This window comes from Herbaspirillum sp. alder98 (assembly GCF_020179755.1).
Lineage (GTDB): Bacteria > Pseudomonadota > Gammaproteobacteria > Burkholderiales > Burkholderiaceae_D > Herbaspirillum.
In genome coordinates, this window is sequence record NZ_JAIUCY010000002.1 from 517808 (window position 1) to 575478 (window position 57671).

Sequence of the window (57671 nt, forward strand, 5' to 3'; positions counted from 1 at the left end):
TCATCGCCCTGAAACCCAAGGACGAAGGCCGCACCGCCGACGCCAGTGAGGTGATCGCCCGGCTGCGCCCCAAGGTGGCGCGGGTGCAGGGGGTGAACCTGTTCATGCAGGCCAGCCAGGACATCAACGTCGGCGGCCGGCTGGCGCGTACCCAGTACCAGTACACCCTGACCGACACCGACCTGGACGAGCTCAATACCTGGGCTCCGCGCATGCTGGAACGCTTGCGCAAGTTGCCGCAGCTGACCGATGTGGCCTCGGACCAGCAGAATGCGGCGGCCACGGCGACCATCACCATCGACCGCGCGCGCGCTTCCAGCTTCGGGATCTCGCCGTCGCTGATCGACGCCACCATCTATGACGCCATCGGCCAGCGCCAGGTGGCGCAGTATTTCACCCAGATCAACAGCTATCGCGTGGTGCTCGAAGTCACGCCCGAGCTGCAGAAGGATCCGGCGCTGTTCAACAAGCTCTACCTGACTTCGCCGGTGACCGGCCAGCAAGTGCCGCTGTCGACCTTCGTCAGCGTCGACACCACCAAGACCGGTTACCTGTCGATCAGCCACCAGAGCCAGTTCCCGGCGGTGACGATATCGTTCAACCTGGCCCCGGGGGTGTCGCTGGGCGAGGCGGTCGACATCATTCAGAAGACCAAGGAAGAGATGGGCGTGCCGCAGACGCTGGTCGGCAATTTCCAGGGCACCGCCAAGGCTTTCGGCGATTCGCTGGCGTCGCAGCCGTACCTGATCGCGGCCGCCCTGATCGCCGTCTATATCGTGCTGGGCCTGCTCTACGAGAGCTACATCCATCCACTGACGATTCTCTCGACGCTGCCCTCGGCCGGGGTCGGCGCGTTGCTGATCCTGATGGCCGGCGGCTATGACCTGTCGGTGATTGCGTTGATCGGCATCATCCTGCTGATCGGCATCGTCAAGAAGAACGGCATCATGATGATCGACTTCGCCCTGACCGCCGAGCGCGAACGCGGCATGGCGCCGCAAGAAGCGATCTACCAGGCGTGCCTGCTGCGGTTCCGGCCGATCATGATGACCACCATGTGCGCCCTGCTGTCGGGCCTGCCGCTGATGCTGGGCCACGGCGCCGGCTCCGAGCTGCGGCGCCCGCTCGGCTTTGCGATGGTCGGCGGGCTGGTGCTGTCGCAAGCGCTGACCCTGTTCACCACCCCGGTGGTGTATCTGTATCTGGATCGGGCGCACTATTGGTACATGAACAAGAAGGAAGCACGCGCTGCACGTCGCGCCGCGCATCAGCATTGAAACTGCCAGGCGCGTTAAAATTCGGGCGAGGAGACCGCATGAAAATACTGATAGTCGAGGACGAGCAGAAGATGTCCGATTACCTGTGCAAGGGCTTGACCGAGCAGGGATGCGCGGTCGACCTGGCCGCCAACGGCATCGATGGCCAGCACCTGGCGATCCAGCACGACTACGATGTGATCGTGCTGGACGTGATGCTGCCCGGGCTGGACGGGTTTTCGGTGCTGCGCTCGCTGCGCACCGTCAAGCAGACGCCGGTGATCATGCTGACCGCGCGCGACAGCGTCGAAGACCGCATCAAGGGCTTGCACGAAGGCGCCGACGACTACCTGATCAAGCCCTTCTCGTTCCTTGAATTGCTGGCCCGGCTGCAAGCCCTGACCCGGCGCGGGCGCGCGCAGGAACCGGCGCAACTGCGCATCGGCGACCTGCAGATCGACCTGCTCAGTCGCAAGGCCTTTCGGGCCAATACCCGCATCGACCTGACCGCCAAGGAATTCGCCCTGCTGGCGGTGATGGCCCGGCGCCAGGGCGAGATCCTGTCCAAGACCGCCATCGCCGAACTGGTGTGGGACATGAACTTCGACAGCAATACCAATGTGGTCGAAGTGGCCATCAAGCGCCTGCGGGCCAAGATCGATACCCCGTTCGAGCAGAAGCTGCTGCACACCGTGCGCGGCATGGGCTACGTGCTCGAGCCGCGTGCCGCGGCCGATGCGATGAGCGACTGATGCTGCTGCGCCAGTCGATCACCGCCCGCCTGGTCTGGATGTCGGCCGCCTCGGCGCTGCTGATCTTCGCCCTCACCGGCATCGTGCTCTACACCATGCTCAAGGGCGAGCTGCTGCGTCACGAGCGCGACGGCCTGGCCACCACCCTCAACGACATCAGCTACCAGATCGGGCGCGCCGGCAATACCGACCGCTGGGGCCGGGTGCAGGTCAAGCTGGCGGCGCTGTCGCAGGCCGATACCCGGGTGGCGTTCTGGATCTCGGGCGACGACCCGCGGTTTCGTTATGGCGATCTCAATCAATTGAACGAGGCCAGCGGCACGGCCGACAACAGCGTCGGCATGCTGCACCTGGCCGGCAAGGAATATCCGCTGCACACCATGAGCCGCACCCTGCCCGGTTTCGAGGAGCGCCCGGCGGTGCGGGTGACGGTCGGGATCGACACCGAACCCTATTTCGAGATGCGCCGCACCTTCCTGGTGGCCACCGTCACGATTTCGCTGCTGGGCATCGTGCTGGCGGTCATCTCCAGCTACTGGATCGCCCGCGCCGGCCTGGCACCCCTGCGGCGCATGTCGGCGCGGGCCCAGGACGTGTCACCGCGCATGCTCTCGGCGCGCATGGCCATCGAGGCGCTGCCGCTGGAGCTGTCAGACCTGGCGCGCGCTTTCAACGGCGCGCTCGAACGCATCGAGGACGCCTATACCCAGCTCGAATCCTTCAACGCCGATGTCGCCCATGAATTGCGCACGCCCCTGGCCAACCTGATCGGCCAGACGCAGGTGGCGCTGGCGCGCGAACGCAGCGCGGACGAATTCAAGGACGTGCTGCAGTCGAACCTGGAAGAGCTGGACCGCATGCGTTCCATCGTCAACGACATGCTGTTCCTGGCGCGCTCGGACCAGGGTGAGGCCGCCACCGCGCTGGTGCAGGCGCGGGTGGCCGACGAGGTGCAGAAGACGGTCGATTTCTTCGAGTTCGTGCTGGACGACACCGGCATGCGCATCGAAGTGGCAGGCGACCTGGCGGTCAGCGCCATGATGGAAACCGCGCTGTTCAGGCGCGCCCTGACCAACCTGATCCAGAATGCGATCCAGCACTCGCCGCCGGCGGCCTGCATCGGCATCGAGATCGGCGCCCAGGACGATGGCGTGCGGGTAGCGGTAACCAATCCCGGCCAGGCCATCGATGCCCGCCACCTGCCGCGCCTGTTCGACCGTTTCTACCGCGTCGATAGCGCCCGCCAGGACATCAACGGCAGCCACGGCCACGGCCTGGGCCTGGCGATCGTCAAGGCGGTGGCGCGCATGCACGGCGGGCGCGCCTTCGCCAGCAGCGACGACGGCTACAACAGCATCGGCTTTACGCTGGCCGGCAGGTCCCCGGCACATTCGCTTGCCGTTTCTTGACAAGCGTAAAGTTGGCAACTTGGTGCAGCAGTCGACGGTCTGTCAGTTATCGTCAACTACAAAAGGACACCATGCGAACCAGGCACTTACCCGTCATCATCAAGCACACCGTCATGGTGCTGGCCACCTGCGCCACATTGGGCGCGGCCGGGCTGTCGCAGGCGCAACAGCCGGGGCCACCTCCGGGTCATGAACAGCGCGGCGGCGAGCACGGGCCGGACCAGCGTTATGAATTCCGCGACGCCGACCGCGACCAGTTGCGCCGCCACTATGACGGCGACCTCCGGCATGTCGACCGCAACCGGCGCCCGGACTTCCATGCCGGCCAGCCGGTGCCGAGTTCGTATCGCGGCAAGATCAAGCCGCTGCCACAGGATGTGCGACGCGGCTTGCCGCCGCCACCGCGCGGCTATCAGATGGGTTACTACGGGGGATATGCGGTCGTGTACGACCCGGTGAGCTTCACCATCTTGCAGGTGATGGATATCTTGCGGTAACCGGTGACGGGCCATCCCGGCGAAGGCCGGGATCCCGTTCCTTCTTTCAGAACCGAATCCTTTCGTTACTCCGCAAAGACCTCTTGCAGGGTCTCCAAGGTATCTGACAGTGTCTTGTCAGTGACTTGCCCCACGCGCTTAATCAGTCGTGTCTTATCGATTGTCCGCATCTGGTCCAGCAGAATCAGGCCTTTTTTCTTCTCGAACGTTATCGGTATCCGATAGGGAGCCGGTTTGCTTCCCGAGGTCATCGGGGCTACGATCACCGTTCGCAAAAAATCATGCATTTCTGCGGGAGAAACGATCACGCACGGCCGTGTTTTCTTGATCTCGCTACCGACTGTCGGATCAAGCGAAGCGAACCATATTTCGCCTCGCCTTACCACACCAGTTCCTCGTCACCCTCGTTGCCAAATTCCGGCCACACCAGCGCATCATCTTTTGCAGCGGCAATCTTCTTGCTCGCTTCTGCCCATCCTTGCCGGGAGCGCTTCTCCAATTTTCGGATCACGATCTTGTCGTCTTCAATGTCGATGTCGATATCTTCATCGCCCACCAGCATCCCGGCCTTGGCGAGAAACGGCTTCGGAATAAGAACGCCTTGAGAATTTCCCATCTTGCGAATCGATGTCTTCATTTTTCACTCCTAGTTAGGACAATGTTATTACAAACAAGAAGATTAGTAAACACATTGTTATAACAAAATCTGGGCTACCAGCCAGCGTTATCGGCTTCACTCCCGCGCTAGCACTTCGCTATGCCCCCACTTGCCCGAGCGGCACAGGTCATCGGTGACATCGAGCACCAGTTGCTCCACGGCGGCAGCGGCGTTGGTCAGGGGAATATTCTTCGACGCGCACAGCACCAGCGTGCGCGAAATGCGCTGGCCGGCGATGCTATGGGCCACCATGTCGCCCCGCTCGATATCGGCCAGCAACGGCGCCACCGGCAGGATGGTGGCGCCAAGGTCGGCCAGGATCGCCGATTTCAGGATCGCCACCGAGTTGATCTCGATCACGTTGTCGAGACTCATGCCGTTGGCGCGCACCAGGTTCTCGATGCGCGGACGCACGCCATGGGCCAGGCCAGGCAAGATCAGCGGCGCTTGAATGGCGCGCGCCAACTGCACCCCGCGCTTGCCCGACACGCCGTATTGCGACTTGGCGCGGGTGATATAGAGCATCTCTTCTTCGATCATCGGCGTGGCGGCGAAGGACGACAGCTGGCCATCGTCGAACAGCACCGCCAGGTTGATGCGCCCGGACTTGAGCTGGGTAATCAGGTTGCCGGTCAATTCTTCGGTCAGTTGCAGCGTGATCTCGGGATAGGTCGAACGCACCGCGTTGAGCAGCGGCAACGCCAGTGCATTGGACACGCTTTGGGGAATCCCCAGCGCCACGGTGCCGGACGGCTTGTCGGTCGACTGCGCCACTGCCTGGCGGGCATCCTGCACCTGCTTCAGAATCGCCAGCGCATGTTCGTAGAACAATTTGCCGGCGTCGGTGGCGATCACGCCTTGCGCCGAGCGGTGCAGCAATTGCGCGGCCAGTTCATCTTCGAGCTGACGGATCTGCTGGGTCAGCGCCGGTTGCGCAATGTGCAGCACACGTGCCGCGCGCGACAACGACCCGTGGTCGACGATGGCGACGAAATACCGCAGTTGACGCAATTCCATGGCGAACCTGTCTCCGTTTTAATAACCCGCATGCTACCCGGCCAGCATGCCGCCGGTAAATAGATTCATTTGACAGCGCCCCGCCCCTGACCTAGATTGATGCCACTTCGCCCCGCCCAGACGGGACAAGCACAACAATAAAAGAAGAGACCGCGCCAGGCGCCACCGGGCCATCGTGCCCTCCAATAAAGGACGACGCACCCATGAAACTGCATTTCATCGAAAACCGCTGGGTAGAACCGGCCGGCGGCGACAGCATTGCCGTCATCGATCCATCCGATGGCCAGGTCTTCGAACACATTGCCCGTGGCAACGCGGTCGACATCGAGCGTGCCGTGAGCGCCGCGCGACGGGCCTACGACGGCGCCTGGAGCCGCCTGTCGGCCGCCGAACGTGGCCGGCTGCTATTGAAACTGTCAGCGCGTTTGCAGGCGCATCAGGAAGAACTGGCCCAGCTCGAAGCGCGCGATTGCGGCAAGCCGCTCAAGCAGGCGCGGGCCGATGCCGCCGCCATCGTGCGCTACTTCGAGTTCTACGGCGGTGCCGCCGACAAGCTGCATGGCGACACCATTCCCTACCAGGCCGGCTATACGGTACTGACGCTGCGCGAGCCGCATGGAGTGACCGCGCACATCGTGCCGTGGAACTATCCGATGCAGATCTTCGGACGCTGCGTCGGCGGCGCGCTGGCGGCAGGCAACACCTGCGTGGTCAAGCCGGCCGAAGACGCCTGCCTGTCGCTGTTGCGGGTGGCCGAACTGGCCGCCGAGGTGGGCTTGCCCGAAGGCGTGCTCAATATCGTCACCGGCTTCGGCCATGAAGCCGGCGATCTGCTGGTGCGCCATCCCGATGTCGATCATGTGTCATTCACCGGCTCGCCCGCCATCGGTCGCGTGGTGGTGCGGGCCGCTGCCGACCATCACACGCCGGTCACGTTGGAATTGGGCGGCAAGTCGCCGCAAATCGTATTCGACGACGCCGATCTCGACGCCCTGCTGCCGGTGGCGGTCAACGCCATCGTGCAGAATGCCGGCCAGACCTGTTCGGCCGGCAGCCGGCTGCTGGTGCAACGCGGCATCTACGAACAGGTGCTGCAACGCCTGGGCGACCTGTTCTCCGGCCTGCGTGTGGGTTCGGCGCAGATGGACCTGGATTGCGGCCCGCTGATCCGCCACTCCCAGCAAGAACGGGTGGCGGCCTTCCTCGACCAGGCGCGCCGCGACGGCATCGCCACGGTGGCGCAGGGAAAGATCGCTGCCGGTGCTCCGGCGGGTGGCTTCTACCAGCCGCCGACGCTGCTGCGTGACGTGCCGCCACAGCACCGGCTGGCCCAGGAAGAAGTGTTCGGCCCGGTGCTGGCGGCGATGCCGTTCGATGACGAGGCCCACGCCGTGGCGCTGGCCAACGGCACCGACTACGGCCTCGTGGCCAGCGTCTGGACCCGCGATGGCGCACGCCAGATGCGACTGGCGCGCGCTATCCGCAGCGGCCAGGTATTCATCAACAACTACGGCGCCGGTGGCGGCGTCGAGCTGCCGTTCGGCGGCGTCAAGGCCAGCGGCCATGGGCGCGAGAAAGGCTTCGAAGCGCTCTACGGCTTTACCGTGCTCAAGACCATTGCGATCCGTCACGACTGAGCTGGCGGGCCACCCATTCACCCATTAAAAAGGAGACGACATGCGATTGAAAGACAAGGTAGCGGTAGTGACAGGCGGTGGTTCGGGTTTCGGCGAAGGCATCGCCAAGACCTATGCGCAGCACGGCGCGTCGGTGATCGTGGCCGATATCAGCGAAGCCGGTGGCCTGCGCGTGGCCGAAGAGATTCGCCAGGGCGGTGGCCGCGCGCAGTTCGTGCGCGCCGATGTTTCGCAGCGCGCCGACATGGACGGCCTGCTGGCCGCGGCCCTGCAGCATTACGGCGCGATGCACGTGATGGTCAACAATGCCGGCACCACCCACCGTAACCGGCCGATGCTGGAAGTCGACGAAGCCGAGTTCGACCGCATCTTCGCCATCAACGTCAAGAGCATCTACCTGTCGGCCCACACCTTCGTGCCGCATTTTCGCCAGGCCGGTGGCGGCGCCTTCATCAATATCGCATCGACCGCCGGCATCCGGCCGCGCCCCGGGCTGACCTGGTACAACAGCAGCAAGGGCGCCGTGATCACCATGAGCAAGTCCATGGCGGGCGAACTGGGCCCGGACAGGATTCGCGTGAACTGCGTCAACCCGGTGATCTCGGCCACCGGCCTGCTGAGCGAATTCATGGGCGTGCCGGATACCCCGGAAAACCGCAAGAAGTTCGTCGCCACCATCCCCATGGGCCGCTTTTCGACGCCGCAGGATATCGCCAATGCCTGCCTCTACCTGGGTTCGGACGAAGCCGAATTCGTCACCGGGGTCTGCATCGAGGTCGATGGCGGACGCTGCGTCTGAACCTGCTTGACACGGCGAATGTCGGCAATAGAATGCAACGTGCTCGAATACAAACGATAAGTCACAGACTCGCACATCACAACAACAAGACGGGGCATCTGCGCAGGCACCATCGCTGGCTGTTTTCGGCGACCGCCTGCACGGCAGCCCCGGTGCGCCAACCAAGGAGTGAGACATGAGCCAGCAACCCGGCCTGACGTCAGCGTCGGCCCAACCCCGGAGTTCGTTCGAAAACGCCACCTACGCCAAGGTCACCTGGCGCCTGCTGCCGTTGCTTTTCCTGTGTTACGTGGCGTCCTACCTGGACCGCGTCAATGTCGGTTTCGCCAAGTTGCAGATGCTGTCCGACCTGAAGTTCAGCGAAACCGTGTATGGCCTGGGCGCGGGGATCTTCTTCATCGGCTATTTCATCTTCGAGATTCCCAGCAACATGATCCTGCACAAGGTGGGCGCGCGCTTGTGGATCGCCCGCATCATGATCACCTGGGGCATCATCTCGGGCGCCATGGCCTATGTCACCACGCCGCAGATGTTCTACATCATGCGCTTCTTGCTGGGCGTGGCCGAGGCCGGCTTCTTCCCCGGCGTGATCCTGTACCTGACCTATTGGTATCCGGCCGAACGGCGCGGCAAGATCACCGCCCTGTTCATGACCGGCATCGCACTGTCGGGCGTGATCGGCGGCCCGCTGTCGGGTTGGATCATGCATGCCATGCCGGGCGTGTGGGGTCATTCGGGCTGGCAGTGGATGTTCATCATCGAGGCCATCCCGTCGCTGATACTGGGGGTGCTGGTGATCGTCTACATGAAGGACCGGATCCGCGATGCGCACTGGCTCAGCGAAGACGAAAAGACCCTGCTCGAAACCAATATCGCCCATGAAGACAGCCAGAAAGAACACCTCTCGCTGTCGGCCATGTTTGCCAATGGCCGGGTCTGGCTCGGCGCGCTGATCTATTTCTGCTTCGTCATGGGCTTGTATGGCGTGAGCTTCTGGCTGCCCACCATCATCAAGACCACCGGCGTCACCGACCCGCTCAATATCGGCCTGCTGACCGCCATCCCCTACGCCTTCGCGGCGGTGGCGATGGTGTTGATCGGACGCAGCGCCGACGCCCGCCGCGAGCGGCGCTGGCACGTGGCGATTCCGGCGCTGGTCGGTTGCATCGGGCTGCTGGCCTCGACCGTCTACGACCACAACACGCTGCTGGCGATGGCGTCGCTGACGGTGGCCTGCATCGGCATTCTGACCACGCTGCCGCTGTTCTGGAGCCTGCCGACGGCGTTCCTGTCGGGCACGGCGGCGGCCGCCGGCATTGCGCTGATCAATTCGCTGGGCAACCTGGCCGGTTTTGTCAGCCCCTACCTGGTGGGTTGGCTCAAGGACGCGACGCAAAGCACCAATACCGGCATGTACGTGCTGGCAGCGTCGCTGGTGCTTGGCGCCCTGCTGACGCTGACGCTGCCGGCCAGGCTGGTCAATCGTTAAAGCGCATCTGGGTGGCGCCCTGGGGCGCCATCAGCTGCTGCATCGCCGAGCGTACCGCCTCGCCATAGGTGAGCTCGGGATGCAGCAGTTGCTGATGCGCGATCAGCCCATCGACTTCGGCGCGCTCGCCATGGCACAACTCGGTCATGCGGGCGATCAGTTCGAGATAGCCATCGGGGTCGAACAGCGGCGCGCGATGGGGGTGATCGGGGTCGAGGTGGCGCGCCACATGGCGTAGCCACAGCCGGTCGAGGACGCAGACCAGCGCCAGGCAGGCGGTGAGGAAAAATAGATAAGACATGGCAGGGGCAATCCGTCAGCAAGCGAGGGCCTGCCAGTGTAGGCAAGCCGCCAGGGCGCTTGCATAGAAGCCCTTCGAGAGTACGCCTCTGCTTATGCTACAGCGCCAGCCAGTCGCGCTGCACGGCCAGGTCGGACTGCAACTGCGCCGGGGTGCCGTCGAACACGATCTGTCCACGTCCCATCACGTACAGCCGCTGCGCCAGCGCCATGGCGATCGCCTGTTTCTGCTCGATCAGCAGGATCGCCACGCCGCGTTGCTGCAATTGCCGCAAGAACAGCGCCACCTGCTCGACCATCTGCGGCGACAACCCCTCGGTGGGTTCGTCCACCAGCAGCAGTGTCGGGTTGCCGATGGCAGCGCGGGCCAGCGCCAGCATCTGCTGCTCGCCACCCGACAAGGCGCCGGCGGCCACCGTGCGACGCCGTTGCAGCGCTGGGAAGATCGCATACAGCTGGTCGAATTGCCATCCGTCCGCGGGCTGGCGACCGGGTTTCTGGCCCAGCAGCAGATTCTGCTCGACCGTCAGGGTGGGAAACACATCCCGGCTTTCGGGCACATAACCCACGCCGAGGCGGGCGATCTCGAAGCCCGGCAGCCGCAACAAGTCGTGTCCGCCGAAGCGGGCGGTGCCGGTGCCGCGCACCTGTCCCACCAGCGTCTTGAGCAGGGTCGACCGCCCGGCGCCGTTGCGCCCCAGCACCGCCACGATCTCGCCGGCGTTCACGTTCAGGTCGACGCCGTGCAGCACATGGCTGGCGTCGTACCAGGCATGCAATCCGGCCACCGACAACAAGGGTTCAGGCTGCATGGCCGCTCCGGTTCAGGTAAAGCTGCTGCACCCGGGCGTTGGCGCGAATGCCGCTGGCGCTGTCGCAGGCAATCACGCGACCGTTATCCATCACCGCAATACGGTCGGCGAGATCGAACACGACCTGCATGTCGTGCTCCACCATCAACAGCGTCTTGCCGACGCTGACTTCACGGATCAGCGCCACCATGGCCTGGCTTTCGGCACGGTTCATGCCGGCCGTCGGCTCGTCGAGCAGGATCACGGAGGCATCGGCGGCGATGGTCACGGCCAGTTCCAGCGTGCGCTGATGGGCGTAGCTCAGGGCCGAGGCCGGCACCTGGGCATGCCGCGCCAGCCCCACCCGATCCAGCACGGCGTGGGCGCGTCGGGCGACCTCGTGCAACTGCCCCAGTCGGCGCCAGAAGGCGTAGCGATAGCCCAGCTGCCACAGCAGCGCGCAACGCACATTGTCCAATGCCGACAGGCGCGGAAACAGGCTCGATAACTGGAAGCTGCGCGCCAGGCCCAGGCGGTTGACCTGCTGCGGCGAAGCCGCGGTGATGTCCCGGCCATGCAGCAGGATACGGCCGGTGTCGGCGCGCTCGCGCCCACTCACCAGGTTGAACAGGGTCGACTTGCCGGCGCCATTGGGGCCGATCAGCGCACAGCGTTCGCCGGCCATCAGCTGCAGCTCGGCGCCATCGATGATCAGGCTGCGGCCGAAGCACTTGCGCACGCCCTGCACCAGCAATGCGGGTGAATCACTCATGCGCCCTCCCCTCGAATGCCTCGACCCGGGCCCAGGCGGCACGCCAGGCCGAATGCCATGCCAGCCGCCCGCGCGCCAGCAGCGCCACGCCACCCGCCAGCAATAGCGCGGCCACCAGCCAGATAGCGATACCGTGCAGTTCGATCACCACGCCCCACACCGTCAGCGAAGCCTGGCTGTCGCCCAGCAGGTTGCCCAGGCTCAGGCGATACAAGCCCTCCACGCCCAGCACCAGCCCGGCCAGCGCCGCCAGCCCGGCCGCCGCTTGCCGTGCGCAGTGGCGCGCCAGCGACGGCGACAGCACACGCGCACGCAGCACGCGTGCCGTATGGTCCAGCACCTGCGCCAATCCGCCCGGCAGCCACAGCACGATGGCGATGAACAGCAAGCCGAGATAGAACTGCCAGGCCGGCGTATAGGCCGACAGCAGTGACGAAAACAGCACGCCCACCACGGCGCCGATGATCGGCCCGTAGAAATAGGCGGCGCCGCCAATGAAGGTAAACAGCAGGATCGCACCGGAGCGCGCCGTGCCCACATATTCGCCACTGACGATCTCGAAATTGATCGCCGCCAGCCCCCCGGCGATGCCGGCGAAGAACGCCGAGAGGATCAGCGCCAGGTAGCGCACCCGCTGCGGGTCGTAGCCGACGAAGGCTGCCCGTTCCGGGTTGTCGCGCACGGCATTGAGCATCAGGCCCAGCGGCGTCGCCTTGAGCGCGGCCATGGCCACGCCGCACACCAGCAGCCAGCCGGCGATCAGGGCATAGACCTCGATCTGGGGACCGTAGGTGATGCCCAGCACCGCCTGGCCCGCCACCCGGTTGCCCGAGATGCCGCCCTCGCCGCCGAACAGCTCCGGGAACATCGACACGGCCGCCGACACCAGTTCGACCAGGCCCAGCGTGATCATCGAAAAGGTGGTGCCGGCGCGGCGCGTGGTCAGGTAGCCGAACAGCACCCCGCACAGCGCGCCGACCACGCCCCCCACCAGCGGCAGCAGCGTGATCGGAAAGTCGATGGCGCCGGCGCCGACCTGGTTCATCAGGTGGATCACGCCGAACGCGCCCAGCCCGGAATAGATCGCATGCCCGAACGACAGCATGCCGCCCTCGCCCAGCAGCATATTCATGGACAGGCACAGCAGGATCATGGTCCCCATCTGCGACAGCAGCGACAAGGCGCCGCTTTGCGGAAACACCAGGGGCGCCAGCGCCAGTATCGCCACCCAAGGCAAGAGCCGAAGCAACGGTTTCATCGCTTCATCCCTCCCGCCGGCCCAGCAAGCCCTTGGGACGCACCACCAGCATCACTACCAGCAGCAGGTAGGGCAACATCGGCGCCACCTGGGCCAGGGTCAGGCGCAACACCGGCGCCAGCGCCGCGCTGGTGGGCAAGGGCCAGCCCAGGGCCGTCACCAGGCCGCCCAGCGACTGGTCGATGGCCACCGCAAAGGTCTGCATCATGCCGATCAGCAGCGACACGATGAAGGCCCCGGCCAGCGAGCCCAGGCCGCCCACCACCACCACCACGAAGATGATGCTGCCCACCGACGCCGCCATGCCCGGCTCGGTCACGAAGGCGTTGCCGCCGATCACCCCGGCCAGGGCCGCCAGCGCGCAACCGCCGCCGAACACCAGCATGAATACCTTGGGCACGTTGTGGCCCAGCGCCTCGGCCATCTGCGGGTGCGTCAGCGCTGCCTGTATCGTCAGGCCGATGCGGGTATGGCGCAGCAGCAGCCAGATCGCCAGCAGCATCAATGCCGCCACCAGCAGCATGAAACCGCGATAGATCGGAAAAGAGGTCGTATAGAGCACGAACAGGGTGCCGTCGAGTTCGGGCGGGATGCGGTAAGGCACCGGCGAACGGCCCCACACCAGTTGCACCAGCTCCACCACCAGATAGGACAAGCCAAAGGTAAACAACAGCTCCGGCACGTGCCCGTAGCGATGCACGCGGCGCAAGCCGTAATGTTCGATGGCGGCCCCGGCCACGCCCACCAGCAGCGGCGCCAGCAGCAATGCCGGCCAGAACCCCAGCACCCCGGCAATCGAATAGGCCACGTAGGCGCCCAGCATGTAGAAGCTGGCGTGCGCAAAATTGGGCACGCCCATCATGCTGTAGATCAGCGTCAGTCCAGACGACAGCATGAATAGCAGGAACCCGTAGGCCAGGCCGTTCAAGAAAGTGATGAGTGTGAATTCCATGTGTCCTGCTGCGACCGGCTCGGCGGCGCCAAAAAGTAGCGCGATGCTATGGGATTAGCGCTTCTCTGTCAAAATGCCAGCCTTGCAAGCCGCTCGAGCGGCACCAGATAGACAGTCACCATGACCACACCAGACACCACCGCCACCGTCGACCTGCCCCTGGCGTTCGACAACCGCTTCGCCGGCCTGCCCCCGGCCTTCTACACCCACTTGCAGTCGACCCCGGTGCCGGCGCCCTATCTGGTCGGTTTCAGCGATGACGCCGCCGCCACCATCGGCTTGTCGCGTGCAGCGCTGGATGACCCGGCGGTGCTGGACGTGTTTTCCGGCAACCGCACCGCCACCGGCTCACGCCCGCTGGCGGCGGTGTATTCGGGCCATCAGTTCGGGGTCTGGGCCGGCCAGTTGGGCGATGGCCGCGCCATCACGCTGGGCGACGTGGCCGCCGCCGACGGCAGCGGGCGCATCGAACTGCAGTTGAAGGGCTCCGGCAAGACCCCCTATTCGCGCGGCGGCGACGGCCGTGCGGTGTTGCGCTCGTCGATCCGCGAATTCCTCTGCTCCGAGGCCATGGCCGCGCTGGGCATCCCGACCACCCGGGCGCTGATGGTGACCGGCTCCGACATGCGGGTGCTGCGCGAAAGCGTCGAGACCGCCGCCGTGGTGACCCGTGCCGCGCCCAGCTTCATCCGCTTCGGCTCCTTCGAGCATTGGTATTACAACCAGCGCCATGACGAGCTGAAGGTGCTGGCCGATACGGTGCTGGCGCAGTTCTTCCCCCAGCTATTGCAGCAAAGCAATCCCTATCAGGCCTTGCTGACCGAGGTTACGCGCCGTACCGCGCACCTGATGGCGCAATGGCAGGCGGTGGGTTTCATGCATGGCGTGATGAATACCGACAACATGTCGATCCTGGGCTTGACGCTGGATTACGGCCCGTTCGGCTTCATGGAGGCATTCGACAGCCGCCACATCTGCAACCATACCGACCAGCAGGGCCGCTATTCGTATGCCATGCAGCCCCGCATCGGGCAATGGAACTGCTTTGCGCTGGGCCAGGCGCTGCTGCCGCTGATCGGCAGCGTCGAAGCGACCGAGGCCGCGCTGGCCGGCTTCGAGGCCATCTACGACCAGCGTCACGCCGAGCTGATGCGCGCCAAGCTGGGCCTGGCCACCGTTCAGGCCGGCGACGACGCGCTGATCGATGCGCTGTTTGCGATCCTGCAGGCCAACCATGTCGACTTCACGCTGTTCTTCCGCCGCCTGGGTCAATTGCAATTGAACAACATCGGCGCCGACGCGCCGCTGCGGGACCTGGTCATCGACCGGCCGGCCTTCGATGCCTGGGCCGGCCAGTACCGGCAGCGCTTGCGCGCCGAAGGCAGCCAGGACCCGGCGCGCGCGCTTGCAATGAATGCAGTCAACCCCAAATACGTGCTGCGCAACTACCTGGCCCAGACCGCCATCGAGCGTGCCGCCGAGAAGGATTTCTCGGAGCTGGCGCGCTTGCAGGCGATTCTGCGCCGGCCGTTCGACGAGCAACCCGAGCACCAGCGCTATGCCGAGCTGCCGCCCGACTGGGCCGCCGGCCTGGAAGTGAGTTGCTCGTCCTGAGCAGCACCGCAACCGTTTTGCCGAAAGGCATTACACTTGCAGATTCGCCAGGCAGCCCGGAGGGCCGCCCCAACGAACCGAAACAAGGAGTTTTCGATGACCGACCGCGTAGTCAAAACCGAAGCGCAATGGCGCGAGCAGCTTGATCCCATCGAATACCAGGTGACCCGCGAAGCGGCCACCGAGCGCGCCTTCACCGGCCGTTACTGGGACCATCACGAAGCTGGCATCTATACCTGTGTCTGCTGCGACACCCCACTGTTCAGGTCGGACGCCAAGTTCGACTCGGGCTGCGGCTGGCCCAGCTACTTCGAACCGCTCGATCCGGCCAATGTCAGTGAAAAAGTCGACCGCAGTTATGGCATGATTCGCACCGAGATCATTTGCAATGTCTGCGACGCCCACCTGGGGCACGTGTTTCCCGATGGCCCACCGCCGACCGGACTGCGCTACTGCATCAACTCGGCGTCGTTGCGCTTCGACCCGGCTTGAGTTGATCCACCCATTCGTCAACCCCAACCCGTTACCGAAGAAGCCTGCCAATGAAGTTTCTGTTCGACCTGTTCCCCGTCATCCTCTTTTTCGGTGTCTTCAAGTGGGCCGAGGGCCATCCACAAGCGGCCCAGGAGATGGTGATGCACTATCTCGGCGGCGCCATGTCGAGCGGCGCCGTGACGGCAGCGCAAGCGCCGATCCTGCTGTCGACGGCGGTGGCCATCGTGGCCTCGCTGGGGCAGATCGCCTGGCTGCTGTTTCGCCGCCGCAAGGTCGACGCCATGCTGTGGGTGTCGCTGGCCATCATCGTGGTCTTCGGCGGCGCCACCATCTATTTCCGCGATGACACGTTCATCAAGTGGAAGCCGACCATTCTCTACTGGTGCTTCGGCATTGCCTTGCTGGTGTCGCAGTTGTTGCTGAAAAAGAACCTGATCCGCGTCATGATGGAAAAACAGGTCAGCCTGCCCGAGCATGTCTGGCCGCGCCTGAACCTGGCCTGGATCGCGTTCTTCGCATCGATGGGCCTGCTTAACCTCTACGTGGCGTTCAACTATCCGCTCGATACCTGGGTCAACTTCAAGATGTTCGGCAGCATGGGCCTGATGTTCGTGTTCATCATCGGCCAGAGCCTGTTCCTGTCGAAGTACATGAAGGACGCCGAATGAGCGGCCTCGCACCCCAACCCGATAGCCGCGCCGAACGCATCGGCCAACGGTTGAAGGCAACTTTCTCGCCGACCCAATGTCTGGTTGAGGACGAGTCTGCCCTGCATGCCGGTCATGCAGGTGCAGCCTCAGGTGGCGGGCACTACAGGATCCGTCTTGTTTCAACTGTGTTTGAAGGTAAAAATCGTTTGATGCGTCACCGGCTGGTGTATGATTGCCTGTCCGACTTGATGCAGCAAGAGATCCACGCGCTGGCCATCGTGGCGCTCTCGCCGTCAGAAGCGACGAACGAAACACCAGCGAACTGAAACCAAGAACAAAGACAGACGCCTGCCCTCCTGTTTTTCATCTCCCATTTTGATTCACTCCCCCCTTATTTTCTAGGATTCAATAATGACATTTAAACCCGCTCGTCTGCTGGTCCTGCTGTTTGCTATCGCTTCCCTGCCAGCGCTCGCCCAAAACCTGGCCGTAGTCAACGGCAAGTCGATCCCGTCGTCGCGCGCCGACCTGATGGTCAAGCAAATGACCGCCCAAGGTCAGCCGGACACCCCGCAGCTGCGCGGCGCCGTCAAGGAAGAGCTGATCAACCGCGAAATCCTGATGCAGGAAGCCGACAAGCAAGGCCTGGCCAAGAGCGACGACGTCAAGAACCAGCTGGAACTGGCCCGCCAGTCCATCGTGATCCGCGCCCTGATCGCTGACTATCTGAAGAAGAGCCCGGTGTCGGACGCCGACATCAAGGCTGAGTACGACAACTTCAAGGCGCAAGCCGGCGACAAGGAATACCACGCTCGCCACATCCTGGTCGACAAGGAAGAAGATGCCAAGGCGATCATCGCCAAGCTGAAGGCTGGCACCAAGTTCGAAGACCTGGCCAAGCAATCCAAGGACACCGGTTCGGCAGCCAACGGCGGCGATCTCGACTGGGCTACTCCAGCCTCGTTCGTCAAGCCATTCTCGGACGCCATGGTTGGCCTGAAGAAGGGTGAATTCACCCAGACTCCGGTGCAGACCCAGTTCGGTTTCCACGTGATCAAGCTGGAAGACGTGCGCGCCGCCAAGGTGCCGACGCTGGACGAAGTCAAGCCGCAAATCGCCGAAGCGCTGCAACAGAAGAAGCTGCAGGCGTATCAGGAAGAACTGCGCAAGAAGGCCAAGGTGCAGTAATGCACCCGGCGCCGGCCTGATCGCCGGCGCCTGAGCTTGCTAGTGACGACATGCCCGGCCCGGGTTTTCCTGGCCGGGCATGTTTGCTTTTGGGGCGGGCATTGCTTGTATCGAGCATGCCGACCGCGCCGTTCGGCACGAAAAAAAACGCCTTCCGTGAAGAAGGCGTTTTCACTTTCCGGCCCGGGGTTCGGGCCGAACCTGCGATGCGACCTTAGTCGACCCACTTGCGCGCATTGCGGAACATGCGCATCCATGGCGAATCCTCGCCCCACGACTCAGGATGCCAGGATTGCGTCACGGTGCGGAACACCCGTTCTGCGTGCGGCATCAAGACCGTGAAGCGACCGTCAGGCGTGGTCACCGAAGTGATGCCCTGCGGTGAGCCGTTGGGGTTCAGCGGATAGCGCTCGGTCGCCGCGCCCTGATGATCGACGTAACGCATGGCCACCAGTGCCTTGGCAATGTCGCCGGTCTGCGAGAAATCGGCAAAGCCTTCGCCGTGGGCGGTGGCGATCGGGGCCCGGGTGCCGGCCATGCCCTGCATGAAGATCGAGGGCGAATCGCCCACTTCCACCGTCACGAAACGCGCCTCGAACTGCTCGGACTTGTTGCGGGTGAACTTGGGCCAGGCTTCTGCGCCCGGAATCATCGACTTCAGGTTGCTCATCATCTGGCAACCGTTGCAGATGCCCAGCGAGAAGGTGTCGCCACGCTGGAAGAAGCGGGAGAACTGCTCGGCCAGCGCTGCATTGAACAGGATCGTCTTGGCCCAGCCTTCACCGGCGCCCAGCACGTCGCCGTACGAGAAACCGCCGACGGCGATGAAGCCCTTGAAGTCGTCCAGCTTGGCGCGATTGGCGATCAGGTCGCTCATGTGCACGTCGACCGCAGTAAAGCCGGCCTTGTGCATGGCGAACGCGGTCTCGACGTGCGAATTGACGCCCTGCTCGCGCAGGATCGCCACCTTCGGACGCGCCGCCGCACCCAGCGACAGGTAGGGCGCCGCGATGTCCTGCTGCGGATCGAAGGTCAACACCGGCGAGATGCCCGGATCGGCCGCATCGAGAATGCGATCGTACTCGGCGTCGGCGCAGGCTGGATTGTCGCGCAGGCGGGCGATGCGCCAGCTGGTTTCGCTCCAGGCGCGATGCAGGTCGACCCGTGGCTGGCTGTAGATGTTCTTGGCGTCCCGCATGAACTCGATCACGTCGCGCTCGTTGGTCTTGCCGATGATGTGGCTGCAGGCGCCCAGGTTATAGGTGCGCAGCACGTTCATCACCTCCGACTTCTGTTCGGCACGGACCTGGATCACGGCGCCCAGCTCTTCACTGAACAAGGCACGCAGTGTCAGCTCGTTGCGACGCTCGGCCACCTGCGCGGTCCAGTTCTTGGTGTCGCCCCAGTCGGCCGCGTGCTCGCCTTCCATGGTCAGGATATCGAGGTTGACCGAAATACCGGTGTGGCCGGCAAAGGCCATCTCGGCCAGCGTCACGAACAGGCCGCCGTCGGAACGGTCGTGATACGCCAGCAGCTTGTCTTCGGTGTTCAGTTGCTGGATCGCATTGAAGAAACCCTTCAGGTCGTCGGCGCTGTCGACGTCCGGGGTCTGGTTGCCGATCTGCTGCATCACCTGCGTCAGGGCCGATGCGCCCATGCGGTTCTTGCCGCGACCCAGGTCGATGACGATCAGCACCGTGTCGCCGGCGTCGCGCCGCAATTGCGGGGTCAGCACGCGGCGAATGTCGGTCACCGGCGCGAACGACGATACGATCAGCGACACCGGCGAAGTCACCGACTTGGCGCCGGCTTCATCGCTCCAGGTGCTGCGCATGGACAGCGAATCCTTGCCCACCGGAATCGACACGCCCAGCGCCGGGCACAGTTCCATGCCGACCGCCTTGACGGTGTCGAACAGTGCAGCGTCCTGGCCCGGCTGGCCGCAGGCGGCCATCCAGTTGGCCGATAGCTTGATGTCGCCCAGCGAGCCGATCGGTGCGGCAGCGATGTTGGTGATGGCCTCGCCCACGGCCATGCGGCCCGACGCCGCAGCGTCGATCACCGCCAGCGGCGTGCGCTCGCCCATGGCCATGGCTTCGCCGCGATGGCCTTCCAGGCCCATGGCGGTGACGGCCACGTCAGCCACCGGCACCTGCCAGGGGCCGACCATCTGGTCGCGCACGGTCATGGCGCCCACGCTGCGGTCGCCAATGGTGATCAGGAAGGACTTGTCGGCCACGGCCGGCAGGCGCAACACGCGCTGCGAGACTTCCAGCAAGTCCATGCCGGTCAGGTCGACCGCCGGCAAGGCCTGCTCGACGTGCGTGACATCGCGATGCATCTTGGGCGGTTTGCCCAGCAGCACATCCATGGGCATATCTACCGGGCTGTTGCCCTGCTCGGGGTCGATCACCTTCAGTTGACGCTCTTCGGTGGCGGTACCGACCACGGCGAACGGCGCGCGCTCGCGCTGGCACAGGTAGGTGAACAGCTCCAGGTGTTCCGGCGCGATGGCCAGCACGTAGCGCTCCTGCGATTCGTTGCTCCAGATTTCCTTGGGCGCCAGGCCGGATTCTTCCAGCGGCACCTTACGCAGATCGAACAGCGCGCCGCGCTTGGCGTCGTTGGTGATTTCGGGGAAGGCGTTGGACAAGCCGCCAGCGCCGACGTCGTGGATCGACAGGATCGGGTTCTCGTCACCCAGCGCCCAGCAGGCGTTGATGACTTCCTGGGCGCGCCGTTCCATCTCCGGGTTGCCACGCTGCACCGAGTCGAAATCGAGATCGGCGGTATTGGCGCCGGTGGCCATCGAAGAGGCGGCACTGCCGCCCATGCCGATGCGCATCCCGGGGCCGCCCAGCTGGATCAGCAGGCTGCCCGGTGGCAGGTCGTTCTTGCGCGTGTGCTTGGCCGAGATGTTGCCCATGCCGCCGGCGATCATGATCGGCTTGTGATAACCCATCACCTGGCCGCCCACGTTCTGCTCGTAGGTACGGAAATAACCGCCCAGGTTGGGACGGCCGAATTCGTTGTTGAAAGCCGCGCCGCCCAGCGGGCCGTCGATCATGATCTGCAGTGGCGAGGCAATGCGGTCGGGCTTGCCGTAGATGCCGCCGTCGCTGCGGGCATCACGCTGGTCGGGCGCTTGCGCCACGTCGCGGGCGTTTTCCCACGGTTGCACCGCGTGCGTGACCATCAGGTTCGATACGGTAAAGCCGGTCAGGCCGGCCTTGGGCTTGGAGCCGCGCCCGGTCGCGCCTTCATCGCGGATTTCGCCGCCGGCGCCGGTCGATGCGCCCGGGAACGGCGAGATCGCCGTCGGGTGGTTGTGGGTCTCGACCTTCATCAGGATGTGGGTCAGCTCATCGGACGCCTCGTAGACGTTGCCACGGCCGGCGCCGCGCTGGTAGAAGCGCGACACGGTCGCACCTTCGATGACCGACGAGTTGTCGCTGTACGCCACCACCGTGCCCTTGGGGTTCAACTGGTGGGTGTTCTTGATCATGCCGAAGAGCGACTTGTCCTGCGCCACGCCGTCGACGGTCCAGTCGGCGTTGAAGATCTTGTGGCGGCAGTGTTCGCTGTTGGCTTGCGCAAACATCATCAGCTCGACATCGGTCGGGTTGCGTTGCACGCGGGTGAAGGCATCCACCAGGTAGTCGATCTCGTCGTCCGACAGGGCCAGGCCCAGTTCGGTGTTGGCCGCTTCGAGCGCGGCGCGACCGCCGCCGATCACGTCCACCGATTCCAGTGGCTTGGCCTGCAACTGGCCGAACAGGCCGGCTGCGTCATTGGGATGGCGCAGCACGCCTTCGGTCATGCGGTCGTGCAGCAGCGCGGCGACGGCCTCGACACTGCCCTCGGCCAGTTTCTTGGCGCCGCCCAGCAGGCCGCTCTTGACCTGCACGTGGTAGATGATGCCGCGCTCGACGCGGTGGATGTGGTCCATGCCGCAGTTGTGCACGATGTCCGTGGCCTTGCTGGCCCACGGCGAAATGGTGCCGAAGCGCGGGACCACCACGAAGGCGTCGCCTTCGTCGCTGCCGTTGAAAGGGTCACCGTAGGTCAGCAGGCCGTTGAGGCGAGCCTCGTCCTGTGGTTGCAGGTCGGTGGCGTCGACAAAGTGCAGGAAACGGCCGGACACGCCAGTGATGGCGGCGTCGACAGCTTGCAATTGAGTCAGGAGGCGTTGAGTGCGGAAGGCAGAGAGGGCATTGGAGCCCGGCAGGATCAGCATGGCGAGGGTCGAGGCAGTTAGCTTGAATCGGGGGAAGAACCTTGGCCGCGCTAGGCGAACCAAAAGGCGAATTATACAGTGACCACCCCATTTCGGCCCATCGAAAGCGAGCCTCGTCGGCGTACTTCACGGCGCTTATTGCCGCGCTGCACCAGTCGCTGTCATCCCATGGGGCGTGCCGCGCGTTGTCACAATGGCAGTCAGTCGCGCCGCCGATGGCATTCGGTGCAATTGCATTTGCAGTGACAATGTCCGGGTGACAACGGGTTTTCGATGTATCATTCCGCCGCGTCGGCCAGCCGCCCCTGATGGGGGCAGGCCATCATTGTCGCCTCGACAACATCGGGCGAGCACGACCACAACTGTGACAACTGCCTTGCAAGAACCAACAGCGTGAATAACACACAACGACAGATCGCCATCATCGGCGGGGGACTTTCAGGGATCTGCAGCGCCTTTTTCCTGGCCGCTCAGGGCCATGACGTGGTCGTCATCGAGCGCCGCTCGCATGTCGCCGAAGAAGCCACCTTCGGCAACGCCGGCCTGCTTGCGCCCGGCAGCGCCCTGCCATTGACCCTGCCCGGCGCCCTGGCGACGCTGGCCTGCCGTTTCAAGGATGAACCACGGGTATTGCTGGCGCCGGGCGCCGACTTTGCCCGCAATCGCTGGATGCGCCAGACGCGCCAGGCGCAACAGCACAAGTTCGCCGCCAACAAGCTGTTGCTGGCCCGGCTGTCGGCCTATGGCCTGGAACTGACACGTCAGTTGCAGGCGCATTACGCGATGGAAAACGAAAACAGCCAGGGCGTATTCCACCTGATGCGCGCGCCCGCCGAAGCGGCCCGCATGGAAGCGCTGCAACAGGCGGCCCAGCAGTGCGAGCTGCGCTACAAAGTGCTCGATACCGCCGGCATCCGCCAGCTGGAACCGGCCTTTTCATCCGAAGCCGCGCTGGCCGGCGCCGTGTATTACCCCGATGATGTCGCCGGCAACTGCGTGCTGTTTGCCAAGCAGATGCGCAATGCCGCGCAAGAGCTGGGCGTGCGCTTTCACTTCGACTCGACGGTGCGCGCGCTGCAGCCCGATTTCGGCAGCCGCGTCACGCTCGAGCTGGACTCGCCCCACCTGCCCGGCCGCCTGACGGTCGATACCGTGGTGGTAGCCGCCGGCGCGCAGAGTGCGGCGCTGCTGAAAGCGGTACAGATGACGCTGCCGCTGCGCGCATTGCAGACCTATTCGGCGCTGGTGCCGGTCAAGAATCCCGACGACGCGCCCAACATGGCGCTGTATGACGAAAGCTACAAGGTCAGCATGACGCGCCTGGGGCAACGCATTCGCATCACCGGCCTGCTGGGCTTCGTGCCGCCGTCCAAGACGCTGCCGCCGAAGGCGCTGCGCAACCTGCTCAAGATCGCCGGCGATTACTATCCGAATGCGGCCAACTACAACCAGGCCCATTTCTGGAGCAACACGGTCGGCCTGTTGCCGGGCGGCATGCCGTTGTTCGGGCCGACCAAGTACGGCAACGTCTTCGTCAACCTGGGCCATGGCGTCACCGGCTGGGCCGGTGCGGTCGGTTCGGCGCGCATCCTGGCCGACATGATCGGCGGCGAGACGCCCGAACTCGATCCGCAAGGCTTCCTGCCGCAGGATCTGCTGGCGGCGTAGATTGCCACCAGGCAGCGCTTTCATCTGCCACGATTCTTTTCATCTGGCGGGCCGCTGCAGGGCGGGGACAATTGACTTAGAATTGAGCGCTCCATTCGTGCCACTCAATCCACGCCACCACCGCCATGAGCACGCTCTACACGGTTGCAGAAATCCGCGAAGTCGAGCATGCCGCTGCCGCCGGCCTCCCCGCCTATACCCTGATGGCACGCGCTGGCGCGGCCTGCGCCGAAACCGCCCAGCGACTACTGAACTCGGTCACCGAATCGTCGGCGGCGGTGCTGATCCTGGCCGGTCCCGGCAACAACGGCGGTGACGCCCTGGAGGCGGCGCGCCTGCTGGAAGAAGCCGGCATCGATGTCGCCGTCCAGTTGCACGCCGACCCGGCCACCCAGCCGCCCGATGCGCAGCACGCCTTGTACCTGGCGCGCGAAGCCGCCCTCGATTTCATCGACGACCTGAGCCCGGCCGGGCTGCAACAGCGATCCTGGGCGCTGGTCATCGACGGCCTGTTCGGCATCGGCCTGTCCCGCCCGCCCGGCAGCAAGTTGCGCGCCATCATCGACAGCATCAACCAGTTGCCGTGCCAGGTGCTGGCCATCGACGTTCCCAGCGGACTCGACGCCGACACCGGCGCCATCGTCGGCGGTCGCGACGGGGTGGCCATCAATGCCACCCACACCATCACCTTCCTGGGCGACAAGCCGGGCCTGCACACCTGCGATGGCCGCGATCATAGCGGCCGTGTCGAAGTCTGCTTGCTGGAGCTTGACGGCCAGACGCTGCCCACGCCGCACGCCCGCCTCAACGGCCCGGCGCTGTTTGCCGCGGCGCTCAAGCCCCGTGCCAACAATAGCCACAAGGGCAGCTATGGCGACGTGATCGTCGTCGGCGGCGCGCGCGGCATGGCGGGCGCCCCGGTGCTGGCCGCGCGCAGTGCAGCCTATGGCGGCGCCGGGCGCGTCTACCTGGCCTTCGTCGATGACGGTCCGGCCTATGACAGCAGCCATCCCGAACTGATGTTCCGCAATGCCGACCGGGTCGAGTTCGGCGCCGGCGCGGCGCTGGTGGTCGGCCCCGGCATGGGCACCTCGCGCCATGCGCACGACATCCTGACGCGGGCGCTGGCCAGCCAGGCCGATATCGTGCTCGACGCCGACGCCCTCAACCTGATCTCGTCCGAACCGCCGCTGCAACACCGGCTGCAGGAACGCGCCGGCGCCAGCATCATCACCCCGCACCCGCTGGAGGCGGCGCGCCTGCTCGACACCACCACCGAAAGCGTGCAGCGCGACCGGCCACTGGCGGCGCGCAAGCTGGCCCGCGAACTGAATGTGATCGCCGTGCTCAAGGGGGCGGGAACGATCATTGCGTTTCCCGATGGCGAGATCGTGATCAATCCCACCGGCAATCCCGGGCTGTCCACGGCCGGCACCGGCGACGTGCTCTCGGGCCTGTGCGGCGCCTTGCTGGCGCAGGGCTGGCCGGCGCGGGAAGCGGCACTGGCGGCGACCTGGATCCATGGCGCCGCCGCCGACCTGCTGGTGGCGCAAGGACTGGGGCCGGTAGGCCTGACCGCCAGCGAATTCATCCCGGCCATCAGAGCCGTGTTCAACAATATCATCCGAGACCATGTCCACCAGCGCCCTGCCGCCAGCCCGCATCGCATTCGAACCTAAGCTTTTCATCGGCGTCATCTTCCTGGTTACGGGCCTGTGGACGCTGTCGCTGCTCGATACGGCCGGCAAGCTGCTGGCCAGTTCCGGCTACCACGTGATGATGATCGCCTGGATGCGCTACAGCATCAACGTGCTGTTCATGGCGATCACGCTGGTGCCGCTTTACCAGCGCCGCAGCGGGCGCAGCATCTTTCGCTCCAACCGGCTGGGCCTGCAGATGGGGCGCGGCGTGCTGTTGCTGGCGTCGACGCTGATCTTTTTCTCGGTGCTCAAGATCGTGCCGCTGGCCGAAGGCACCGCGATGAACTTCTGCGCGCCGCTGATCGTGCTGGCGATCTCGCCGTGGCTATTGCGCGAGCGGACCTATGTCTCGCGCTGGATTGCAGTGCTGGTGGGATTTGCCGGCATGCTGATCGTGATCCGGCCGGGCGGCGACATTCCACCGCATGGCGTGGCGCTGGGGATGCTGTCGGCATTTACCATGGCGCTGATGTCGATCCTCAACCGCAAGGCCAACCAGGCCGACGACCCGATGGTGACGCTGTTCTATGGTGCGTTGATGGGTAGCGCGCTGTCGACGCTGGCGGTGCCGTTCTTCTGGAGCGCGCATGCGCCCACGACCGTCGAATGGCTGATCCTGATCTCGACCGGCATCACCAGCACCATCGGCCACTTCCTGCAGAACAACGCCTATCGCCATGCCGAGGCCTCATTGCTGACGCCCTTCTTCTACGCCCAGATCATCTCGGCCTCGGCGATGGGCTGGCTGGTGTTCGGGCAGTTCCCGGATGGCATCACCATCATCGGCATCGCCGTGATCTGCGCCAGCGGCATGGGTATCGCACTGGTCGAGCACCGGCGCAAGCGGCCGCCGCTGCCGGCCGAGCCAGGCGAAGCGGTCTAGGTCTGCCCGGCCAGCCGGCCAGCGGCTATCGTGATGGTATGCGCACAGCGCGCCGCGATCGAACGATCGTGGGTGACCAGCACCAGGGTCGAGCCGCGTTCCTGGTTCAGTTCGAACATCAGGGCAATCACGGCCTCGCCGGTGACCGCATCCAGGCTGCCGGTCGGTTCGTCGGCCAACAGCAGCGGCGGCTCGGTGACGAAGGCGCGGGCCAGCGCCACGCGCTGCTGCTCGCCGCCTGACAGAAATTTCGGATAATGTTTGAGGCGACTGCCCAGACCGACCCGCGCCAGCATCTGTTCGGCTTTGGCGCGGGCGTTTGCGTCGCCCCGCAACTCCAGCGGCAACATCACGTTTTCCAGCGCGGTCAGGTGCCCCAGCAACTGGAACGACTGGAACACGAAACCCAGCTTGCGCTTGCGCAGTACCGCCCGGCCGTCTTCGTCGAGCGCGAAGATGTCTTCGCCGTCCAGGCGCACCGTTCCTTCGCTGGGCGTATCCAGGCCGGCCAACAAGCCCAGCAAGGTTGACTTGCCCGAACCGGAGGCGCCGACGATGGCCAGCGTGGTGCCGGCAGCCACGGTAAAATCGATCTCGGACAAAATGCGCAGGCGTCCCGACTCGGCCGAGGCATCGGCAACATGTTTGGATAAACCAAGGACTTCAATGGCAGGGAAAGCAGAAATGGCGGCAGCAGATTGGAAAGCAACGGCGGTGTCGGGCATGCAGGGCAACCAGGCAAGGAGGAATTCGATCGAGGCAGGCAGCCGCACGTGGCGCGCTTGGCTGGGACTGCTGGTGGGCGCCGTCCTGATGCTGGCGACGGCGAGCGCTTATTCTGCCCCAAAAACGGTGCTTGTGCTGGGCGATAGCCTGTCGGCCGAGTACGGCCTGGCGCGCGGCAGCGGCTGGACCCAGCTGTTGCAGCAACGGCTGCAGCAGAACAAGGTCGAGGCGCGGGTAATCAATTCCAGCATCAGCGGCGACACCACCATCGGCGGCAAGAATCGCCTGCCCGCACTGCTGCAGAAGAACCAGCCCGACATCGTCCTGATCGAACTGGGCAGCAACGATGCACTGCGCGGCCTGCAACTGAACGCCACCGAACAGAACCTGCAAGCCATGATCGACATGGCGCAGCAAGCCCGTGCACGCGTGCTGCTGGTGGGCATGCAGATTCCGCCCAACTACGGGGCTGACTACACGCGCCGCTTCTCGGCCATGTTCGAGTCGCTGGCCAAGCGCAACAAGGCGGCGCTGGTGCCCTTCTTCATGGAAGGCATCGCCGCCGATCTGTCACTGTTCCAGGCCGACCGCATCCACCCTAACGAACAGGCGCAAGGCAAGCTGCTGGACAACGTCTGGCCGCACCTCAAGCCGCTGGTCGGCGTGAAATAACTAACGGCGAAGTGGGTGTGAAGTGTCAGTGGCGCGCGTGCAGCGCCAGGAAACGGCGCAGCAGCCCGGTCGACTGGGGCGTATCGCTGACCTTCTCGCGCAGCGCCAGCGCATCGATACCGCAGCCGCGGTACACATCGGCGTAGTAATTCAGGTGGGCGCGAACGAAGTCCGGCGAGAACTCGGGGTGAAACTGGGTCGAGTAGATATTGTCGGCATGCTTGAGCATGTGATGCGGGTCCATCGGCGAACGCGCCATGACCGTGGCATCGGCCTGCGGGCGCAACACCGACTGCATATGCAGCATGTGGGCCGGAAAGGTCGGCGGCAATTCGGCCAGCAGCGGATCCTTGCGGCAGCATTCCAGCATTTCGACATGCATCGTGCCGGCCGCGCGCCCTGACGGGTTGTAGCCAACCTCGCCGCCGAAGGCATGGGTCAGCAACTGATGGCCATAGCAGATACCGAACATCGGCATCTCCTGCAGCGCCGCCTCGCGCAGCCATTCGGCCGTGCGCTCGCTCCAGTCCTCGCGATCGGTGACCATCGCCGGTGAACCGGTGATGAACACCGCCCGGTACGAACAGGCCGAGCGCAGGCTCTGGCCATCGCAGACATTGACGACATCGATCTCGTCGGCGCACAGGCCGGCCGCGGACTGGATCTGTTGCGCATAGCCGCCGTAGCTGCTTTTCAGGGTCTGGTTGGCATCACCGGTTTGGATGATCAGGACGGGAGCGGGCATCGGCAACGTAATGAGTAAAGGACGTCAATCAGTTATTCAGCAACAACAAACCTTGTCTAACAGCTTACCAACGCGAAGCACGGCAGTCCGGATGACATCAATACGAGCAGGCCGCCCGATGCGCAGGATATTCCCGCGCCATGAAAACCCGCCTCGCGATCCGCCTATTCCCCAACGGCAATGCTGCGCCGCATCCATGATGAAACAAAAAGGGCCGCTAGAAAAGCGGCCCATCGAAATTATTTAGCACTTTGTGCCGACTCGCCACGCCATTGGCGTCGCGCAGTCGTCATTTAGTTACTTGGCAGCATCATCGGCGCTGACCGTGTCGGCGCCCTTGAGCAGCTGGGTCTTGGCCTTTTCACGCAGGAAAGCCAGGTAAGCCAGGGTTTCCTGTTGCGACAGGACGTTGGCGATCTGCTCCTGTTCGGTCTTGCGACGGGCCTGGTCCACCACCTTGGGCTGCTCGACCTTGGTGACGCGATAGATCTGGTAACCCAGGCCAGGGCTCTCGACGCCGGTGTAGGCCGGCAACTTGGCGGCATCGACCTTCATGACCGCATTGAAACCCTGTTCGGTCCAGCCTTCGCTCTTGACGCGCGACACCACCCGGGCGTCGGTGAATCCGGCGCCGCTGTCGTTCTGCTTGAGCTCGGCCAGCTTGGCCTGGCCTGCCTTGGTCGCCAGGATCTGCTCTTGTTCCAGCAGCACGGCCTTCTGGACCAGGTCCTTGACTTCATCAAAGGGGCGCTTGGAGACCGGCTTGTAGTCGACGATACGACCGGCGATCAGGGTGTTGGGCGCAGCCTGCACCGCTTCGGTGTTGTGCTTGGCCTTGATCACGTCGTCCTTGAACAGCGCGCTCAGGAACTTGCCATTGTTATAGGCCGCATTACCGGCTGCCGGATTCGGCACCCGGGTCACGCCGCTGGCGGTCTGGATCTTCAGTTGCAGCTTGTCGGCCACCGGCTGCAGGCTGTCGCCCTGTTCGTAGACCAGGTTGTTGAACTGGTCGGCCATGTCGGAATAACGCTTGGCGGCGATCTGCTTCTTGATCTCGCCACCGATTTCGGCCTTGACCGATTCAAGCGACTTCACCGCTGCCGGCTTGATGCCGGTCACCTGGATGATGTGATAACCGAAATCGGATTCGACCGGATTGCCGATCTCGCCCTGCTTCTGGCTGAAGGCAGCGTCCTCGAGCGGCTTGGTCAACGCTTCGCGACCGAAGTAGCCCAGGTCGCCACCGTTTTCGGCCGAACCGGGATCCTGCGAATTGGCCTTGGCCAGCTTGGCAAAATCGGCCGGGTTCTTGCGCAACTGCGCCACCAGCGCATCGGCACGGGACTTGGCGGCAGCCTTGTCGGCCGCCGATGCGTCCTTCTTGACGGTGATCAGGATATGGCTAGCGCGACGCTCTTCCTGCGTCGCATACAGCTTCTTGTTCTGATCGTAATACGACTGGATGTCGGCATCGCTCACGCTCGACTGCGCCGCCACGGCTGCCGCGTCCAGCACCACGTACTGGATGCTGGCCTGTTCCGGCACCTCGAACTGACGCGCGTTCTTGTCGTAATACGCCTTGAGCATGTCGTCGCTCACCTTGACCTGCGCGGCATACGCGTCGGGACGGAAGTTGAGCACCTGCACCGTGCGTTCCTGGTCGTTCAATGCCGACAGGTTCTGCGACACCGAACGCGGGGCGAAGGCGGTGCTCTGGACGGCGGCATTGAGTTGCTGCAACGCCATCTCACGACGCAGGCCGGCTTCGTAATTCTTCTGGGTCAAGCCCTGGGCGGCCAGCAGCACACGGTATTGGTCGTTGTCGAAGCTGCCGTCCGGCTTGGTCAAGCCAGGGATCTGCAGGATGCTCTGCTGGATCGCGGCGTCAGGCACCACCAGCTTGGCCTTGACCACTTCGGCGCCCAATGCGCGCTGGGCGATCAGGTTCTCGAGGATGGCGCGACGAGCGGCCGGGGTATCGAACAACTTGGAATCGAACTGATTGCCATAGGCTTGACGCATGCGCTCGAGTTGCTGGCGATGGGCCTGATCCCAGTCTTCCTTGGTGATGGTCTGGCCGGCCACCTTGGCCACGGCGTTGTCGCCATCGGTGAGGCGGCTATAACCTTCCAGGCCGAAGAATGCGAACGACGGGAAGATGAACAGCAACAGCAAGAACTGCATCAGGCGCTGGTGAGTACGAATGAAATCAAACATGAATAGCCAATCAATAAACGATTCGGTCAATGAAGGCGCGCATCCGGAACGCGGCGCCCGCGTGCAGTAATAAAAAAGGTGAACTCACGTTCACCTCGTCACGCCACTGCGGCAACAGGTTCCAGACGCACAACGCACACCTATCGTGCACGCGCGACATTATACACATGCCAACGGCCTGATTCGCCCCTCATTCGCCCCTCACTCACCCATTTGGGCCAGCGCTACGCTGCGTAACTGGAAGCGGCCATCATTATTGAACAGCCAACTCTCGGATAGCTCGATGCGCCCGCCTTGCAGCAACGCTTCGGGCGGCTTGGGGAATGGCGCGGTGTTCTTGAGGCTGCCCAGCGCACTGGTCTCGGCATTGCGGTCGCGATTGCTGCGCAGGATCTCGCTTTTGACCAGGTTGCCGTCCCGGTCCACCACGTACTTGATCACGATCACCGCCCGCAGCAGCGCCTGCGGACGCTCGATGTAGACGCTGGTCGAATTGACCTGGGCGATGCGGCGCGCCAGGTCCTGCTTGTAGCCATCGGTGGTGGTGGCCGTCGAGGTGCCGTCGGGCGTGGTGATCTGCTTCTGCTCGATGATCGAGCGCGCCAGGTCGTCGCGCTGCTCCTGGGTGCTGGGCGGCTGGCTGCAGGCCGCCAGGGCTGCGGCCAACGCCAGCACGCCGGCGGTCCGGCCGCGCTTGAATGGCGCTTGCCGGGACTGAAGGAATTGACAAGATTGGCGCATGGCACTCTCCCTGCAGGCACGTTCGACCTGCTTTCAACATGTTTGCTTCGACTGCAAAGCGTGGCGACGATTCCCGATCTTCGGTGTTGCGGCGCACCCGCATGATGCCACGGCGACGGGCTTTTCACGCTGATCCATAACTTCGACCTATAGCTTGAATTGAGCACTGTTATCACATCGACATGCGTCATCCAGCAGTCACATTGCAGCCGTAACATCCGCATGCATCCTGACCGGACCTAGCCGGCCAACGCGAAACCACACCCCACCCCATGACCCAGACCCGCTCCTGCACAGACCATCTCGACCGGCCCGCACCGTTCCTGTCCGTACGCGAGCTGAGCAAGCGTTTCGGCGCCTTCACCGCGCTCGACGCTGTCAGCCTGGACGTCGGCCAGGGCGAGATGGTATGCCTGCTGGGCCCGTCCGGCTGCGGCAAGACCACGCTACTGCGCACCATCGCCGGGCTCGAACGCCAGGATAGCGGCCGTCTGCAGGCCGGCGGGCGCGACATCTCGCAGTTGCCGCCGCAGGCGCGCGACTACGGCATCCTGTTTCAGTCGTATGCACTGTTTCCCAATCTCTGTGTCGCCGACAATGTCGGCTATGGCCTCAATACGGGCGGCTCGCGCCTGACGCGCCAGCAAAAAAGCGAACGGGTGGCCGCCATGCTGGACATGGTGGGCCTGGCCGGTAGCGAACGCAAATATCCGGCCCAGTTGTCGGGCGGCCAGCAGCAGCGGGTGGCGCTGGCCCGCGCACTGGCGCCCTCGCCTTCGCTGCTGCTGCTGGACGAACCGCTCTCGGCGCTCGATGCCCAGGTGCGCGAGCACCTGCAACTGGAGATCCGGCGCCTGCAGAAACAGTTCGGCATCACCACGCTGATGGTCACCCACGATCAGGAAGAGGCGATGGTGATGGCCGACCGCATTGCCGTCATGCAGCGCGGGCGCATCGAGCAGTTCGGCACCCCGGCCGACATCTACCGGCGCCCGGCTACGCCGTTCGTGGCGGATTTCATCGGGCAATCCAACTGGCTCCCCTTCACCCGTATCTCGGGCTCGCAGGTGGCGGTCGGCGCATTGCAGTTCGAGATCCTGCCGGAGGAAGAAGAACTGGCACGTGGCCGCCTGTTCTGTCGCCCCGAATCGATCGACCTGTTCCCGGCGCCCGATGCCGCCAACCGCCTGCGGGCGCGGGTGGTGGATCGGCTCTACCTGGGCAATCACACTCGCCTGGCCCTGTGCGCCGACGACCTGCCGGGCCAGACGCTGCTGGCCGATGTCAGTGACGAAGCCCATCAACGGCTGCCGCACCTGCCCCAGTCCGAACTGTGGATTGCCCTGCCGCGCCAGGCGCTGCAGGTGTTCGTCTGAGGTCGCGCCGATGCTGATCGCTGCCGCCTTCACCCGGCCCCACGACCTGGGTCAACTTTTGGCTACCGGCCTCAAGTGGCTGCTGCTGTGCGCCTTGTCGCTGGGGCTGGTCGGGCCGCTGCTGTTCATCATGGGCCAGGCCGCATTCACCAGCGATGGTCGATGGGCCGGGCTGCAACCGCTGATCGCGCTGTTTTCCAATGCCAATTTCCTGCCCATGCTGGGTCGCAGCGTGTGGGTCTCCGGCGTCACCGCGCTAGTGACAGTGCCGCTGGCGTATGTGTTCGCCTATGCGCTGCAGCGCAGCTGCATACCGCTCAAGGGCGCCTGGCGCGGCATCGGCCTGCTGCCCTTGCTGGCGCCCTCGCTGCTGCCGGGCATTGCCCTGATCTACCTGTTCGGCAACCAGGGATTGTTCAAGGAACTGATGGATGGCGGCATCTACGGTTTCTGGGGCATCCTGCTGGGTGAGGTGTTCTACACCTTCCCGCATGCCCTGATGATCCTGCTGTCGGCGCTGTCGCAGGCCGATGCCCGCCTCTATGACGCCGCCAATGCGATGGGTGCCTCGCGCTGGCGCCGTTTCACCAGCGTCACCCTGCCGGCGACCCGCTACGGCGTGTTCGGCGCGCTGTGCCTGGTGTTTACGCTCACCATCACCGATTTCGGCGTGCCCAAGATCGTCGGCGGCGCCTACAGCGTGCTGGCGGTCGAAGCCTACAAGGCGGTGGTCGGCCAGCAGCAGTTCGGCCGTGGCGCCCTGATCGGCCTGTTGCTGCTGGTGCCGGCGCTGCTCACCTTCGCCGTCGACGGCTGGCTGCAGCGGCGCCAGCGGGCCCAGACCACCAGCCGTTCCGAACCCTATGCGGCGCGCCCCGACTGGCGCCGCGATATACCCATCCTGCTGGCGTTGCTGGCGATATGCGGCGCCATCGTGCTGATGCTGGCCGTGGCCATGGGCGCCTCGGTGGTCAAGCTGTGGCCCTACAACTTGCAACTGACATGGCAGCACTATGACTTCGACAACATGGATGGCGGCGGCTGGCTGGCCTACCGCAACAGCCTGCGACTGGCCTGCGGCACCAGCGTGATCGGCACCGTGGTGGTATTCGGCGGCGCCTGGCTGATGGAAAAGACGCGCCGCACGGTGTTGCTGTCGCCGCTGCTGCGCATGCTGTGCTTCCTGCCGATGGCGGTGCCGGGCCTGGTGCTGGGGCTGGGCAGCCTGCTGTTCTTCAATCATCCGGCCAATCCGTTCAATTTCCTGTACGGGACCATGAGCCTGCTGGTGGTGTGTTCGGTCGTGCACTTCTACACCACCGCCCATCTCACCGCCGTCACCGCCCTCAAGCAGCTCGACCCCGAGTTCGAGGCCGCCTCGCTCTCGCTCAAGGTGCCGCTGATCAAGACCTTCGTGCGAGTCACCGTGCCGATGTGCCTACCGCAGTTGCTGGAGATCTTCCGCTACCTGTTCGTGTCGTCGATGACCACGGTCTCGGCCGTGATCTTCCTGTATCGCCCCGACACGGTGCTGGCCTCGGTGGCGGTGCTGAACATGGATGACGCCGGCGATGTCGGGCCGGCCGCCGCCATGTCGACGTTGATCCTGCTCAGTTCGGCGCTGGCCTCGCTACTGCTGCACCTGGTCGCGCGCGGCGCGGTGGCCCGCACCCAGGGCTGGCGCCGCACGCGCTGAATGGTTTTTCCTTTTCGCTTTCCCGTTTCGCTTTTCCAACCCAGCCAAATCAAGGCCATCATGAAGAAAACCACGCTATTCAAACTGCTGGCATCGATTGCCGGCGTCGGCATGCTGTTGTCGGCATCGGCCGCCCATGCGGCAAGCACCCTGACGGTCTACACCGCGCTCGAAGCCGACCAGATCAAGGCCTACCAGGCGGCATTCCAGAAGGCCAACCCGGATATCGAGATCAAGTGGGTGCGCGATTCGACCGGCATCGTCACCGCCAAGCTGCTGGCAGAAAAGGCCAATCCGCAAGCCGACGCCATCTGGGGCCTGGCCGCCACCAGCCTGGCCATGCTCGACAAGGAAGGCATGCTGACCCCGTACGCCCCCAAGACCCTGTCCAACATCGAGGCCAAGTACCGCAGCGCCGCCAATCCGCCGGCCTGGGTCGGCATGGACGTATGGGCGTCGGCAATCTGCTTCAATACCGTCGAGGCGCAAAAGCTGGGGCTGCCCAAGCCGACCTCGTGGGCCGACCTGACCAAGCCGGTCTATGCCGGCAAGATCGTCATGCCGCACCCGGCCTCGTCCGGCACCGGCTACCTGGACGTCTCGGCCTGGCTGCAGATGATGGGTGAAGACAAGGGCTGGGCCTACATGGACGCCCTGCACAAGAACATCGGCCAGTACACCCACTCCGGCTCCAAGCCCTGCAAGCAGGCCGCCACCGGTGAATTCCCGATCGGCATCGCCTTCGAATACCGCGCCGTGAAGACCAAGAAGGAAGGCGCGCCGATCGACGTGATCCTGCCAAGCGAAGGCCTGGGCTGGGACATCGAAGCCACCGCCATCGTCAAGGGCACCAAGAACCTCGAGGCCGCCAAGCGCCTGGCCGATTTCTCGGCCAGCCGCGAAGCCATGACGCTGTACGAGAAGAACTTCGCGGTAGTCGCCATGCCCGGCATCGCCAAGCCGGATGAGCTGCTGCCGGCCGATTATGAAAAGCGCCTGATCAAGAACGACTTCACCTGGGCCAGCACCAATCGCGACCGCATCCTGACCGAATGGAGCAAGCGCTACGAAAGCAAGGCAGAAAAGAAGCAATAAGGCAGCAACGCGCGCCGGCCAGCACACCGGCCCGGCGCGCACAACCGTATTCGATGGAGCATTCATGAACAGCACCGATCCCCGACATTTCGACCTGGCCGTGGTGGGCGCCGGCATCCTCGGCCTGGCGCACGCCTTCGCCGCCGTCAAGCGCGGCCTGCGGGTGGCCGTGTTCGAGCGCACCGGCACCCCCATGGGCGCCTCGATCCGCAACTTCGGCATGGGCCTGGTCACCGGCCAGCCGCCCGGCATCATGCTGGATCTGGCGCGCGAAAGCCGTGCCCTGTGGCTGTACCTGGCAGCCCGCGCCAACTTCAGCGCACGCGAAGCCGGCAGCCTGCTGTTTGCCCGCACCCAGGCTGAGCACGAGGTGCTGCAGGAATTCATGGTGGTGCGCGCGCGTCAGCACGAATATCGCGTCTCGCTGCTGCAGGGCGACAAGCTGGCTGCGCTCTACAATGGCCGCTTCGGACATCATCTGTCGGCGCTGCACGGCACCGAAGACCTGCAGTTGTACTCGCGCGAGGCGATGCCGGCGCTGGTGGCCTACCTGCATTCGCAAGGGGTGCACTTTCGCTTCAATACCCTGGTGCATGGCGCCGGCGGCGGCCACCTGTCGAGCACCGCCGGCGAATTTCGCGCCGAGCGCGTGATCGTCTGCTCGGGCCACGACTACCAGACGCTGTTTGCCGATCGCCTGCAACCGATGAACCTGAAACAGTGCCGGCTGCAGATGCTGCGCGTGAAGGCGATCGATACGCCGCCTCTGGCATTGACGCACGCGGTGCTGACCGGCCTGTCCTGCACCCACTACGGCGCCTTCTCTGACCTGCCGTCGGCGCGCGCCGTCGACGCCGAGATCGAAGCCACCGCGCCGCTGCTCAATCGCCACGGCATCCACCTGCTGGTCAGCCCGACGCCTTACCAGGAGCTGATCGTGGGCGACTCGCACTATTACGGCACCGACTCGCCGCCGTTCAACAACGAAGAAATCGACCAGTTGCTGATCGACCTGGCCGAACATACCCTGGCCACCCGGGTGCAAGTGCTGGAACGCTGGCAAGGCGTCTACGGCAGCAAGGGACCGGGGCCGTTCTCGGCACTGAAGATCGATGAACACACCAGCGCCGTGCTGATGCATACCGGCATCGGCATGAGCGTCGGGCTGGGCCTGGGCGAGCGCGTGGTGCAGGCCTTGCTGGAAGGCACGGCATTGCCGGGCTGAGCAGCAGTCGCTGGGTACCGGCATTCGCCGGCACGACGCAATACTTATAGGTCCGGCGCCGTCGCCCTGGCGAACGTCAGGGCCCAGCGGCTTTCATCCAATTAAATAACATCTTTAACATCTTCTAAAGATCGCCTGGCGCCTTTCGCTGCGCCGCAAAAACCTGCACCACCCTCGCAAGCCGCTCCCGGCCTGCCGTTTCATGCTGCAACGCAGCTTATTTCCGCAGGCCCGATCTGTAAGCCTGTGTAAGTTTCAAGCAAGTCCTGCGTAAGTTTTGGGTCGCACACTCGGCGCGTGGACAAGTGGGCCATTACGCACGCAATGCGAAAAATATCGCACCTTGTGTCGATCAGGGGATGGCGCCGCGCGGATGCGTCGCGTTCTTGCATAACGCCCCATTCGGCCATGCCAATAATCTATTACTAAAATCAAGGAGACCAGCATGACGACAGCATCAGTCAACAAGACTGCGCGCGGCATCACACCGGAGGAGCGCAAAGTCATCTTTGCCTCTTCACTCGGCACCGTGTTCGAATGGTATGACTTCTACCTGTACGGGTCGCTGGCAGCGATCATCGCCAAGCAGTTCTTTGCCGGCACCGATCCCACCACCGGTTTCATCTTCGCGCTGCTGGCGTTTGCCGCCGGCTTCATCGTGCGTCCGTTCGGGGCGCTGGTGTTCGGTCGCCTGGGCGATCTGGTCGGTCGTAAATACACTTTCCTGGTCACCATCCTGATCATGGGCGCATCGACCTTCATCGTCGGCATCCTGCCCAACTACAACTCGATCGGCATCACCGCGCCGATCATCCTGATCATCCTGCGCATCCTGCAGGGCCTGGCGCTGGGTGGCGAGTACGGTGGCGCCGCCACCTACGTGGCCGAACACGCGCCGGAAGGTCGTCGCGGCGCCTTCACGGCGTGGATCCAGACCACCGCCACGATGGGCCTGTTCCTGTCGCTGCTGGTGATCCTGGGCGTGCGTACCGCCGTCGGTGAAGCCGCCTTTGCCGATTGGGGCTGGCGCATTCCGTTCCTGGTGTCGATCCTGCTGCTGGCCATCTCGGTGTGGATCCGCATGTCGATGAACGAGTCGCCTGCCTTCATCAAGATGAAGTCGGAAGGCAAGATCTCGAAGGCGCCGCTGACCGAAGCCTTCGGTCGCTGGAAGAACCTCAAGCTGGTGATCCTGGCGCTGGTCGGCCTGACCGCCGGCCAGGCCGTGGTGTGGTACACCGGCCAGTTCTATGCCCTGTTCTTCCTGACCCAGTCGTTGAAGGTCGATGGCCCCACCGCCAACATCCTGATCGCCGCCGCGCTGCTGCTGGCGACCCCGTTCTTCCTGGTGTTCGGTTCGCTGTCGGATCGTATCGGCCGCAAGCCGATCATCCTGGGTGGTTGCCTGATCGCGGCCCTGACCTACTTCCCGATCTTCAGCGCCCTGACCCACTACGCCAACCCGGCGCTGGAAGCGGCACAGCAAAAGGCCCCGGTGATCGTCACCGCCGACCCCAAGACCTGCAAATTCCAGTTCAACCCGACCGGCACCTCCAAGTTCACCTCGTCCTGCGACGTGGCCAAGGCCAAGCTGGCCGCAGCCTCGGTGAACTACCAGAACGCCGTCGGCGAACCGGGTTCCGTTGCCACCGTCAAGATCGGCGACAAGGTGATCACTTCGTTCGAAGCCACCGGCCTGTCGAAGGAAGCTGCTGCCGAGAAAGACAAGGCCTTCAGCAAGGAACTGCTGGACGATATCAAGGCTGCCGGCTACCCCAGCAAGGCTGATCCGGACCAGATCAACAAGCCGATGGTCTTGCTGCTGCTGTTCATCCTGGTGATCTACGTGACCATGGTGTACGGCCCGATTGCGGCGGCGCTGGTCGAAATGTTCCCGACCCGCATCCGCTACACCTCGATGTCCATGCCCTACCACATCGGCAATGGCTGGTTCGGCGGCCTGCTGCCCACCACCTCGTTCGCGCTGGTGGCCTATCAGGGCGACATCTACTACGGCCTGTGGTATCCGATCATCATCGCCCTGGTGACGGTCGTCATCGGCGCGCTGTTCGTCAAGGAAACCGTGCACAACGACATCAACGCCGAATACTGAGCGTAGACGCTGTTGCAGCAATAGAAGGACCGGTCGGGATCTGATTCCGACCGGTCTTTTTTTTAGCGCAGCTTGTTCAGCGCGGTGAAGCGGCAGCCTGCAGCGCTGCCTTCTGTTCCACCAGCGCCAGCAATCCCTTGGCGGCAATCGACAGGCTGCGCTCCTTGGGGGTGACGATGAGCAGCGGGCGCACCAGTGCGGGCGCATCCATCGGGATCGCCACCAGATCGGGCAGGCGAAACTGGAACAAGGTCAGCTCCGGCACCACCGATACCCCCAGGCCGCTCTGGATCAGGCCGGCCACGGTGGCCAGGTGTTCGACTTCAAGCCCGGAATTGACCACGCTGCCCGGGGGCAAGGCGGCTTCCAGGTGCTGGCGCACGCTGGTCGAGCGCGCCAGGTGGATCAGTTCGCAGCCGGCCAGGTGATCGACCCGGATGCGACGCCGCCGCGCCAGCTTGTGATCGCGACGGCACACCAGGTAGAACGGGTCGCTGCACAAGGCGCGGGTGTCGAATTCGGTCAGGTTGGGCCCAGGCGCGGTCAGGGCGATGTCGACCTTGCCCTGGCGCAGCAAGTCGAGACAGTGGTCTGAAATGGCGTCATGCAGGCTGACGGTGACGCCCGGATGGCGACGCCGGTATTCGGCCAGCACCGGCGGCAACCAGCCGGCCGCCAGCGATGGCAACGCCGCCACCGCCACCCGGCCCTTGCGCCGCGCCACGTAGTCGCTCATGTCGGCGAACGCCGCCTCGATATCAAACACCAGCTGGCGCGCCACTTCGACGAACAATTCGCCTTCCGGGGTCAGTGTGACGTTGCGGGTGTCGCGCTCGAACAGCCGGGCGCCAGCGGCCGCCTCCAGCTTCTGGATCATCACGCTGAACGCCGATTGCGAGACGTGGCAGCGCTCGGCGGCATGGCCAAAATGGCGACAATCGGACAACGCCAGGAAGGCCTGCAGCAGGCGGGTGGAGATATTGGTTTGCACGGGTAGTCCGGGTCGGGTGATTGCGCAGATTGATTAATCTGAAAAACCGATCAATCAATCGAAAAAATCAACTTTACAACAAAATTGCCCCAAACCTACACTCGCCCTGCTTGCGCTGCCTGGACCGATCTGAACGACCAACAACAAGGCCGGTGCGCAGGACCAATAAGAAATCGAACTGCATTCTGGAGACCCACATGCTTGCCCTGCTCGGCTTTGTCACGATCGTATTGTTGTTCACGGCCATCCTCACCAAGAAGATGTCGCCCCTGGTGGCGCTGATCGCCATTCCCATCATTGCAGCGCTGGTCGGCGGTTTCGGCCTGCAGACCTCGAAGTTCATCGTCTCGGGCGTGACCGCCATCGCGCCGGTGGCCGGCATGTTCGTCTTTGCCATCCTGTTCTTCGGCATCGTCACCGACGCCGGCATGCTGGACCCGATCATCACCCGCATCCTCAAGACGGTCGGCAGCCGGCCTACCCGCATCGTGCCGGGCACCGCCCTGCTGGCGCTGCTGATCCACCTGGATGGCTCGGGCGCGGTGACCTTCCTGATCACCATCCCGGCCATGCTGCCGCTGTACAACCGGCTGGGTATCGACAAGCGCATCCTGGCCTGCGTGGCTTCGATGGCCGCGGGCGTCAACTTCCTGCCCTGGACCGGGCCGATGATCCGCGCCTCGGCGGCGCTGCATATTCCGGTGTCGGACATCTTCACGCCATTGATCCCGGTGCAGCTGGTCGGCCTGGCGTTCGTGTTCATCGCCTCCTGGCTGCTGGGCCTGAAGGAAGAACGCCGGCTCGGCCTGGGCAAGGGTTCGACGGTCGATTTCGTGCAGCAGCACGAGCTGACCGAGGCGCAACTGAAGATCCGTCGCCCGCAGAACTTCTGGATCAACATCCTGCTGACCGTGTTCGTGCTGGGCGTGATGATCAGCGGCCGGGTCGACCCGGTGGTGATGTTCATGATCGGCGTGGTCGCGGCCCTGATGATCAACTACCGCGACGTCAACATGCAGCGCGAACGCATCGACGCCCACGCCAAGGCCGCCTTGCTGATGGCCAGCATCCTGTTCGCCGCCGGCGTATTCACCGGAATCATGACCAAGTCGGGCATGCTCTCGGCGATGGCCAAGACCGCCGTCGGTTTCGTGCCGCCCGAGATGGCCGGCCATATCCCGGTGGTGCTGGGCGTGTTGTCGATGCCGCTGTCGCTGCTGTTCGATCCCGACTCGTTCTATTTCGGCGTGTTGCCGGTGATCGCCGAAGTCAGCCACATGCTGGGCGTGCCGACCATCCAGGTGGCGCAGGCCGCGCTGCTGGGCCAGATGACCACCGGTTTCCCGGTCAGCCCGCTGACTCCGGCCACCTTCCTGGTGTGCGGCCTGGCCGGCATCGAACTGGCCGACCACCAGAAGTACACCATTCCATTCCTGTTCGGCGCGTCGGTGGTGATGACCATCGCCTGCGTGCTGCTGGGGTTGTTCCCGCTGTTTTGAGATTGGACAAGCCATGAATAAAGCCGTTGAACCAGACCGCCGCACGGTGCGCATCGGCGCCGGCGCCGGTTACTCGGGCGACCGTATCGAGCCGGCACTCGAACTGGCGGAACACGGCCAGCTCGACTACCTGATCTTCGAATGCCTGGCCGAACGTACCATCGCCATCGGCCAGCAAGCGCGCCTGGCGGACCCTGCCAAGGGTTACGACCCGCTGCTGGCCGAACGCATGCGCATGGTGCTCAAGGCCTGCGTCGAGCGCGGCGTGCGCATCGTCACCAACATGGGCGCGGCCAATCCGCTGGCCGCCGCCGTACGGATTCGTGACATCGCCCGCGAACTGGGCCTGACCCGGCTGAAGATTGCCGCCATCACCGGCGACGATGTGCTCACCGTGCTGCAGGCCGGCGAATTCAAGATCGAAGACAACGGCCAGTCCGTGACGTCGCTGGGCAGCAGCCTGATCTCGGCCAATGCCTATCTCGGCATCGCCCCCATCGTCGCCGCCCTGCAGGCCGGCGCCGATGTCGTCGTCACCGGCCGCGTGGCCGATCCGGCGCTGGTGCTGGCGCCGCTGGTGCATGAGTTCGGCTGGGCCCTGGACGATTGGGACCGGCTTGGTCAGGGCACGCTGGTGGGCCACCTGCTGGAATGCGCGGGGCAGATCACCGGCGGCTATTTTGCCGATCCCGGCTGCAAGGATGTCGCCGGCCTGGCGCGGCTGGGCTTTCCGATCGGCGAAGTGGCGGCCGACGGCAGCGCCGTGATCACCAAGGTCGCCGGCTCCGGCGGCCAGGTCACGGCGCGCACCTGCACCGAACAATTGCTGTACGAAATCCATGACCCCGCGTCCTATTTCACGCCCGACGTGGTGGCCGACTTTTCACAGGTCAGCATCAGCGAGATCGGCCCGGACCGGGTTGCCGTCAGCGGTGGACGCGGCCGGCCACGCACCGCCACCCTCAAGACCACGCTGGGCTACCGCGACAGTTTCATCGGCGAAGGACAGATCTCGTACGCCGGCCCCGGCGCCCTGGCGCGGGCGCAACTGGCGCTGGACATCGTGCGCGAGCGGTTGCAACTGACCGGGGTTGCGGCCAGCGAACTGCGCTTCGACCTGATCGGCATCAACGCCATCGGCGGCCCCGATGCGACCCTCGCCCACGAGCCCTCCGAGGTACGGGTGCGGGTGACCGGGCGTACGGCCAGCCTGGCCGAAGCGGTGCGCATCGGTAACGAAGTCGAGACGCTCTACACCAACGGCCCGGCCGGCGGCGGCGGCGCCACCAAAGCAGCGCGCGAGGTGATCGCGGTACTGTCCACGCTGGTGCCGCGCGATCTGGTGCGCACCGACATTCATTTCGAGGAGCTGTGACATGCTGCTGCGCCAACTCGCCCATTCCCGGGCCGGTGACAAGGGGGACATTTCCAACATCTCGGTCATCGCCTACGACCGCAACGACTATGCCCTGCTGCTGCGGGCGCTGACACCGGAACGGGTACGCCAGCATTTTGCCGGCATCGTGCACGGTGAAGTCACGCGCCATGAACTGCCGCACCTGGGCGCCCTGAACTTCGTCATGCAACGTGCCCTGGGCGGCGGCGTGACCCGTTCGCTGGCGCTCGACGCCCATGGCAAATCGCTTTCCGGGCTGATGCTGGCGCTCGAACTTGAGCTCGAGGACTGATCCACGTCCTGCCCGGCCGACCGGCAGCCATGCGCTGCCGGCGTCCTCTTCTGCGCCATCCCACGCGGCCAGGCTATGCCGTTTGCCGAGCCGCGTATGACCGCTGTTGGTCCCTGCGCCAGGCTGATCGCGGCGCGACCTGACTCCCCTAAAGTGACTCCTGCCCGAGCCGGCCCAGTGCCGGCTTTTCGCTCACGCCTTGCTAGGCGGCGCCGTCTTAGGCCGTCCATTGCAGGCAAGCCAGGATCACTTGCATGCACGCCGACATACATGACTTCATCGCCATCGGGCTGGGCCCCTTCAACCTGAGCCTGGCCGCGCTCAGTGCGCCGCTGCCGGACCTGGACGCGCTGTTCCTCGAAAAGAACCACGAATTCAACTGGCATCCCGGCCTGCTGCTGGACGACGCCACGCTGCAGAACCCCTTTCTGGCCGACCTGGTCACGCTGGCCGACCCCCGCAGTGAATTCAGCTTCCTGAACTACTGCAAGCAGACCGGCCGGCTCTATTCGTGCTACATGCGCGAACAACTGCACCTGCGGCGAGCCGAGTACAACCGTTACTGCCAGTGGGTGGTGCGGCGGCTGCCGAATGTGCGCATGGGCTGCGAAGCCACGCGGGTCAGCTACGACGAGGCACGGGGCGCGTACCTCGTCAGCGGCCGCGATCATGTTGCCCGATGCGACTTCAGCCTGTGCGCCCGCAGGCTGGTGCTCGGCCTGGGCACGGTCCCCAGCCTGCCGCCCTGCTGCGACCAGCCGGCCGCGCCCTACCTGCATTCGGCCCATTACCTGCAGCACAAACCCGCCCTGCTGCAACGCCGCAGCATCGTGGTGATCGGCAGCGGCCAGAGCGCCGCCGAGGTGTATTACGACCTGTTGCGCGCCAGCGCCAGCCACGCCTTCCGGCTGACCTGGATCACCCGCGCCCCGCGTTTCTTCCAGATGGAAAACAGCAAACTGACGCTGGAACTGATCTCGCCCGACTACACCGATCACTTCTTCAGCCTGCCGGCCCATCGGCGACGTCGCATCCTGCGCCAGCAGGCAAGTATCTACAAAGGCATCAACGCCAGCCTGATCGACGCCATCTACGCGCTGCTCGACGAGCGCATGCTGCATGCCGCCCACCGCTATCGGCTGGCGTCGAACGCGACGTTGCGCAGTTGCCGCCATGATGCCGAGGGCGACCGCTTCCAGCTCGGCTTCCGGCATCTCGACAGCGCCCGGGATTTTTCGATCGATGCCGATGGCGTGGTGTTCGCCACCGGCTATGCGACCCGCCTGCCCGAGCTGCTAGCGCCACTGCATGAGCGCATCGACTGGGCCGATGATGGTGGCTATCGGATGACCCGCGACTACGCCATCGACCGTAACGGCGGCGAGATATTCGTGCAGAACGGTGGTCTCGCCAGCCATGGCGTCGGCAATCCCGACCTCGGCCTGTGCTGCCACCGCAATGCCCGCATCCTGCGCGCGCTGACCGGCCGGGAACACTATCGCATCGAACCGCGTACCGCATTGCAGACCTTTGGGCCATTGCCGTCATGACGGACATCACCCGCCGTTGGCCCACCGAGCGTGGGTGGATCGACGTTGCCGGGGCGCATCCGGACGGCTTTCGCCTGCGTCGGGTGCAGGCCGAGCGCGACGCGGCGCTGCTGCAGCGATGGTTTAGCAGCGAACGTGGCCGCTTCTGGACGATGCCCGACAAGTCACCCGCCGGCGTGCGCGCGTATTACGCCGGCATGCAGCGCAGCGGCCATGCCTGCGCCTTTCTCGGCCACGCCGATGAGCGCCCGGCATTTGTCATCGAATGCTACGACCCCGCGCATGACCGGGTCGCTGCCCATTACCAAGTCGAGCCGGGCGACCTGGGCCTGCACCTGTTCGTGGCGCCGCCCGTGATCCGGGTGCCGCAGTTCACCCGCAATGCGATGCGCTGTGCGCTGGCGTTCATGTTCCAGCGACTCGCAGCCCATCGCGTGGTGGTCGAGCCGGACGTCGACAACCTGCGCATCCACGCCCTCAACCACAGCATGGGATTTCGCGATGCCGGCTGCATCGCGCTGCCCGACAAGATCGCCACCCTGGCCTTCTGCACCCACGCCGATTTTCTCACCTGCCAACCACCGGAGCCCCGACCATGACACTGCACGACGACGCGACGCATCCTGGCGCCATTGCCGCCCATCTGACACCCGAGGCCTGGGCCAGCGCCAATCGGATGCTGCTGCGCAAGGCTCTGGCCGAGTACGCGCACGAGATGATCATCGCGCCCGAAACCATCGGCGCGGCCGCCACGCCGGGCATGCTGCGCTATCGGCTCAGCCTGACACCCGCCATCGAATACCATTTCGATGCGCGCCAGATGGCGCTGCGCCACTGGGACATCGCAGCCGACTCCATCATCTGCCTCAAACAGCAGCGACAGGCCCCCCTGGACGCGCTGCAATTCGTGACCGAACTGCGCGACCTGCTGGCCATCGATCCGGCGCGCCTGCCGATCTATCTCGATGAAATCACCAGTACGCTGCACAGTGCAGCCTACAAACTGTGCCACTGCAACCTGCGCAGCACCCAACTGGCGCAGGCCGGCTTCCAGGAAATCGAGGCCTCGATGACCGAGGGGCACCCCAGCTTCGTGGCCAACAACGGCCGCCTCGGCTTCGACGCCCACGACTATCACGCCTATGCGCCCGAGGCTGGCATCCCGATACGGCTGGTATGGGTGGCGGTGCACCGCGATCACGCTCACTTCGCCTGCGTGCCTGAACTTGACCACGACGCCCTGCTGCGCGAGGAACTGGGCCAGCCGCTGCTGGATCAGTTTCATGCGACATTAAAGAGCCAAGGTTGCGATCCGGCGCACTACTACCTGATGCCAGCGCATCCCTGGCAATGGTTCAACAAGCTGGCGCTGGCGTTTGCGCCCTATCTGGCAGACCGCCGCATGGTCTGCCTGGGCTACGGAGCGGACCACTATCGGGCCCAGCAGTCGATCCGCACCCTGTTCAATCTCGACCACCCCACCCGGCGCTACGTCAAGGGTTCGCTATCGATCCTCAACATGGGTTTCATGCGCGGCCTGTCGCCTTACTACATGGCCGGCACGCCCGCCATCAATGCCCACATCCACGGCCTGCTGCAGGGTGACGCCTACCTGCGTGGCAAAGGGTTCGGCATCCTGCGCGAGGTGGCGTCGCTGGGATTTCGCCATCGCTACTACGAAGGCGCCATCAGCGGCGATTCGCCGTACAAGAAGATGTTCTCTGCCCTGTGGCGCGAGAACCCGCTACCCTTGATCGGCCCTGGCCAGCGGCTGATGACCATGGCCGCGCTGCTGCATGTCGACCAGTATGGCGATGCGCTGGTGGTCGAGCTGGTGCGCGCCTCTGCGCTGGATCCGATGACCTGGCTGCAACGCTATCTGGAGGCTTACCTGGCGCCGCTGGTGCATTGCCTGTACCGCCACGACCTGGTGTTCATGCCGCATGGCGAAAACCTGATCCTGGTGCTCGAAGACCATGTGCCGGTGCGCGTCTTCATGAAGGACATCGCCGAGGAGTCGGCCATCCTCGATCCCGACGCTGAACTCCCCGATGCCGCCAGCCGCCTGCGGGCCGAGGTGCCCGACAGGTTTCGCCTGCTGAGTATCTTCGTGGATGTATTCGACGGTTTCCTGCGCCATCTGAGCCCGCTGCTGTCGCAGCACCTCGGATTGGACGAAGACGACTTCTGGCGCATCGTCGCCGCTTGCATCAGCGGCTATCAGCGCACGCATCCGCAGCAGTTGTCCAGATATCGCCAGTTCGACCTGTTCGCACCAAGCATGCTGCACTCCTGCCTGAACCGGCTGCAGCTGGCCAACAACCTGCAAATGGTCAACCTGGCCGATCCGGTCGGCAGCTTTCGCCTGGCCGCCGACCTGGTCAATCCGATCGCCCGCCACCGGCCCCGCTGGCTGGATCCTTGCGGGGCGTAAAGACGCGCGTCGATCGAAAACAATCGAGGTAAATCTCGCAATTAATTCTATGAATGCGCCGCAATCGCCGTGACCTCGCACGGCCTGCGCACAGCCGCGCCGATATCGATTACAACGCCGGGTTATCCCATCCGGCCATTTCCCCTTTACCCGGCAGGAGGTTTGCCTTGGCTGTAGCGCCGTCGTCTCATTCATTCACACTGGCCGAACTCAATCGGCTGGATCGCCCGGTCGGCATGCTGTACCGGCTGGGCGATAGCGATCCGGAAACTCCGGTCGTCGATGAATTCCACCTTGCGAAGGGTCGCATCGACCGCCATGAATTGCGTCCCGGCCTGTGGCTGGCGGCATCCGATCTGGTGGTCGATTTTCCTTACCAGTCGGTCTGGCGACAACCAACGTATTTCTCGGTGATCGCGCTGTTGCAGGGCAAGCTTCACCTGCACCAGGATTCGGCCCTGGATCTATGCGCACAAGGGGGCGTCAGTGCCACCGGTGGTGCCGCCCGGCCGCTGGTCGCCAGCCATGCCGCCGGACAGCAGATCCGCAGTCTGTGCCTGACCGTGCTGGAAACGACCGACATGGGCGAAGACCAGAGCAGCGAACTGCTGGCCAAGGCGCTGCGCAACCCCGGTCAGTGCCTGCAACCGTGGTCCTTGCAGCCGCATCTGGCGGTGGCGTTCGAACACCTTTTCAACTGCATGTGGAGCGGCACCCTGAATCAGCTGCTGCGCGAAGGCATCGGCCTGCAATTGCTGTCGCATGGCTTGCATTGCGCCATCGACGCGCCATCGCAGAAGCAGCCGCCGCTGTCGCCGCGTGACCGCCAGATGCTTGAGCGGGTACGCCAGAAACTGCATGCCTGCCCGGGCGACGATCATTCCCTGCATGAACTGGCGCGCCTGGCTTGCATGAGCCCGAGCACCCTGCGCGCCAAATTCCAGGCGGCCTACCAATGTTCGGTATTCCACTGGCTGCGCCAGCGCCGGCTGGAGGTGGCGCGCGAACAACTGGCACAAGGCTGGAGCGTGCAGCAGGCCGCGCACTATGTCGGCTATCGTCATGCCACCAATTTCTCGACCGCCTTTCGCGAGCGCTACGGCATTTGCCCCAGCCGCCTGGCGTCGCTGTGATCTCACCTCGCCTGGTCGGCGTGCTGGGCCTGCTGTGCAGCATCGGGCCCGCCTCGATCGATCTCTACCTGCCCGCCTTTGCCGCTATTGCGGCTGAGTTCGGGCTGCCGCCGGCGGCGATCCATCGCACGCTGGGTTGCTACATGCTGGCCTATGCCTGCATCCTCCCGCTGCATGGTGGCCTGGCCGACAGCTATGGCAGGCGACCCGTGATCCTGGTCGCACTGGGCCTGTACCTGGCAGCCAGCCTGTGGTGCGCCGGTGCCTCGGATTTTGATTCGCTGCTGCTGGGTCGCATGTTGCAAGGCGCTGCTGCCGGCGCCTGCAGCGTGGTGGCGCCGGCCATGCTCCAGGATTGCCGCGCTAACGATGCCAGTGCCAGTACCAGTGCGCAGCGTGCCATGTCGGCGCTGATCCTGATGCTGAACCTGTCGCCAGCGCTGGCCCCGGTCATGGGCGGATATCTCACCGAGTCACTGGGCTGGCGCGCCAATTTCGTGGCGTTGGCATCGATCGCTATCCTGGCCCTGGCGCTCTGCCGGCGACATCTGCCGGAAACGCTGCCAGCGGCCGCACGCCATCCGTTCAACATCCGCCTCCTGCTACGCAACTACGCGGGCCTGGCCAGTCAGCGTCGGATCATGACGCTATGCCTGGCCGGCGCATGGCCGGTCGCCGGCCAGGGCCTGATCATCGGCAGCGCGCCGGACCTGCTGCTGCATGTGCTGCGCTGGCAGACAACCGATTTCGGCTATCTGTTCATGCCCATGGTCGCCGGCGCCATGGTTGGGGCCTTGGTGGCCGGGCGCGTGGGCCAGCAAAGCGTGGTGTTGCTCGCCTATGGCTGCATGGCCTGCGGCGCTACTGCGCTGACAGTGACCGGGGGTGACGCGCCCCTGACCATCATCCTGCCGCTGGCCGCCTATGTCTGCGGGCTGGCCATGGCCACGCCGCCGATCACGCTGCGCCTGCTGGCCTGCGCTCCGCATCATTGCGGCACGGCGGCTTCGCTGTCCGGCGTCATCCAGCTACTGCTGTTTGCGCTGGCCAGCGGCTGGCTGGCGCCGCTGCTGGGTACCCGCCCCATCTGGCTCGGCATGGCGCTGCTGACCTGCAGCGCGATGAGCGCGCTGGCCTGGCGCGTCAGCGATCCCAACCGCGAGGCGCGGGGCGAATAGCGCTTGTGAGCGACGACTGGCGGTTGTTATAGCGCTGCGCATAGGTATTGCCGCGTACTGCATACGCTGGCGGATGGAATGTCGAGAATAATTATCATTACATCAACAGTCGTCGGAAAATACCATGTTCACCGCCCATCATCCTTCATCCGCCTCCTCCCGCAACCCGCGCTCATCCCGCCTTGGCCGCTCGTCCATTGCCCGCTCCACGCCGCCGCGCTCGGCGGGTGCCTGCCGCTGGTGTGCCCGGCGCCTCTCGGTCGGCGGCGTGCTTTCGGCCACCTTGTGTTGCAGCGCGCCGTCGCTGGCCGACGATACGCTGCACCCTGGCGCCGGCCTGCCCGGCATTACGGTATCCGCCCCGCATGCCGTCACGCCGGCGGACGCCTATACCGTCGAGGCCATGGGCACCGCCACCGGCCTGCCGCTGGCACCGCGTGAAACGCCACAAGCGGTGAGCGTCGTGACCCGCCAGCAGATCGAGGACGCCAACCTGCCCACCGCACTCGACGCCCTGCTGGCGGCACCCGGCATTGCCGCCGTGCATAGCGACAGCAATCGCAGCCAGTTGTCGGCGCGGGGCTTTGCCATCGACAACCTTCAATTCGATGGCATGCATTCGCCGTTGCTGCCGCACTGGAACTTCGGCGCCACCAACATGAGTTCGGCCATCTTCGAGCGGGTTGAAGTGGTGCGCGGCGCGACCGGGCTGATGACCGGCAACGGCGAGCCGTCAGCGGCGATCAACTTCATCCGCAAGCAGCCGCTGGGCAGGTTCGACGCCGCGGGCATGGTGGGCGTGGGCAGCTGGGGCGAGCGCCGGGCCAATGTCGATGTCTCGCTGCCGCAGCTTGGTCGACATCGCTGGCGCACGCGGCTGGTCGCCGAGACGTCTGACGCCGGCAGTCACGTCAGCTGGCAGGGGCAGCGCTCGGGCACCTTCTATGGCGTGGCCACGATGAACCCGGCGCCGCGTACCGAGCTCAGTGCCGGGATCGAATACCAGCAGGATGCCGCCCGCGGCTTTGGCAGCGGGGTGCCTCTGTTCTATCGCGATGGCGGCCGTACCGCATTCGATCGTTCGGCGTCCAACAACACCCGTTGGGCGCGCATGCAGACACGCTCGAGCACGCTACTGGCCAACCTGCGGCATCGCTTCGAGAACGCCTGGCAATTGCGGGCCGCAATCGACCTGAATCAGGGGCATTACCACATGCGCAATCTCTTTCGGGGCAAGTTTCCCGATCATGACAGCGGTCGTGGCATGTCGCAGGTCTGGCGCCATTACGACGGCACGCGCCATCGGCGCCAGGCCAGCCTGTCACTGACCGGGCCGTTTTCGCTGCTGGGGCGCCGGCACCAGGCGGTGCTGGGCTGGTCGCGGGTGATCGATCACAGCCGCATCGACCGCCATGTCGAGCAAGCGCCCTTGCCTGACATCGGCAGCTTCTTTGACTGGCGCCGCGCGCCCATCGCCGAGCCGCGATGGAATGAACAGACCGAACCGGCCAACCATCGGCGCGTCGTGCAAAGCGGCGCGTATGCTGCCGGACGCTTTTCGCTGGCAGCGCCCTTGCATCTGATCCTCGGCGTGCGATTGGCCAATATCGACATCGAACGCAACTATTTCGGCAGCCACGAGCGCTATCGCCATCGCAACCAGCTGATTCCCTATGCCGGCGCAATCTATGATCTCGACCCGACCTACGCGCTGTACGGCAGCTATACCAGCATCTTCAAGCCGCAATTTGCACAATCGGCCGACGGTCGCCTGCTGGCACCGGTCGAAGGACGCAGCATCGAGGCCGGCCTCAAGGCAGCTTGGCATGACGGCGCGCTCAATGGATCGGCGGCCGTGTTCGACACCACGCAACGCAACCTGGCCGTGACGATACCCGGGACCCAGGTACGCGGCCGGCCGGCCAGCCAGGCTTCGCGCCCTGCCCGCGGCGTGCGGGTGCACGGCGTCGAGTTCGAACTGAGCGGCAGGCTGCACCCACGCTGGGAGATCAGCAGCAGCTTTACCCGCTTCATCAAGCGCAGCGCCGATGGGCGGCGGCTCGACAATCCCTTCCCCTCGACCCAGCTGAAACTGTTCAACAAGTTCAGGCTGTCGGAGCAACTGACGCTGGGCGGCGGCGTCGACTGGCACAACGGCATCGGGCGCAATACCAGCCAACCCGCAGGCAAGGGCTGGGTCGGGCAAGCCAGCGTGGCCCTGGTCAACCTGATGGCGCGCTACCAGTTCGACCGCCGGCTGTCGCTGGCGCTGCATGCCGACAACCTGTTCGATCGCCATTACTATAGCCAGGTGGGCTTTCACAGCCAGGGCTGGATCGGCGATCCGCGCCAGCTAAGGGCGACGCTGCGGGCCACCTATTGAACTGGCCCCCGCGTAGAAACTGTAAAAAAAGTTGCCACCATGCCGTACTTGCATTGTTGTCATGAAGACAAAACAGCGCCAATTCGGATTGCTAATACTTGCAAGCAGTTAGAATCAATTAACGGCTAATTACATCAAGGCTCATCATTTAAATTACCCCCGGGAAACTTCGTTTTTACCCAGGCATCGATGGCGCTTGATCCGCAAGTGCAAGCGGCGAGAATGGCTGCTGTCCAAACCAGGCAAGATTTGGTATCGTCCCGCGATTATCGATTCAACGCACCGCACACCGCGGCGCTTCTCCCCCCGACGTTATGAAAAAAGCTATCCGACTAGGCACCCCCCTCTCTTCATCCGCCACCAAGGTCATGCTGCTCGGTTCCGGCGAACTGGGCAAGGAAGTCATCATCGCGCTGCAACGCCTGGGTGTTGAAGTCATTGCCGTGGACCGCTATGAAAATGCCCCTGGCCACCAGGTGGCGCACCGCTCCTACGTCATCAACATGACCGATGGCGCCGCGCTGGCCGAGCTCATCGCCAAGGAGCAGCCCGACCTGATCGTGCCGGAGATCGAAGCCATTGCCACCGAGACCCTGGTGCAGCTGGAAGAGGCAGGCCGCGCACACGTGATCCCGACTGCGCGCGCGGCCTGGCTCACCATGAACCGCGAAGGCATTCGCCGCCTGGCCGGTGAAACCCTGAGCCTGGCGACATCGCCCTATCGCTTCGCCGACAGCCTCGATGAGCTGCGTGCGGCGATCCAGCAGATCGGTTTTCCGTGCGTGATCAAGCCGGTCATGTCGTCCTCGGGCAAGGGCCAGTCCAAGATCGATGGTCCCGACGAGATCGAGGCCGCATGGAACCACGCCGCCGCCGGTGGCCGGGTCGATGCCGGACGAGTGATCGTCGAGGGCTTCATCGATTTCGACTACGAAATCACGCTGCTGACGGTACGCTCGCTCAACGAGAACGGCGACACCATCACCAGCTTCTGCGACCCGATCGGCCACGTCCAGGTCAAGGGCGACTACGTCGAATCGTGGCAGCCCCATCCGATGCCATCGACCGCACTGGAACGGGCGCGCGAGATCGCCCGCAAGGTCACCGAGAACCTCGGCGGCCTGGGCCTGTTCGGGGTCGAACTGTTCGTCAAGGGCGACATGGTCTGGTTCTCGGAGGTCAGCCCGCGTCCGCACGACACCGGCATGGTGACCATGGTCAGCCAGGTGCAGAGCGAATTCGAACTGCACGCCAAGGCGATCCTGGGCCTGCCGGTCAATACCGCGCTGCGCTCGCCGGGCGCCTCGGCCGTGATCTACGGCCAGCACGACGCCCGCGCCATCGCCTTCGACGGCGTGGCCGAAGCGCTGCGTATTCCTGGCGCCGATATCCGCCTGTTCGGCAAGCCCGAATCGTTCCAGCGCCGCCGCATGGGCGTGGCGCTGGCGGCCGCCGACAATGTCGAATCGGCCCGCATCCGCGCCAAGCAGGCTGCGGCCAAGGTCAAGCCGGTGATGCCCGACTGATCCAGCTTGCTCCAGTAAAAAACCGGACCCCGATGAAAATCGGCGTCCGGTTTTTTATTTTGGGCCTGGGCGAACCGCTGTACCGGCTGCGTCCACACAAATCTGTACACGCCGCCAGCCACGCATGCGCCTATGCTCAAGGCTGTCGGCGAAGCGGTTCGCCCACCTGCAAAGGAAACCTCATGATCGTCCGTTCGCCGCCCAACTGGTGGCGCTTGCTGTTTATCTGGAATGGCTCGGTGTTGCCGGCGATCCTGCCGCAGATGGCGGTCATGACGGCGGTGTCGACGCTGGCCGTCTTCACCGGCGGTCGTGTGCTGGGCGACAAGCTGCCGCTGAACACCTCGATCTTCACCTTATTGGGCGTGGCGCTGGCGATCTTCCTGGCGTTTCGCAATACCGCCAGTTATGACCGCTTCCAGGAGGGCCGGAAAATATGGGGCGCCTTGCTGATCGCCGCCCGCGCACTGGCCTCGCAGGCGCGCGCCTATGTCCGCGACGATGCCCATGGCGCGCTTGACCAGCGCCTGTTCGTGGCCCGCCTGACGGCGCTGGTCTACGCCCTCAAGCACCAGTTGCGCCATACCAGCGCGGACCAGGACCTGGCCCGTCTGCTGCCGCTGCAACAAGCGCTGCGGTTGCGCCATGCGCACTACCTGCCGGTGCAATTGATGCATGAGCTGCGCCAGATGCTGGCCGAAGCGGAGCGCACCGATGCGCTCGGTGCGGCGCAATTATGGTCGTGCGATGCCCAGCTGAATGAACTCAATCACTGTATCGGCGCCTGCGAGCGGATCGCGGCCACGCCGATTCCGTTCGCCTATGGCGTGCTGCTGCATCGCACGGTCTATCTCTACTGCCTGTTGCTGCCGTTCGGCCTGGTCGACGCCATCGGCTATGCCACGCCACTGATCTCGGTGTTCGTGTCGTACACCTTCGTGGCGCTGGAAGCCATTGCCGGCGACATCGCCGAACCGTTCAGGGACAGCCCCAACGGACTGGCGCTGGACGCCATCTGTCGCGAGATCGAACGTTCGCTGGCCGAACTGAGCGGACAGGAAATGCTGCCGGCGATCGTACGCGGCAAGGACTACCGCTTGAGCTAGGCCAATCAGTAACCGCGTTCGAGATCGACATTGGCTGCGATCTCGCCGGTGCGGCGAAAGCGCTGCACATTGGCCGCCACGATGGCCGAGGCGGTCTCGCGGTTGGTCGGCGCCGAACAATGGGGCAGTACCGTCACGCTCGGATGCGTCCATTGCCACTGGTCCGCCGGCAACGGTTCGGTGGCGAATACGTCGAGCACCGCATGCCGCAGGCGGGCGCTGTCGAGCGCGGCGCACAGGGCGGCGTCGTCGATGATCGGCCCACGAGCGAAATTGATCAGTTGCGCCTGCGGCGGCAGCATGGCCAGGCGCTCGGCATTGAGCAGACCATGGGTGTCGGACGTCAGCGGCAACAGGCACACCAGGATGTCGCACCGGCCCAGCATGTCGTGCAACCCCTGTTCGCCGCTATAGGTCTGCACGCCCTCCAGCGAGCGCGCCGTGCGGCTCCAGCCACAGACCTTGAAGCGCGCTCCCAGCAGCGCCCGCGCTGCCTCCACGCCCAGCGTGCCCAGCCCCAGGATGCCGACGGTACGCTGCTCGGGCAACACATACTGCTCGGCCTGCCATACCCGAAAACGCTGGCGCTGCGCATACAGCGGCATTTCGCGATGCAGATACAGGGTCCAGGCCAGCACTGCTTCGGCCATGGTGCTCGACAGGCGGGGATCGACCAGGCGCGTCAGTTGCAGGCCGCTGTCGCGCAATTGCGGCGCCAGCCGTTCGACGCCGGCCCAGACGCTGTGCACCCAGCGCAATTGCGGCAAGTCACGCAAGCGCTGCGGATCCGGGTTGGCGACCACCGCGATCTGGCACTGCGCGCGCGCCTGCTCATCGAGCGCATCGAACGGTACGATGCGCTCGCCCGGCATGGCCTGCTGCAGCGCCTGCACCCAGTCGGCCGCATTGGTGGCGTCTTCACGACTGACGAAGACAATCGGTGCGACCTCGCTCATTTGGCGTACACCTGCTCCAGGCGCTCGAAACCCTTGACCTCGATCGGGTTGCCGAACGGGTCGAGGAAGAACATGGTCGCCTGTTCGCCCGGCTCGCCCGCAAAACGGATCTGCGGCGCCAGCACGAACTCGACCTCGCCGCTGGCGGTGAGACGATCAGCCAGCGCTTTCCAGTCGACCATGGCCAGGATGATGCCCAGGTGCGGCATTGGCACCATGTGATTGCCCACGCGGCCGGTATTGGTCACGGCAAAGGGTTCGCCCAGGTGCAGCGACAACTGGTGGCCGAAGAAATCGATATCGACCCAGGTGTCGGTGCTGCGACCTTCTTCGCATTGCAGCAGGTCGCAATAGAAGCGGCGTGCGACATCCAGGTCGCGCACGTGATAGGCCAGGTGGAAGATCGATTTCATGAAAACCTCAATGCGGGATGAAAACCGCTAGCATAGCGGCGGCAAATCAAAAGAGATAGCATGTAATTTTTAATCCATCCAAAAGAATTATTTATGGATAGCCGTTATCTGAAGAGCTTGATCGCCGTCATCGAATGCGGTTCGATCGCCGACGCCGCGCGCAATGAAGGGTTGACGGCGGCGGCCGTGAGCCAGCGGGTGCAGGCGCTGGAGCGCGAACTGGGGGTTGAACTGCTGTCGCGCGCCGGACATGCCGCCCGCGCCACCGAGGCCTGCAACGCACTGCTGCCGCGCGCCCGCAGCATCGTGCGCGAGGTGGCCCTGCTGGCCGGCGACGCCGACGCCCGGGGCCTGACCGGCACGCTGCGCATCGGCGCCATCTCCACCGCGCTCACCGGCCTGCTGCCGGGCGCCTTGCGCCAGTTGACCCGCGAGGCGCCGCAATTGCGCCCGGCCATCGTGCCGGGCACCTCGCGTTCGCTCTATCAGGCGCTGCTGGCCGGCGAGCTGGATGCGGCGATCCTGGTGGCGCCGCCGTTCGCCTTGCCGCGCGGCTGGCAGGCCCAGGTGCTGCGCCAGGAAGAACTGATCCTGCTGGCGCGACGCGGCCTGCGTGGCGACCCGGCCACGCTGCTGCGTCAGCACCCCTATATTCGCTACGATCCGCATGCCTGGGGCGCGCGCCCGGCCCAGCATTATCTGGATGACAATGGCCTGCAACCGGCCGTGCTGTGTGATCTGGACGCACTGGAAACCATCGCCATCCTGGTCGCCGACGGTGTGGGCGTGAGCCTGGTGCCGCGCTGGGGCGGCATCGACAAGCTGGCCAGCGGCTGTCGCATGCACGCCATCGAGGGATCCGAACAACAGCGCTATCGGCGCGACATCGTCTTGCTCAGCGCCACCCAGGGCGAGCGCCCCAGGATGCTGCAACTGTTGCAGCAGGCGCTGCAGGTCCTAGCGCCTGGACCAGGCCTCGGGTGAGGCGCCGGGGGTACTGCCGACCAGGCGCTGCCGCTGCTGCAGGCGGGCGCGCCGCTTGCGCACCCAGATGATCACGCCGGTCACCGACAGCATCGCCACCAATGCCCCCATGATCGAAATCAGGATGCGACCGGGCAAGCCCAGGATGCGCCCCGAATGCAGCGGAAACTGCGCCTGCAGGAAGATATCGCCGGCGCTGCCGGTGCCGGGCACGCGACCGCCTTCGGCCGCGCCGGTGGCCGCATCGAAATACAGCCAGGCGTTGCCCAGGCCGCCGTCGCCATGGTCGTTGCCGGGTTCGAACAGGCCGACCCCGTAGACGCCGAACATGGACGAATAGAACACGCCGCCCACCGGACCGGCCAGGCCGCGACGGCGGGCTTCTTCGACGCCCAGTTGCACCGCCTGTTCACGACTGACGCGGGGTTCGACGACCTTCTCGGGCGCCAGCGGAGTGCGGGTCTCGAACGGGCCGGTGCTGAGCGTGGACATGGTTTGCAGGATCGGCCGCATGACCTGGCGTTCCAGGTTCATCGAGATCGAGGTCACCGCCAGGATCAACAGCAAGGCCCACACCCAGACGCCGCCCGAGCGATGCAGGTCGAAATTGAGCTTGTGGCCGCCGTCGCGCCAGCGGAACGCCAACGACTTGCGCCAGCTGCGCCAGTTGGGGAAGGACAGGTACAAGGCGATGAAACAGTCCAGCGCCCAGACGATGCCGACGATGCCCATGAGCCAGATGCCGGTTTCTATCCCGCGGATATCCGGCAGGTGCATCGTGTAATGCAGTTTGTAGAGAAACGGCAGCAGGTTTTCGCGCGACAGTGATATCGCGCCCCACATGCGCCGGCCCTGGATCTCGGCGGTGACCGGATCGACCGCAATCTGGTTGAAATCGAGCACGTAGGGCTTGCCGGTGGCAGGGTCCAGGCGCGGCTCGATCATCATGTTCATGGTGTGACCCGGTTCTTCCTGGGTCAGCACATAGGTCACGCGTAGCTTGGGCTCGGCCTGCTCGACCCGGTTGGCCAGGGTCAGGCCATCCAGCACCGGCTGCGCGCTGGCGCCGGGGGCGGCGCTACGGGCCTCGAACAGTTGCGGATTGAGCCAGGCATCGAGCTCGTGATCCCACGAGATGACGGCGCCGGTTGCGCCCGAGATGAACAGGAAGACTGCCGCTGCCAGACCGAACCAGCGGT

General features: G+C 64.6%; 50 protein-coding genes (2 of these 50 running past the window's edge). 33 read left to right on the forward strand and 17 right to left on the reverse strand.

Annotated elements, in window-relative coordinates:
* The 4 genes from LBW87_RS07050 to LBW87_RS07065 form a co-directional block, all read left to right on the forward strand.
* On the forward strand, positions 1-1277 hold the end of the coding sequence (locus LBW87_RS07050) for an efflux RND transporter permease subunit (protein WP_225200729.1). It extends 1867 nt beyond the left edge of the window; 1277 of the gene's 3144 nt are visible here — the last part of the coding sequence; its start codon lies off the left edge, out of view; it ends in the stop codon at positions 1275-1277.
* Positions 1278-1315: 38 nt separating this feature from the next.
* The gene (locus tag LBW87_RS07055) at positions 1316-2008 is read left to right on the forward strand and encodes a heavy metal response regulator transcription factor (RefSeq protein ID WP_225200730.1); all 693 of its coding nucleotides are present in this window, start codon (positions 1316-1318) and stop codon (positions 2006-2008) included.
* Positions 2008-3417, forward strand: a complete 1410-nt coding sequence (locus LBW87_RS07060; RefSeq protein ID WP_225200731.1) for a heavy metal sensor histidine kinase — start codon at positions 2008-2010, stop codon at positions 3415-3417. The genes LBW87_RS07055 and LBW87_RS07060 overlap by 1 nt, the downstream gene beginning before the upstream one ends.
* A gap of 71 nt (positions 3418-3488) precedes the next feature.
* On the forward strand, positions 3489-3914 hold the full coding sequence (locus LBW87_RS07065; RefSeq protein WP_225200732.1) for a hypothetical protein: 426 nt from the start codon (positions 3489-3491) through the stop codon (positions 3912-3914).
* A gap of 65 nt (positions 3915-3979) precedes the next feature.
* On the opposite strand, the gene LBW87_RS07070 is transcribed toward LBW87_RS07065, so the two are convergent.
* The 3 genes from LBW87_RS07070 to LBW87_RS07080 form a co-directional block, all read right to left on the reverse strand.
* Positions 3980-4300 (reverse strand): type II toxin-antitoxin system PemK/MazF family toxin, encoded by a 321-nt coding sequence (locus tag LBW87_RS07070; protein WP_225200733.1) that lies wholly within the window; start codon positions 4298-4300, stop codon positions 3980-3982.
* Positions 4294-4551: an AbrB/MazE/SpoVT family DNA-binding domain-containing protein gene (locus tag LBW87_RS07075; RefSeq protein WP_225200734.1), complete on the reverse strand. Its 258-nt coding sequence runs from the start codon at positions 4549-4551 to the stop codon at positions 4294-4296. Before LBW87_RS07075 ends, LBW87_RS07070 begins: the two co-directional genes overlap by 7 nt.
* Positions 4552-4647: 96 nt before the next feature.
* Entirely contained in the window at positions 4648-5589 is a 942-nt protein-coding gene (locus tag LBW87_RS07080; protein ID WP_225200735.1) for a LysR substrate-binding domain-containing protein, read from the reverse strand.
* Positions 5590-5792: 203 nt separating this feature from the next.
* Here LBW87_RS07080 and LBW87_RS07085 point away from each other — a divergent pair, with 203 nt between their 5' ends.
* From LBW87_RS07085 to LBW87_RS07095, 3 genes are all read left to right on the forward strand, one after another.
* On the forward strand, positions 5793-7226 hold the full coding sequence (locus tag LBW87_RS07085) for an aldehyde dehydrogenase family protein (protein ID WP_225200736.1): 1434 nt from the start codon (positions 5793-5795) through the stop codon (positions 7224-7226).
* 40 nt (positions 7227-7266) lie between these two features.
* Positions 7267-8025: an SDR family oxidoreductase gene (locus LBW87_RS07090; protein ID WP_225200737.1), complete on the forward strand. Its 759-nt coding sequence runs from the start codon at positions 7267-7269 to the stop codon at positions 8023-8025.
* A 175-nt stretch (positions 8026-8200) separates the two neighbouring features.
* A complete protein-coding gene (locus tag LBW87_RS07095; protein ID WP_225200738.1) occupies positions 8201-9514 on the forward strand; it encodes an MFS transporter in 1314 nt (437 codons plus the stop codon).
* On the opposite strand, the gene LBW87_RS07100 is transcribed toward LBW87_RS07095, so the two are convergent.
* The 5 genes from LBW87_RS07100 to LBW87_RS07120 form a co-directional block, all read right to left on the reverse strand.
* Positions 9504-9815 (reverse strand): hypothetical protein, encoded by a 312-nt coding sequence (locus LBW87_RS07100; protein ID WP_225200739.1) that lies wholly within the window; start codon positions 9813-9815, stop codon positions 9504-9506. The genes LBW87_RS07095 and LBW87_RS07100 overlap by 11 nt on opposite strands.
* 97 nt (positions 9816-9912) lie before the next feature.
* Complete coding sequence (locus LBW87_RS07105) at positions 9913-10626, reverse strand: ABC transporter ATP-binding protein (RefSeq protein ID WP_225200740.1); 714 nt, start codon at positions 10624-10626, stop codon at positions 9913-9915.
* Positions 10616-11377 carry an ABC transporter ATP-binding protein gene (locus tag LBW87_RS07110; RefSeq protein WP_225200741.1) on the reverse strand — a complete coding sequence of 254 codons (762 nt, stop codon included), beginning with the start codon at positions 11375-11377 and terminating at the stop codon, positions 10616-10618. The genes LBW87_RS07105 and LBW87_RS07110 overlap by 11 nt, the downstream gene beginning before the upstream one ends.
* Positions 11370-12635 carry a branched-chain amino acid ABC transporter permease gene (locus LBW87_RS07115; RefSeq protein WP_225200742.1) on the reverse strand — a complete coding sequence of 422 codons (1266 nt, stop codon included), beginning with the start codon at positions 12633-12635 and terminating at the stop codon, positions 11370-11372. The genes LBW87_RS07110 and LBW87_RS07115 overlap by 8 nt, the downstream gene beginning before the upstream one ends.
* Before the next feature lie 4 nt (positions 12636-12639).
* Positions 12640-13587 (reverse strand): branched-chain amino acid ABC transporter permease, encoded by a 948-nt coding sequence (locus LBW87_RS07120; RefSeq protein WP_225200743.1) that lies wholly within the window; start codon positions 13585-13587, stop codon positions 12640-12642.
* Positions 13588-13707: 120 nt separating this feature from the next.
* Between LBW87_RS07120 and LBW87_RS07125 the strand changes: the two genes are divergently transcribed.
* The 5 genes from LBW87_RS07125 to LBW87_RS07145 all read left to right on the forward strand — a co-directional run bounded on the left by LBW87_RS07125 (position 13708) and on the right by LBW87_RS07145 (position 17534).
* Positions 13708-15201, forward strand: a complete 1494-nt coding sequence (locus LBW87_RS07125) for a protein adenylyltransferase SelO (RefSeq protein WP_225200744.1) — start codon at positions 13708-13710, stop codon at positions 15199-15201.
* 96 nt (positions 15202-15297) lie between these two features.
* The gene (gene msrB, locus LBW87_RS07130) at positions 15298-15693 is read left to right on the forward strand and encodes a peptide-methionine (R)-S-oxide reductase MsrB (RefSeq protein WP_225200745.1); all 396 of its coding nucleotides are present in this window, start codon (positions 15298-15300) and stop codon (positions 15691-15693) included.
* A gap of 50 nt (positions 15694-15743) precedes the next feature.
* Positions 15744-16364, forward strand: a complete 621-nt coding sequence (locus LBW87_RS07135; RefSeq protein ID WP_225200746.1) for a septation protein A — start codon at positions 15744-15746, stop codon at positions 16362-16364.
* Positions 16361-16672, forward strand: coding sequence for a BolA family protein (locus tag LBW87_RS07140; RefSeq protein WP_225200747.1), 312 nt, complete (start codon positions 16361-16363; stop codon positions 16670-16672). The genes LBW87_RS07135 and LBW87_RS07140 overlap by 4 nt, the downstream gene beginning before the upstream one ends.
* 85 nt (positions 16673-16757) lie before the next feature.
* On the forward strand, positions 16758-17534 hold the full coding sequence (locus tag LBW87_RS07145) for a peptidylprolyl isomerase (protein WP_225200748.1): 777 nt from the start codon (positions 16758-16760) through the stop codon (positions 17532-17534).
* A 214-nt stretch (positions 17535-17748) separates the two neighbouring features.
* Here the strand turns inward: LBW87_RS07145 and purL are convergent, their stop codons facing one another.
* Positions 17749-21771: a phosphoribosylformylglycinamidine synthase gene (purL, locus tag LBW87_RS07150; protein WP_225200749.1), complete on the reverse strand. Its 4023-nt coding sequence runs from the start codon at positions 21769-21771 to the stop codon at positions 17749-17751.
* A gap of 393 nt (positions 21772-22164) precedes the next feature.
* On the opposite strand from purL, the gene LBW87_RS07155 reads away from it, so the two are divergent.
* The 3 genes from LBW87_RS07155 (at position 22165) to LBW87_RS07165 (ending at position 26022) form a co-directional block, all read left to right on the forward strand.
* Positions 22165-23439: an FAD-dependent oxidoreductase gene (locus LBW87_RS07155; protein WP_225200750.1), complete on the forward strand. Its 1275-nt coding sequence runs from the start codon at positions 22165-22167 to the stop codon at positions 23437-23439.
* Between the two features lie 125 nt (positions 23440-23564).
* A complete protein-coding gene (locus tag LBW87_RS07160) occupies positions 23565-25118 on the forward strand; it encodes an NAD(P)H-hydrate dehydratase (protein ID WP_225200751.1) in 1554 nt (517 codons plus the stop codon).
* A complete protein-coding gene (locus LBW87_RS07165) occupies positions 25072-26022 on the forward strand; it encodes a DMT family transporter (RefSeq protein WP_225200752.1) in 951 nt (316 codons plus the stop codon). Before LBW87_RS07160 ends, LBW87_RS07165 begins: the two co-directional genes overlap by 47 nt.
* Here the strand turns inward: LBW87_RS07165 and LBW87_RS07170 are convergent.
* Positions 26019-26747: an ABC transporter ATP-binding protein gene (locus LBW87_RS07170; protein ID WP_225200753.1), complete on the reverse strand. Its 729-nt coding sequence runs from the start codon at positions 26745-26747 to the stop codon at positions 26019-26021. The two genes, LBW87_RS07165 and LBW87_RS07170, sit on opposite strands and share 4 nt — an antisense overlap.
* 88 nt (positions 26748-26835) lie before the next feature.
* On the opposite strand from LBW87_RS07170, the gene LBW87_RS07175 reads away from it, so the two are divergent.
* A complete protein-coding gene (locus LBW87_RS07175) occupies positions 26836-27420 on the forward strand; it encodes an arylesterase (protein ID WP_225200886.1) in 585 nt (194 codons plus the stop codon).
* A 25-nt stretch (positions 27421-27445) separates the two neighbouring features.
* On the opposite strand, the gene LBW87_RS07180 is transcribed toward LBW87_RS07175, so the two are convergent.
* The 3 genes from LBW87_RS07180 to LBW87_RS07190 all read right to left on the reverse strand — a co-directional run bounded on the left by LBW87_RS07180 (position 27446) and on the right by LBW87_RS07190 (position 31126).
* On the reverse strand, positions 27446-28165 hold the full coding sequence (locus LBW87_RS07180; RefSeq protein WP_225200754.1) for a glutamine amidotransferase: 720 nt from the start codon (positions 28163-28165) through the stop codon (positions 27446-27448).
* Between the two features lie 297 nt (positions 28166-28462).
* Entirely contained in the window at positions 28463-30385 is a 1923-nt protein-coding gene (locus tag LBW87_RS07185; RefSeq protein ID WP_225200755.1) for a SurA N-terminal domain-containing protein, read from the reverse strand.
* Between the two features lie 201 nt (positions 30386-30586).
* The gene (locus LBW87_RS07190) at positions 30587-31126 is read right to left on the reverse strand and encodes an energy transducer TonB (protein ID WP_225200756.1); all 540 of its coding nucleotides are present in this window, start codon (positions 31124-31126) and stop codon (positions 30587-30589) included.
* 272 nt (positions 31127-31398) lie between these two features.
* Between LBW87_RS07190 and LBW87_RS07195 the strand changes: the two genes are divergently transcribed.
* The 5 genes from LBW87_RS07195 (at position 31399) to LBW87_RS07215 (ending at position 38631) form a co-directional block, all read left to right on the forward strand.
* Positions 31399-32502 (forward strand): putative 2-aminoethylphosphonate ABC transporter ATP-binding protein, encoded by a 1104-nt coding sequence (locus LBW87_RS07195; protein WP_225200757.1) that lies wholly within the window; start codon positions 31399-31401, stop codon positions 32500-32502.
* Between the two features lie 10 nt (positions 32503-32512).
* On the forward strand, positions 32513-34198 hold the full coding sequence (locus LBW87_RS07200) for a putative 2-aminoethylphosphonate ABC transporter permease subunit (RefSeq protein WP_225200758.1): 1686 nt from the start codon (positions 32513-32515) through the stop codon (positions 34196-34198).
* Between the two features lie 111 nt (positions 34199-34309).
* The gene (locus LBW87_RS07205; protein ID WP_413927626.1) at positions 34310-35293 is read left to right on the forward strand and encodes a putative 2-aminoethylphosphonate ABC transporter substrate-binding protein; all 984 of its coding nucleotides are present in this window, start codon (positions 34310-34312) and stop codon (positions 35291-35293) included.
* Positions 35294-35357: 64 nt separating this feature from the next.
* The gene (locus LBW87_RS07210; RefSeq protein WP_225200760.1) at positions 35358-36518 is read left to right on the forward strand and encodes a TIGR03364 family FAD-dependent oxidoreductase; all 1161 of its coding nucleotides are present in this window, start codon (positions 35358-35360) and stop codon (positions 36516-36518) included.
* 445 nt (positions 36519-36963) lie between these two features.
* Positions 36964-38631 carry an MFS transporter gene (locus tag LBW87_RS07215; protein ID WP_225200761.1) on the forward strand — a complete coding sequence of 556 codons (1668 nt, stop codon included), beginning with the start codon at positions 36964-36966 and terminating at the stop codon, positions 38629-38631.
* A 76-nt stretch (positions 38632-38707) separates the two neighbouring features.
* On the opposite strand, the gene LBW87_RS07220 is transcribed toward LBW87_RS07215, so the two are convergent.
* A complete protein-coding gene (locus tag LBW87_RS07220; RefSeq protein ID WP_225200762.1) occupies positions 38708-39622 on the reverse strand; it encodes a LysR family transcriptional regulator in 915 nt (304 codons plus the stop codon).
* Positions 39623-39819: 197 nt separating this feature from the next.
* On the opposite strand from LBW87_RS07220, the gene LBW87_RS07225 reads away from it, so the two are divergent.
* The 11 genes from LBW87_RS07225 to LBW87_RS07275 all read left to right on the forward strand — a co-directional run bounded on the left by LBW87_RS07225 (position 39820) and on the right by LBW87_RS07275 (position 54119).
* A complete protein-coding gene (locus LBW87_RS07225) occupies positions 39820-41121 on the forward strand; it encodes a CitMHS family transporter (protein ID WP_225200763.1) in 1302 nt (433 codons plus the stop codon).
* 13 nt (positions 41122-41134) lie between these two features.
* Positions 41135-42496 (forward strand): acyclic terpene utilization AtuA family protein, encoded by a 1362-nt coding sequence (locus LBW87_RS07230; protein WP_225200764.1) that lies wholly within the window; start codon positions 41135-41137, stop codon positions 42494-42496.
* 1 nt (position 42497) lies between these two features.
* The gene (locus tag LBW87_RS07235) at positions 42498-42809 is read left to right on the forward strand and encodes a hypothetical protein (RefSeq protein ID WP_225200765.1); all 312 of its coding nucleotides are present in this window, start codon (positions 42498-42500) and stop codon (positions 42807-42809) included.
* A gap of 254 nt (positions 42810-43063) precedes the next feature.
* A complete protein-coding gene (locus tag LBW87_RS07240; RefSeq protein ID WP_320442715.1) occupies positions 43064-44359 on the forward strand; it encodes a lysine N(6)-hydroxylase/L-ornithine N(5)-oxygenase family protein in 1296 nt (431 codons plus the stop codon).
* Complete coding sequence (locus tag LBW87_RS07245) at positions 44356-44958, forward strand: GNAT family N-acetyltransferase (protein WP_225200766.1); 603 nt, start codon at positions 44356-44358, stop codon at positions 44956-44958. The genes LBW87_RS07240 and LBW87_RS07245 overlap by 4 nt, the downstream gene beginning before the upstream one ends.
* A complete protein-coding gene (locus LBW87_RS07250; protein ID WP_225200767.1) occupies positions 44955-46793 on the forward strand; it encodes an IucA/IucC family protein in 1839 nt (612 codons plus the stop codon). The genes LBW87_RS07245 and LBW87_RS07250 overlap by 4 nt, the downstream gene beginning before the upstream one ends.
* Positions 46794-46960: 167 nt before the next feature.
* A complete protein-coding gene (locus LBW87_RS07255) occupies positions 46961-47926 on the forward strand; it encodes a helix-turn-helix transcriptional regulator (protein WP_225200768.1) in 966 nt (321 codons plus the stop codon).
* On the forward strand, positions 47923-49104 hold the full coding sequence (locus LBW87_RS07260; protein WP_225200769.1) for a multidrug effflux MFS transporter: 1182 nt from the start codon (positions 47923-47925) through the stop codon (positions 49102-49104). Before LBW87_RS07255 ends, LBW87_RS07260 begins: the two co-directional genes overlap by 4 nt.
* Positions 49105-49228: 124 nt before the next feature.
* The gene (locus LBW87_RS07265; protein WP_225200770.1) at positions 49229-51487 is read left to right on the forward strand and encodes a TonB-dependent siderophore receptor; all 2259 of its coding nucleotides are present in this window, start codon (positions 49229-49231) and stop codon (positions 51485-51487) included.
* A 314-nt stretch (positions 51488-51801) separates the two neighbouring features.
* Entirely contained in the window at positions 51802-53013 is a 1212-nt protein-coding gene (purT, locus tag LBW87_RS07270) for a formate-dependent phosphoribosylglycinamide formyltransferase (protein ID WP_225200771.1), read from the forward strand.
* A gap of 182 nt (positions 53014-53195) precedes the next feature.
* Positions 53196-54119 (forward strand): bestrophin family protein, encoded by a 924-nt coding sequence (locus tag LBW87_RS07275; RefSeq protein WP_225200772.1) that lies wholly within the window; start codon positions 53196-53198, stop codon positions 54117-54119.
* 5 nt (positions 54120-54124) lie between these two features.
* On the opposite strand, the gene LBW87_RS07280 is transcribed toward LBW87_RS07275, so the two are convergent.
* Positions 54125-55075: a 2-hydroxyacid dehydrogenase gene (locus tag LBW87_RS07280; protein ID WP_225200773.1), complete on the reverse strand. Its 951-nt coding sequence runs from the start codon at positions 55073-55075 to the stop codon at positions 54125-54127.
* Positions 55072-55488 (reverse strand): VOC family protein, encoded by a 417-nt coding sequence (locus LBW87_RS07285; RefSeq protein ID WP_225200774.1) that lies wholly within the window; start codon positions 55486-55488, stop codon positions 55072-55074. Before LBW87_RS07285 ends, LBW87_RS07280 begins: the two co-directional genes overlap by 4 nt.
* Before the next feature lie 93 nt (positions 55489-55581).
* Here LBW87_RS07285 and LBW87_RS07290 point away from each other — a divergent pair, with 93 nt between their 5' ends.
* Positions 55582-56472, forward strand: coding sequence for a LysR family transcriptional regulator (locus LBW87_RS07290; protein ID WP_225200775.1), 891 nt, complete (start codon positions 55582-55584; stop codon positions 56470-56472).
* Here the strand turns inward: LBW87_RS07290 and LBW87_RS07295 are convergent.
* Positions 56446-57671, reverse strand: the 3' portion of a protein-coding gene (locus LBW87_RS07295) for a PepSY-associated TM helix domain-containing protein (RefSeq protein WP_225200776.1). The gene runs 25 nt beyond the window's last position; only the last 1226 of its 1251 coding nucleotides appear in the window; the start codon falls outside the window, past its right edge; the stop codon is at positions 56446-56448. The genes LBW87_RS07290 and LBW87_RS07295 overlap by 27 nt on opposite strands.

Coding starts and splice junctions, on each gene's coding strand:
- LBW87_RS07055 (WP_225200730.1), top strand. CDS start 1,316: ATGAAAATACTGATAGTCGAGGACGAGCAGAAGATGTCCGATTACCTG.
- LBW87_RS07060 (WP_225200731.1), top strand. CDS start 2,008: ATGCTGCTGCGCCAGTCGATCACCGCCCGCCTGGTCTGGATGTCGGCC.
- LBW87_RS07065 (WP_225200732.1), top strand. CDS start 3,489: ATGCGAACCAGGCACTTACCCGTCATCATCAAGCACACCGTCATGGTG.
- LBW87_RS07075 (WP_225200734.1), bottom strand. CDS start 4,551: ATGAAGACATCGATTCGCAAGATGGGAAATTCTCAAGGCGTTCTTATT.
- LBW87_RS07080 (WP_225200735.1), bottom strand. CDS start 5,589: ATGGAATTGCGTCAACTGCGGTATTTCGTCGCCATCGTCGACCACGGG.
- LBW87_RS07085 (WP_225200736.1), top strand. CDS start 5,793: ATGAAACTGCATTTCATCGAAAACCGCTGGGTAGAACCGGCCGGCGGC.
- LBW87_RS07090 (WP_225200737.1), top strand. CDS start 7,267: ATGCGATTGAAAGACAAGGTAGCGGTAGTGACAGGCGGTGGTTCGGGT.
- LBW87_RS07095 (WP_225200738.1), top strand. CDS start 8,201: ATGAGCCAGCAACCCGGCCTGACGTCAGCGTCGGCCCAACCCCGGAGT.
- LBW87_RS07100 (WP_225200739.1), bottom strand. CDS start 9,815: ATGTCTTATCTATTTTTCCTCACCGCCTGCCTGGCGCTGGTCTGCGTC.
- LBW87_RS07105 (WP_225200740.1), bottom strand. CDS start 10,626: ATGCAGCCTGAACCCTTGTTGTCGGTGGCCGGATTGCATGCCTGGTAC.
- LBW87_RS07110 (WP_225200741.1), bottom strand. CDS start 11,377: ATGAGTGATTCACCCGCATTGCTGGTGCAGGGCGTGCGCAAGTGCTTC.
- LBW87_RS07115 (WP_225200742.1), bottom strand. CDS start 12,635: ATGAAACCGTTGCTTCGGCTCTTGCCTTGGGTGGCGATACTGGCGCTG.
- LBW87_RS07120 (WP_225200743.1), bottom strand. CDS start 13,587: ATGGAATTCACACTCATCACTTTCTTGAACGGCCTGGCCTACGGGTTC.
- LBW87_RS07125 (WP_225200744.1), top strand. CDS start 13,708: ATGACCACACCAGACACCACCGCCACCGTCGACCTGCCCCTGGCGTTC.
- msrB (WP_225200745.1), top strand. CDS start 15,298: ATGACCGACCGCGTAGTCAAAACCGAAGCGCAATGGCGCGAGCAGCTT.
- LBW87_RS07135 (WP_225200746.1), top strand. CDS start 15,744: ATGAAGTTTCTGTTCGACCTGTTCCCCGTCATCCTCTTTTTCGGTGTC.
- LBW87_RS07140 (WP_225200747.1), top strand. CDS start 16,361: ATGAGCGGCCTCGCACCCCAACCCGATAGCCGCGCCGAACGCATCGGC.
- LBW87_RS07145 (WP_225200748.1), top strand. CDS start 16,758: ATGACATTTAAACCCGCTCGTCTGCTGGTCCTGCTGTTTGCTATCGCT.
- purL (WP_225200749.1), bottom strand. CDS start 21,771: ATGCTGATCCTGCCGGGCTCCAATGCCCTCTCTGCCTTCCGCACTCAA.
- LBW87_RS07160 (WP_225200751.1), top strand. CDS start 23,565: ATGAGCACGCTCTACACGGTTGCAGAAATCCGCGAAGTCGAGCATGCC.
- LBW87_RS07165 (WP_225200752.1), top strand. CDS start 25,072: ATGTCCACCAGCGCCCTGCCGCCAGCCCGCATCGCATTCGAACCTAAG.
- LBW87_RS07170 (WP_225200753.1), bottom strand. CDS start 26,747: ATGCCCGACACCGCCGTTGCTTTCCAATCTGCTGCCGCCATTTCTGCT.
- LBW87_RS07175 (WP_225200886.1), top strand. CDS start 26,836: ATGCTGGCGACGGCGAGCGCTTATTCTGCCCCAAAAACGGTGCTTGTG.
- LBW87_RS07180 (WP_225200754.1), bottom strand. CDS start 28,165: ATGCCCGCTCCCGTCCTGATCATCCAAACCGGTGATGCCAACCAGACC.
- LBW87_RS07185 (WP_225200755.1), bottom strand. CDS start 30,385: ATGTTTGATTTCATTCGTACTCACCAGCGCCTGATGCAGTTCTTGCTG.
- LBW87_RS07190 (WP_225200756.1), bottom strand. CDS start 31,126: ATGCGCCAATCTTGTCAATTCCTTCAGTCCCGGCAAGCGCCATTCAAG.
- LBW87_RS07195 (WP_225200757.1), top strand. CDS start 31,399: ATGACCCAGACCCGCTCCTGCACAGACCATCTCGACCGGCCCGCACCG.
- LBW87_RS07200 (WP_225200758.1), top strand. CDS start 32,513: ATGCTGATCGCTGCCGCCTTCACCCGGCCCCACGACCTGGGTCAACTT.
- LBW87_RS07205 (WP_413927626.1), top strand. CDS start 34,310: ATGCTGTTGTCGGCATCGGCCGCCCATGCGGCAAGCACCCTGACGGTC.
- LBW87_RS07210 (WP_225200760.1), top strand. CDS start 35,358: ATGAACAGCACCGATCCCCGACATTTCGACCTGGCCGTGGTGGGCGCC.
- LBW87_RS07215 (WP_225200761.1), top strand. CDS start 36,964: ATGACGACAGCATCAGTCAACAAGACTGCGCGCGGCATCACACCGGAG.
- LBW87_RS07225 (WP_225200763.1), top strand. CDS start 39,820: ATGCTTGCCCTGCTCGGCTTTGTCACGATCGTATTGTTGTTCACGGCC.
- LBW87_RS07230 (WP_225200764.1), top strand. CDS start 41,135: ATGAATAAAGCCGTTGAACCAGACCGCCGCACGGTGCGCATCGGCGCC.
- LBW87_RS07235 (WP_225200765.1), top strand. CDS start 42,498: ATGCTGCTGCGCCAACTCGCCCATTCCCGGGCCGGTGACAAGGGGGAC.
- LBW87_RS07240 (WP_320442715.1), top strand. CDS start 43,064: ATGCACGCCGACATACATGACTTCATCGCCATCGGGCTGGGCCCCTTC.
- LBW87_RS07245 (WP_225200766.1), top strand. CDS start 44,356: ATGACGGACATCACCCGCCGTTGGCCCACCGAGCGTGGGTGGATCGAC.
- LBW87_RS07250 (WP_225200767.1), top strand. CDS start 44,955: ATGACACTGCACGACGACGCGACGCATCCTGGCGCCATTGCCGCCCAT.
- LBW87_RS07265 (WP_225200770.1), top strand. CDS start 49,229: ATGTTCACCGCCCATCATCCTTCATCCGCCTCCTCCCGCAACCCGCGC.
- purT (WP_225200771.1), top strand. CDS start 51,802: ATGAAAAAAGCTATCCGACTAGGCACCCCCCTCTCTTCATCCGCCACC.
- LBW87_RS07275 (WP_225200772.1), top strand. CDS start 53,196: ATGATCGTCCGTTCGCCGCCCAACTGGTGGCGCTTGCTGTTTATCTGG.
- LBW87_RS07280 (WP_225200773.1), bottom strand. CDS start 55,075: ATGAGCGAGGTCGCACCGATTGTCTTCGTCAGTCGTGAAGACGCCACC.
- LBW87_RS07285 (WP_225200774.1), bottom strand. CDS start 55,488: ATGAAATCGATCTTCCACCTGGCCTATCACGTGCGCGACCTGGATGTC.
- LBW87_RS07290 (WP_225200775.1), top strand. CDS start 55,582: ATGGATAGCCGTTATCTGAAGAGCTTGATCGCCGTCATCGAATGCGGT.